This is a genomic window from Flavobacterium pedocola (genome assembly GCF_053764385.1).
This window is the reverse complement of the sequence record NZ_JBSNCR010000006.1, coordinates 1-57,671: the sequence shown is the minus strand read 5'-3', so window position 1 is coordinate 57,671 and position 57,671 is coordinate 1. Positions and strand designations below refer to the sequence as shown.

Sequence of the window (57,671 nt, the reverse complement as noted above, 5' to 3'; positions counted from 1 at the left end):
TCACACCTCCGGTAACAAAAATATACTTCGTCTGATTCATTGTGTTGTGTTTATTCGTTGTGTCGTTGTTTAAAAAACCTGGCAAAAGTACGATTATAAATTGAAACTTAGAAATCCTGAATTGACAATTATTCGTTAAAGAATTAAGGCTTCGGAAAGTTTTTACGGATGTTTCGCACGAGTTCTTCCAGCCCGTTGAGTTTTAGCTCGTAAACCAGTTGCAACTGCTCCCCTAATTGCCCTTTTGGAAACCCTTTATTGTGGTACCAAACAACATAATATTCAGGCAGGTCAATAAGAAAATACCCCTCGTATTTTCCGAAGGGCATTTTGGTATGTGCGAGTTTTATTAAAAGCTGTTGTTGACTATCCATATATATTTAGAGAATAGAGGCAAGAGACAAGAAAAAAGAAGTTTAAAAAATATCTTTAGTACTTTACTCTGTCTCTTGCTTCTTGCTTCTTGCTTCTTGTTTCAATCTTTACTATTCAAACGATTCAGGAATTCAGGAATATATTAATAATTTAAGCACTACCATCAAAACCGCAGACACAATTCCCAGTATAAAAATCCTTTTCCCGTGATTTCTGTCCTTAGCGGAATAGTTATGAACTTTTTCTCCGTTAGGCAGTGTTTTCTTGAATGTTAAAAGATGCCATCCGATAAAAATTCCCAGCAAACCTCCAAGCAACGCAAAAAAGTAACCAATCACTACCCAGATCCCCTGGTCCTTTTCAGGTTTGGAAAGTTCCGTTAATCGTTCTTTTCGTGCATCCTCTATCTGACCGGCTGAAACTTCAACACCCCTGTCGTTTAATATCTTCAAGGCGAGATTATAATTAAAATCACCCCATTCATCTTTTTTGACAATGACATCTCTCAATTCATCATTAGAATATTGAAACAAATAATAATCCTCATCAATAGCTTCTATTTCAGATTTTGAAACCTCATTAAACAATTGATCAGCCTTATTAAAAAAATCCTTCTGAATCTTCAATATATATTCAATCGCAAAAGCACTGTTCCCAAAACTTGAATCCAGAGAACTACCGGTATCTTCAAGCATCACTTCGATACCGTTGTCTTTTAAAATGTCGCTGAAATAAAGGGCATCTTCTTTCTTATCGAATTTCTTATAAATTAAAAATTCCATAGCTTAAAATAATAATTGAATTCTGTTTTAGAAAATAAAACTGAGACCGAAGACTGAGACTGAAAATTATTTCCAATTAAAAACTACAGCCTTCTCTATATCCGGATGCAAGCTTAAAAGTACCGGACAGGTCATGGCACTTCTTTCTAAAATAGCCTTATTTTTATCTGATGTTGCAATTGCCATGTCCAAAACCACTTCTATTTTGGCAATTTTTCGTGGTTCTGCCTGCATTATTTTGGTAATGGAAACAGTAGAATCTTTCAAATCAACATCTAAATCCTTTGATTTTATTGCCATAATGGAAACCATACAACTTCCTAAAGCAGTTGCCACCAAATCCGTTGGCGAAAAAGCTTCCCCTTTCCCATGATTATCTGTTGGTGCATCCGTTAGAATTTCTGTTCCCGATTGCAGATGGATACATACCGTTCTTAAATCCCCTACATAAGTTATTTTTGAAGTTGCCATTATTTTGCTTCTTTTAACGTTAAGTCTTCGTCGTAATACAACAGATAAACACCTTTATTGTAGTACCCACCGTCGATATTCGCATAGTTGAATTTGCTCTCGATCTGCTCGGAAGCTTTTTCGTTCACCGATTCTTTGTAACCACCGTCCTGGAACAATCTCAAGATAACATCAAACGTTACATCGAATCCGCGGGTGGCGAAACGGTTCGGGAAAATATTGTTTTTCTTCTTAAATACTTTAGCGAAAATATCGGCTTCCGGTGCTTCGTTGTCTCTTGAAACAGACGGATACAACAATTTCAGACGTGTTAATTTACTCAATGGAATTTCCTCGAAATCAAGCGTTTCGTTCTTCTCCAAGGTCACCAATTGTACTTGATATTCCGATGAAGCCGTAACCAGGATGTTACAGGTACTCAACACCATTCCGGTTTTTTCGGATTCCAGAATTACATAATTCAGCTTCGATTTATCCATCAGGCTTTTTACGTTTTCCAAAGTAGGAACACCTTTGTCGGCACTTATCTCCGCAATTTTCACACCCGGATAATTCTCGGTGATAAATTGTTTTGCACTTCCTTTTTTCGGATCGATGATTGCAATGATGTTACCGTCCTTGGACATCATGAAATCAAACATTTTTTTCTTTACATCCAAAGAATTCGGCATTGCCTGAAACAAATTGGAATACGGTCTTCCTCTTTCGTTGGACAAAGGCGAAATTACCGGTGTATTATATTTTTCCAATAAAGCGGCGGCCGTTTCCACATGGTTCTGGAAGAAAGGCCCGATTACCGCATCGGTTTTTGAAAAGTCATTTTTAGAAATCAACGAGGCTACCGCTGAAGAGTTTTTCGATTCTTCTGAATCCAAAATCTTAACCGTTAAAGGTAATCCCATGGTTTTAGCCGAGTCGATTGCAATTAATGCTCCTGCGTAAAAATCAAGGGTCATGTTAAGGAACTTGTCTTTTTTCAGACGCTCCTGAACTGTGTTGGTGGAATCTGCTTCGATTTTATCCATGTGGAACGGAAGCATCAGCACCAATTCTTTACCTTCCTGCTTGTTCAACGATTTTACAATATCAACCTGCTCCTTGTTCGGATTGATCTGGTTGAATTTAGAGGTGGACGGCATTTTTATGGTCATCCCGATTTTCACACCGTTTGCCAATTCCGGGTTTGCCGCAAGCAATTGTTCTTGTGTTAAACCGGATGATTTTGTTAAGCTGTACAAGGTTTCTTTCGGCTGCACCTGATAATCCATAAACTGAACGGCTGATTTTACAGGAGTCACCGGAGTTTTAGCCGCAACCGGAGTATTTTTATTCAGACGCAGATTTTGTCCGATTTCAAGATTTTCTTTGATTTCCGGGTTTAAAGCCTCCAGTTCTTCTACAGACATCCCGTATTTTTTGGCAATTCCGAATTTAGTTTCTTTCGGTTCCACCAAATGGTATTTTGCCGAAGCCGCTACGGTATTCTTAACTGTTGCAGCAGTTGGCTTGTCTACTTTTTTGGAAGTAAAAACAATAACCGTGTTCCCGATTTTCAAGCCATCTTTTTCAATGTCCGGATTGTTTTTGTTGATGGATTCTACGGTTACCTCATATTTTTTAGCGATACTGTATACAGTTTCTTTGGCTTCCACTACGTGGTACACCTTCACCTCTTTCCCGGTGGGTTTCGGTGTTTCCTTCACGGTTGCAACAACATTATTTTTAACAGATTGTCCCGTACCGGAAGGCACTAATATGATTGCATTTTCATTGACACCGTTTTTAGCCTCAGGGTTCAAACGATAAATATCTTCAGGTGAAACGCCGTATTTTTTCGCGATGGAATAGGCAGTTTCTCCTTTAGCTACTTTATGTTCTTTATAATTCTTAGTCTGTGCAAACGCTGTTGTCGAGACTAATACTGTCGTACATAATCCAATAAAAAAATGCTTCATATAGTATTTTTTAAGCAAACAAGTCGTTACAAATTTAACCATTGCAACGACTTATTCATTATTTTCTTGTAAAAATTTATTCCCATTCAATTGTAGCAGGCGGTTTCGAACTGATATCGTAAACCACTCGGTTCACCCCTTTTACCTTATTGATGATTTCATTCGAGATTTTCATTAAGAAATCGTAAGGCAAATGTACCCAATCCGCCGTCATACCATCTGTGGATTCAACCGCTCTAAGTGCCACTACTTTTTCGTAAGTACGCTCATCGCCCATTACTCCCACACTGTTCACCGGCAACAAAATTGCTCCTGCCTGCCATACTTTATCGTATAAACCGTGCTCTTTCAATCCGTTGATAAAAATATAATCTACTTCCTGAAGGATTCTTACTTTCTCCGGCGTGATATCACCTAAAATACGGATCGACAAACCTGGTCCCGGGAACGGGTGACGTCCAAGCAACTCATCATCAATTCCTAATGTTTTACCTACTCTTCGCACTTCATCTTTAAACAACATACGAAGCGGTTCTACAACTTTCAGTTTCATAAAATCAGGCAATCCTCCAACATTGTGGTGCGATTTAATGGTTGCAGAAGGCCCTTTTACCGAAATCGATTCGATTACGTCCGGATAAATGGTTCCCTGTGCCAGGAATTTCACGTCTTCCAATAAATGTGATTCGTCATCAAAAACTTCAATGAACACACGACCAATGATCTTTCTTTTGGTTTCCGGATCGTCCACTCCTGCCAATTCAGACAAAAATCGTTCCGAAGCATCTACGCCTTTTACGTTAAGCCCCATTCCTTTGTATTGGTTCAGAACGCTTTCGAATTCGTTTTTACGAAGTAAACCGTTATTTACGAAAATACAATATAAGTTTTTACCGATAGCTTTATTCAATAAAACTGCAGCTACTGTTGAATCTACCCCACCAGAAAGTCCTAAAACCACTTTATCATCCTGGATTTTCTCTTTCATTTCCGCTACAATTTCATCAACGAAAGATTTTGGTGTGAAATTTTGAGGTACTTCTGCGATTTTCACCAAAAAGTTCTCTAACATTTGCTTTCCGTCTTCTGAATGATAAACTTCCGGGTGGTATTGGATTGCATACGTAGTTTCTCCTTCAATACGATACGCAGCGTTTTCAACATCTTTTGTCGACGCTAAACGAACTCCTCCGGTTGGCAACTGCTTGATGGTATCACTATGGCTCATCCAAACCTGACTGTTGATGTTTACATCGTCGAAAAACAATTCATCTTCTTTAATGAAAGACAAATTTGCTCTTCCGTATTCACGGATGTTTGATGGCGCTACTTCACCTCCACTAAAATGTGCCAAATATTGCGCACCATAACAAACCGCAAGCAAAGGCATTTTTCCGCGAATTTGTGATAAATCCGGATGCGGGGCATCTTCACCTCGAACCGAAAAAGGGCTTCCTGAAAGGATAACCGCTTTATAACTCGACAAATCGGAAGGAACGTTGTTGTATGGGAAAATTTCGCAGAATATGTTTAATTCGCGAACACGGCGCGCAATCAGCTGGGTGTATTGCGAACCAAAATCTAAAATAAGTACGTTGTGTTGCATGTGCAAAAATAGACATTTCTTTAAAATTAAAAAATTGAAATTTTGAAAGATTTATTTATGTCTGTTTTTGTGTGAAAAACAGTTCCAATTTAAACCTTGTGATCAAATTTATTCTAAAAAAAATCCGATCACAAAACTGTGATCAATTTTCGAATCAAGAAAAAAAGTTCACAAAACTGTGATCAAAAAAAATTTAAAAGAATAAAAATCACAAAACTAATTTCAACGTGCTCATTAAATTTCTGCTATATAAAAATTGAAAGATTTATTTAACGGAATTTTTATTCAAAAAACGTATTTTCGCAACATGATGACAGTTAATGATATTGAAGGGCTGAAGCAACTTTTAGCGACGCCAAAAAAAATAACGATAGTTCCGCACCGCAACCCCGATGGCGATGCAATGGGTTCCACTTTAGGACTTTATCACTTTTTACTACAGCAAAACCATGATGCGGTGGTGGTATCCCCTAATGAATTTCCTGATTTCTTAGCATGGTTGCCCGATTCAGACAAGGTAAAGATTTTTGAAAAAGACATACAAAACTGTACCGAAAGACTTAAACAATCTGAAATTATATTCACTTTAGACTTTAACGCTTTGCATCGTGCAGGCGAACAAATGCAGAAAGCTTTGGAAGCGGTTTCGACCACTTTTGTGATGATCGACCACCATCAGTTGCCGGATTCGTATGCGCAATTCACGTATTCGGATACTCAAATGGGTTCTACCTGCGAAATGGTGTATCATTTCATCCATCAGCTTGGCGGTGAAAACCTTATCAACAAAACAGTGGCGACTTGTATCTATACCGGAATTGTAACCGATTCAGGTTCGTTCCGATTCCCGTTGACTACCAGCACCACGCACAGAGTCGTAGCAGATTTACTGGACAAAGGCGTTGACAATCCTAAAATCCACAATTTACTTTTCGATACAAGTTCATACAATCGTTTGCAATTACTGGGACGTGCGTTACAGAACATGAAACTGTTGCCGGAATACAAAACATCGTACATCACCTTAAGTCAGGAAGAGCTTGACATGTTCCATTATGTAAAAGGTGATACGGAAGGCATCGTAAATTACGGTTTGTCGCTGAAAGGATTCGATTTTACAGCCATCTTCATTGAAAACAAAGAGGAAAACATCATCAAAATATCCTTTCGCTCGCAAGGTGCTTTTGACGTGAACCAGTTTGCCCGAAATCATTTTAACGGCGGCGGACACATTAATGCAGCCGGTGGAAAAGCTTTCGGTACCATGGAAGAAACCATCAATCAATTTATTGCTATTTTAGCCAAAGAAAAGAACAACTGATTATGAAGAAAATACACATATACGGTGTAATGCTCTCAGGACTTATACTAGCCTGTTGCACCTCAAAGCAGGAAGCCAGAAAACCTGTTTCGCACACCTCGGGAACTTTTATGAAGGAATCCATCGAAAGAAATAAAAAACTGATCAGCAACGAGGAAACTTTAATTGCCAACATCATCAAAAAAGATACGGCAAAAAGCTACATTGCATCCCCGAGAGGCTACTGGTACCGTTACGACATGAAAAGCGAGAACGAAACCACGACTCCGGTTAAAGGCGATATCGCTTATTTTGATTATTCGATTACCAATCTGAAAGGCGAAACCATCTACACGGCTGAAGAACTGAAACCACAGGTGTACGCGGTAGACAAACAAAACATCATGATGGGGCTTCGCGATGGTATCAAACTGATGAAGAAAGGCGAAAAAGTAACCTTTTTATTCCCATCCCACATGGCTTACGGCTATCACGGTGATAACGACAAAATCGGCACCAACCAACCGATTATCTGTACTGTAACGCTTAATGATTTCAAAAAAGACACTACTGTTAAACCAAAACCAACTGAATAATTCAACTCCAAACCATGAAAAAACTAGTTTCAGTTTTTATTTTACTTGCCGCTTTTAGTTTTACGTCCTGTGAAAAGGAACACGATAAACGCCCAGACGGGATATATGCAGACATTGAAACCGTAAAAGGAAACATTTTAGTGTCGCTGGAATTTCAGAAAACCCCGGTTACCGTAGCCAACTTCATTTCTTTGGCCGAAGGTAAAAACCCGTTTGTTAACCCAAAATACAAAGGAAAACATTTTTATGACGGCCTGATTTTCCACAGGGTAATCAACCATTTTATGGTTCAGGGCGGTGATCCGGAAGGAACCGGAAACGGCAACCCGGGTTATAAATTCAAAGACGAATTCAATCCTACCCTAAAGCATGATTCGGAAGGCGTACTTTCGATGGCCAATGCTGGACCGAACACCAACGGAAGCCAGTTTTTCATTACCCACAATGCCACTCCGCATCTGGATGGTATGCATACGGTTTTCGGGAAAGTCGTGGAAGGTATGGATGTAGTAAATACCATTGAAAGCAATGATGAAATCATTTCCGTTACCATCATCCGAAAAGGAAAAGATGCCAACAAATTCGATGCTCCTAAAGTTTTCAAAGACTATTACGACAAAGAAGCTGTTGAACTGAAAAAAATGGCCGATCAATATGCCGAAATCCAGACGGTGAAAACAGCAGAATTTGAAAGCTACAGAAAAAAAGCCATCAAAACGGAATCTGGTCTGAAATTTGCATACATCAAAAAGTCCGGTAATGCAAAACCAAATCCCGGTACTGAAGTTATGTTCAGTTATGCGGGTTATTTTACAAACGGATTATTATTTGACACCAATTATGCAGAGGTGGCAAAAGCCTATGGAAAATACGACATCAACAGAGACCGTCAAGGCGGATATGCACCGTTCCCGTTTACTTACGGAAACAAGCAGGGCCTTATCCCCGGTTTTATTGAAGGAATGGAAAAAATGGCTATTGGAGACAAAGTCATGTTATTTATCCCTTCGTATCTGGCCTATGGAGAAAGAGGTGCTCAGGGGGCAATCCCTCCTAATACCGATTTAATTTTTGAAATGGAATTATCACCAGCTAAATAAACAACCGGGAAAAACCCTGAAAATCCCTGCATAATGCAAAAAGAGTAAGGTTAATGAACTATAAAATGAAAAACAAAATTCTACTTTTATTGTTTTTAGGTGTAATGAGCGGCTACGCACAAAAAGCCAAAACCACAGCAACAAAGAAAAAGGCTGTTGCCACAAAAACAGTAGTCAACAACAATAACGAAGGTATCTTTGCCGATATCGAAACCAACAAAGGAAAAATAACGGTTAAACTTGAATACAAGAAAACACCGATTACCGTTGCCAACTTCATATCACTGGCCGAAGGAACCAATACTATAGTTAGTGAAGCTTATAAAGGAAAACCTTATTACGACAATATTAAATTCCACCGTGTAATCAAAGACTTTATGATTCAGGGAGGTGATCCGTTAGGAAACGGTTCCGGAGATCCGGGTTATAAATTCAAGGATGAAATCGTTCCGGAATTAAAACACACTAAAGGCGGAATTTTGTCTATGGCCAACTCTGGTCCGGCAACCAACGGAAGCCAGTTTTTCATTACACACAAAGACACACCTTGGCTGGACGGAAGACACACTGTTTTCGGGGAAGTAACCCAGGGAATGGATGTGGTTAATAAAATTGAGCAAGGCGACAACATTGTAAAAATGACCATCATCCGCAAAGGAAAAGAGGCCCAGAAGTTCAATGCTCCTAAAATTTTTGCAGATTATTATGCCAACAAAGCAGAAGACGACAAAAAACAAGCTGCTTTAGAAGAAGAAAAAAGAAAGAAACAGGCTGAAGAACAGGCATTAAAAGACAAAGAATACGAAACCAAATACGGCCAGGTAATCCAAATGAAAAAAGCCGAATTTGACAAATTAAGAGCTACAGCTTCCAAAACAGCAAGCGGCTTACAATATGTAGTCACCAAAAAAGGAACCGGTGTAAAACCGGCAGCAGGTGCTCAGGTGCAAATTGGTTATGCCGGTTATTTTGAAAACGGAAAAATGTTTGACACCAGTTTTGAGGATGTGGCCAAAATGTACGGTAAACACGACCCGATGCGTGCACAACAAGGCGGATACAACGGATTTCCTTTTACCTATGGAAACAAAAACGGTTTAATACCTGGATTCATCGAAGCTTTGGAAAACCTGAACTTTGGTGACAAAGCAACCTTTTTCATCCCAGCCAATCTTGGTTACGGACAAAAAGGTGCCGGTACAGTTATCCCGCCAAATTCCAACTTGATTTTCGAAATCGAAATGACGGATCCGACGAAAAAATAACATCTTATAGGATAACAAAAAAGGCACAATGGTTTTTACTTTTGTGCCTTTTTTTATACCTCTTATTTTGTTTTGGTTATCCTGAAAACTTCCAGTCAAATTCGTCATAATTATTGAAAACGGCACCAACTTCCACTTTAGTTATTACACCAAATTCTGCGATAAGCATTAGCCAATTATCCTCATTAAAGTAACTTTCTATTCCGTCTTCTTCTACAATTTCCCATGTTTTATAATACTTCTCAGGCAATTCACTTTGTACTTCTTTAGGCAAACGCCCCATTATTTTTTTATCGAAAAGTGTTGTTTCCGGATCCGAAACTACTATATATCCTAAACGAAATTCTTCGTCGTCATAGAACGTAAGACGCACTTTGTGTTGGTTATACAAGTAAACAATATTTCCTTCTTCGTCTTTGAATTGCTTATTAGGCTTACCATACACAGCCACTACGTGTTGTTGCTGCATTCCGAAAACTAACTCGCCTACTCCGTTCTTGGGATTTATGTTCATGGTTTTAAATTTTTACAAAGGTAAGGTTTTTCGGGATGGTCAAAAATCATATTTTTACAATATTGAGATTTCAAAAAATTTAAAAAAAGAAAACAAATTTGATTCAGAGATAAAAAAAAACCCTCAGTTGAGGGATTTTCTTTTAATATTCAAATACTCCGTATTCCGAAGTGATTGTTAGCTTTTTATTTTCTGAGGCTTCTACCCTTCCAACAATTTGGGCTTCCACTCCGAAAGATTGTGAAATGGCAATGATATCTTCCGCAATATCCGACGGCACGTACAATTCCATACGATGTCCGCAGTTGAACACCTGATACATTTCTTTCCAATCCGTTTTGGATTGTTCCTGAATCAGCTTGAACAATGGCGGCACCGGGAACAAATTGTCTTTGATTACGTGTACATTGTCCACAAAATGAAGCACTTTAGTTTGCGCTCCACCGCTGCAATGCACCATTCCGTGAATCAGACCGGCAGAATATTTATTTAAGATCGCCTTGATGATCGGCGCATATGTTCTTGTTGGGGAAAGTACCAGTTTACCGGCATCTATCGGGGAACCTTCTACTTTATCCGTTAATTTTACGTTTCCGGAATATACTAAGTCGTTCGGTACCGAAGCGTCATAACTTTCAGGATATTTTTCAGCAAGGTATTTGGCGAAAACGTCGTGACGGGCAGAAGTCAATCCGTTGCTTCCCATACCGCCATTATATGATTTTTCATAATTTGCCTGACCGTAAGAAGCCAAACCAACAATCACATCGCCCGGCTGAATATGCGCATTATCCACAACTTGTGAACGTTTCATGCGTGCTGTTACCGTTGAATCTACAATAATCGTTCTGACTAAATCACCAACATCGGCAGTTTCCCCACCTGTGGAATGAATTGTTACGCCATATTCTTTTAATTCAGCGATCAACTCTTCTGTTCCGTTAATAATAGCAGAGATTACTTCGCCCGGAATAAGGTTTTTATTTCTTCCGATAGTAGACGAAAGCATAATGTTATCCGTAGCGCCCACACAAAGCAAATCATCAATATTCATGATCAAAGCATCTTGTGCAATGCCTTTCCAAACAGACATGTCACCGGTTTCTTTCCAGTACATATAGGCCAAAGACGATTTTGTACCGGCTCCGTCCGCATGCATGATAAGACAATAATGGTCGTCATTGGTTAAATGATCGGGAACAATTTTGCAGAAAGCTTTCGGGAACAATCCCTTATCAATGTTTTTGATGGCGTTGTGCACATCTTCTTTGGAAGCCGAAACTCCACGAAGATTATAACGTTGGCTGTTATCAGAACTCATGTAGCAAGTTTGTGTTGTTGTGGGGCAAAGGTAAAAATAAGTTATAAGTTATGCGTGATAAGTGATAAGTTTTTTAATCCGTTTAACTAAAAGCAGAAAGCAAACATACCAACACAACTTAAGCTACATTGTACCCGCCGTCATAGACATATAATAATTTGCACAGTGCAATGAATTCAGCAACAATAATTCTTTATCAGGGAAAGCATCAAAGGTGTCAGAGATTGTAATCGCATACTCATAATTCATTTTGCTCCATTTCAAATGTGGCTTCATCACTATAAGTTCAACACCTTCCTGGTCGGCAAGGATAAATGAATCCTTAAAAAAACCTCTGTGCTTAAAAACATAATCTTTCTCCGATCCGTTAAAGTAAGTCTGCACGATAATTTCTCCGTTCCAGTTCATTTTGAATTCCAGCAGTACCTTTTCCCCGTCTTTAATTTCAATTGTGGTTCCCCAAAAACCTTTCGGCACAACCTGATAACTGGATTGGTTTGCAATTTCTATTACAGCATTGAACTTAAACCAACTCTGGTAAGTGAGTTTACCAATCAGCCTGTCGTCCTTGGTCACATCGAAGGATAAGGAGTTGTTTATTTTTGCCTGATATTCTGTCATAGCAATGTGAATTTAGCTGAATATAATTTGAATGTACACAACTGATAAATATTCTCAACTTCCCTTTTGACTTATCACTTATCACTTATCCCTTTTCACTTATTCATTACTTGCTCAAAATCATAATCTCCACACGACGGTTGGCCGCTGCCTGTTCTTGGTTAGCTTCAGGAATCGGGTAACGCGGATGGGAAACCCCAAATCCTTTCACTTTTATCCTGTTGTTCGGAATGCTGTTGGACTGCAACACCCTTCTTACCTGTTTGGCTCTTTCTAATGATAAATTGCGTCGGTCGGCATCTGTACAGCAAATGTGTCCCTGTATTTCGATGCGCATTTTAGGATATTTATCCAAAACCATCAACAGTTCATCTATTGCGGGTTTGGAAGTTGGGATTATACCGAAGGAATTCAGGTAAAAATAGATATTTCTCAATTCGATTCGCGTACCCGGGCGGGACAGCTTAATCTTTTCTTCCAAAGTGGCATTCGGCGGAAAATTCATATCCGCTTCTTCGATGGGAACGATTTGTTCGTCTGTAAGTTCTGCAGGTTTGATCCCCAGAATTTCGTTTTCCCTTGCCAAATCTTTTGACAAGATATAATGAATAACCACTTTACGGTTTTCAGCTTTTATTTTAGACTGGTTAAACGTTTCGCCAAAACTTCTGGTCTTGAAGTCTTCACGGATTTTCACTTTATTGTTCAGTATGATTCCGTGAATAAAATTCACCCTTCTTTGCGAAAGGGAATCGTTATGGGCTGTGGTCCCTACTTCATCAGCATAACCGTTGATGGCAACCACTTTAGAATCTTTATTGCCGGCAATCCAGGCCGCAAGCAAATCGGATTGTTTCTTGGTCAACTCGTGTTTATTAGTATCAAAATAAACCGTAAACTTCTCCTGAGCAGTTACCAGTACAGAAAAGAAAAGCATCAGAAGCAAGTGTGTCTTTTTCATGATTAAATGTTTTAAACGAATAAACGAAATTTATATGAATTATAACGCGTTTTACTAATTTTCTAGTATCTGAATTTCCACTCTTCTGTTCTCGTCTTTTTCAAATTCATTTTTCTCCGGAATGGGATACAAGGGCTGTGTATTTCCGAATCCTTTGTACGACAATCTGTTTTTATCGATCCCATTGTTTATCAGGAAATTGTAAACCGTCCTGCAGCGCAAAGTGGATATATCATCTGCATCGGATACGAGCTGGCAACAGATATGTCCTTGAATATCTATTTTCAGTTTTGGGTTTTTCTTCATGATGCTGAGCAATTCTGTTAAAACTGGCCGCGACTTAGGCACCACTACTCCGGAATGGTTGTAAAAATTCAAGTTTCGTAAACGCAGTTTGTCCCCTACTTTCAATTGTTGGATTTTCTCGGAGAGTTTCAGCTCTTTTTTCTGATAATAAATAACCACTTTACGGTTTTCGGCTTGAACGGAAGATTGTTCAAAACGCTTTCCGAATCCTTTCTTTTCCAGTTTTTCAGAAAGGGAAATTTTTTGTTCCTGAAGTTTTTTCACTACCGAATTTATCCGACGAACCGCTAATTGATCATTGTATTCGTGTGAACCAACGCTGTCGCAAAAACCATGAAGCTGCAACACTTCAATATCCTTATTCTGTTGAAGCCATTCGTCTAATTTGACCGTAGATTCGGAATTGACTTCGTGTATATCAAAGTCAAAGTAAACTGTCATTTTCTCCTGCGAAAATCCACTCAGGAAGACCAGTAAAATAAGGTAAAAGCTGTTTTTCATCTTGCTGTAAATTCGGACAGAAAAATAGCAAAAAAAGAAAAGCACTCCCTTAAAAATTTTAAGAAAATGCTTTTCCAACTAAAAAACAAGTTAATGGATCCGAATTTAAAAAAGTGAGACAGACAGCATCTGTCTCACTTTCCTCTATGGGTTTGTTTGTTTCTGAGTACAGGCAAAACAACAAATTACCGAATTTTTAACACAATCCCTGTGTTGATTCTTTTCCGCTAAAGGCAAAAAAGAAAAATTGCGGTTTTAACCTGTTCGTTTAACGATTTAAAAAAATCGTGTACCTTATGTGATTAACCCATAAAGATATCAACAATAAAAAAATTATTCAACTGTGTAAGGGGAGTTCGTAACAATTTCCGTAGTATAAAATTGTCATTGGAAGAAGAATCTTGTGGTTGATTCATGAGTCAAATTTAGAACAAAAAAACATACGGGTAAAATAATTAAACAGCTATTTTTCAGGAAATTACAATTATTCTACCAAGCGTTAAAAAAAGCAGCCGAAGTGCATAAAAAAACCTCCCGAAGGAGGTTTTCAAAATAAATATAAACAAACAGATTATTTTGTAAACAATAATTCTCTGTATTTAGTTAACGTCCAGATTTCGTCATCCACTAATAGCTCCAACTTATCGCAGTGGCTTCTGATGATGTCAAAATAAGGTTTTACTTTATCGCAATAGGCATCCGCCATTTTCTCCGTGCTGGTAAGATTGTTTGCTTTCTTACGTTCTTCGGTCATCGCTTCCACATTGGTGTTAATGCCTTCGATATGTTCTGAAATTTCTTTGATCAATCCGATTTGCTCTTTCGCAATCTTTTCAAAATCTTTTCCGAAAATTTCTTTTAACCCTTTTACGTTTTCGATTAACGTATTTTGATATTTAATAGCTGTCGGAATTACGTGGTTACGGGCAATATCTCCTAAAACACGTCCTTCAATCTGAATTTTTTTAGTGTACTCTTCCAATTCGATTTCATAACGCGATTCTACCTCAACGTGGTTCATAACGTTCATTTCTCCGAAAAGAGCAATAGCTTTTTTAGAAACTTTCGCTTTTAACGCCTTTGGAGTTGTTTTATGATTACTCAATCCGCGTTTTTTCGCTTCTTTTTCCCAAGCATCGCTGTAACCGTCACCTTCGAACAAGATAGCTTTGGTCTCCTTGATGTATTCTCTTAAAACATTGAAGATTGCATCGTCTTTCTTCATGTCTTTTTTCTCGATTAAAGCATCTACTTCCACTTTAAAATCTTTCAATTGTTTTGCAACGATTGTATTTAAAGTAGTCATTGAAACCGCACAGTTTGCAGAAGAACCTACCGCTCTGAACTCGAATTTGTTTCCGGTGAAAGCAAATGGAGATGTTCTGTTTCTATCTGTATTATCCAACAAAACGTCTGGTAATTTTCCAACTACGTTTAGTTTTAAATCGGTTTTTTCTTCCGGAGATAATTTTCCGTTGGAAACACCTTCTAATTCTAATAATACCTTAGTCAATTGTTGTCCGATGAAAACGGAGATAATTGCCGGTGGCGCTTCGTTAGCACCTAAACGGTGATCATTACTTGCAGAAGCAATTGACGCTCTTAACAGTTCTTCATAATCATGAACTGCTTTAATCGTATTGATAAAGAAAGTCAGGAATTGTAAGTTACTCATTGGTGTTTTACCGGGACTTAACAGGTTGATACCTGTATCCGTTGCCAATGACCAGTTATTGTGCTTACCTGAACCGTTTACACCTTTGAATGGTTTTTCATGGAACAACACTTTAAAATCATGACGCTCTGCTACTTTCTGCATTACATCCATCAATAAAGAATTGTGGTCAACCGCTAAATTGGTTTCTTCAAAAATAGGAGCCAACTCAAACTGATTTGGAGCCACTTCGTTATGACGTGTTTTTACAGGGATTCCCAATAACATACATTCATTTTCCAAATCCCTCATATATTGTAACACACGCGTTGGAATCGAACCAAAATAATGATCGTCCAATTGTTGTCCTTTAGAAGAGGTATGTCCTAACAAAGTTCTTCCAGTCGCTAAAATATCCGGACGTGAATAGGCTAAAGCACTATCAACTAAGAAATATTCCTGCTCCCAACCTAAAGTAGGTGTGATTTTTTTAACGTTTTTATCAAAATATTTAGCTACATCTGTTGCAGCTGTATCAATTGCATGTAGAGCTCTTAATAAAGGTGTTTTGTTATCTAAAGCCTCACCAGTATAAGAGATGAAAACTGTAGGGATACATAAAGTAGTTCCGAAGATGAATGCTGGAGAGGTTGGATCCCAAGCCGTATAACCACGAGCTTCGAATGTATTACGGATTCCACCGTTCGGGAACGAGGATGCATCCGGTTCTTGCTGTACTAACTGGCTTCCACCAAATTTCTCTACAGGGTCGCTACCGTCCATTGACGTTTCAAAGAAAGCATCGTGTTTTTCAGCAGTTGTACCTGTTAAAGGCTGGAACCAGTGGGTATAGTGGGTTACTCCTTTTGACAATGCCCACTCTTTCATTCCCATGGCGATGTACTCAGCCAGTTTACGATCGATTTTAGTTCCGAACTCAATTGCGCTCTTTACCGCTTTGTAAGCTTCCGGAGTTAAAAATTGTCGCATTGCTTTGTCACCAAAAACGTTGCTACCGAAAATCGCTGATTTTCTATCCAATTCTTCTACCGTTACCGGCTTTCTGTCTGTGGCTTTTTCCAAGGCCTTAAAACGAAATGTTGACATAAAGTTCTGTTTTTAGATTTATACCCTCTAATTTTATGATGCAAAAATATAAAATTTTACAACACAAACACAATACCCTATAAAAAAATAGGGGTGACTGTCGAAATTAATTTTTAAAACCAACAGCACCCCTAAATCAATCAACTTATATCCATAAAAAAAACCGTCTTGCGACGGTTTCTGTTTATTTTGCAATTTTCACAATTTTGGACTCATCTATATTAAAGTGTTTAATCACTTCATTATAGTTATTCAAATCCACCTCTTTGGCATTTTTGTTTCCAAAGTAAGCCGGAATAACAACCACTCTGAATATCTGGTTATCGGTCCATGCGGAAGAAAGCGTATTCAAATCAAAATTAGCATCCAGAAACACCCTGGCATCTGTTGTGGTAAAATCAAAGTTATAATCCAATTCGCCACCGGCACTGAAATAATAGGTCTGCGGCATTAATCGCCAAACATCCTGTCCGCCGCTTACCTCATATAAATGATAAACCAAAACCATATCAGAGGTATAGGTAGCATGAGGAAAGTCTAATAAAACACTGTATCCGTTGCCGGGATGAAAATCCACATTGGTATACTCCCAAACTTCACTTATGGTGTCATTATCAATAACATCTTCATGTACAACTTCCTCTCTAACGCAACTCTGCGTCATCAACATTCCGCTAATCAACGCAAAAAATAATATAATTCTTCTCATGGTTTAATAATTTATGTTCTGGTTAAAAGTATAATTCAATAGTCGTGCCAAAAATTACGATAACAAAAAAAAGGCCTCAAAATTGAGACCTTTTATAGCTTTTAAAAACTACATATTTCTTCGGTACTGCCCTCCCACTTCAAATAAAGCCGAAGTAATCTGACCTAACGAACAAACTTTTGTAGCATCCATTAATTTTTCAAAAATATTATGGTTTTGAATCGCCGCTTCCTGAATAATACCCAGTTGCTCTTCCACTTTATCCTTATTAGCAGTGTGAAGGTGATCCAACATTACAATCTGATATTGTTTCTCTTCCTCAGTCGCACGGATAACTTCCGCCGGAACCACTGTTGGAGAACCTTTAGAACTTAAGAAGGTATTTACCCCAATGATTGGGAATTCACCGGTATGTTTCAAGGTTTCATAATACAAAGACTCTTCCTGGATTTTAGAACGTTGGTACATGGTTTCCATTGCTCCAAGTACACCGCCCCTTTCCGTGATTCTGTCGAATTCCTGTAAAACAGCCTCTTCCACCAAATCCGTTAATTCTTCAATGATGAATGAACCTTGGATTGGATTTTCGTTTTTCGCCAATCCTAATTCCTTATTGATAATCAACTGAATAGCCATCGCACGACGTACCGATTCTTCCGTTGGCGTGGTAATCGCCTCGTCATACGCATTGGTATGCAACGAGTTACAGTTATCGTAAATCGCATACAACGCCTGTAAGGTTGTACGGATATCATTGAAGTCAATTTCCTGCGCGTGCAACGAACGTCCTGAAGTCTGGATGTGGTATTTCAACATCTGAGCTCTTTCGTTCGCTCCGTATTTATTTTTCAATGCTTTTGCCCAGATTTTACGCGCCACACGACCGATTACCGCATATTCCGGATCAATACCGTTCGAGAAGAAGAACGACAAGTTCGGACCGAAATCGTTGATATTCATGCCGCGGCTTAAATAGTATTCCACGTAAGTGAAACCGTTTGCCAGCGTAAATGCCAACTGAGTGATAGGATTGGCTCCGGCTTCCGCAATATGGTAACCCGAAATCGAAACCGAATAGAAGTTACGAACATTCTCTTTAATAAAATATTCCTGAACGTCACCCATCAAACGAAGCGCGAATTCCGTAGAGAAAATACAGGTATTCTGTGCCTGGTCTTCTTTTAAGATATCAGCCTGAACCGTTCCACGAACCTGCGCTAAAGTTTTAATTTTGATATCGTTATAAACATCAGCAGGTAAAACCTCATCTCCGGTAACACCTAAAAGCATCAACCCTAAACCATCGTTCCCGGCAGGTAAATCACCTTGGTAATGCGGACGTTCTACACCTTTTTGCTTATAAATAGCGTTGATTTTAGCTTCAACTTCTTTTTCTAAGCCGTTTTCTTTGATGTATTTTTCACAGTTCTGATCGATTGCCGCATTCATAAAGAATCCTAACAACATCGGCGCCGGACCATTAATGGTCATTGAAACCGAAGTCATTGCGTGGCTCAAATCGAAACCTGAGTATAATTTTTTAGCATCATCCAAACAACAGATGGAAACTCCAGCATTACCAATTTTTCCATAAATATCCGGACGAACATGTGGATCATTTCCATACAACGTTACACTGTCAAAAGCAGTCGACAAACGTTTTGCAGGTAAACCGGCGCTCACGTAATGGAAACGCTTATTGGTTCTTTCCGGCCCGCCTTCTCCGGCAAACATACGCGATGGATCTTCCCCTTCACGTTTGAACGGATACAATCCTGATGCGAACGGGAATTCACCCGGAACATTTTCCTGTAAGTTCCATTTTAGGATATCGCCCCAAGCCTGGTATTTTGGCAACGCTACTTTTGGGATTTGAGAATGCGATAAACTCTCCGTATGGGTTGCAATTTTAATTTCCTTATCCCGTACTTTAAACGAGTAAACCGGATTTTTATATTTGTTTACTTTTTCATCCCAAGTTAAAATGATTTCCCAGTTGTACGGATCTAAATTCATTTTTACGCGGTCGAATTCTTTGGTCAGTAACGATAAAAATTCTTTCTTGTCCGGTGAATGATTTAAGGATTCTTCAACAATTCCTGCTTTATCAATTTTAGGTACTCTTCCGGATACCGTTTCAACCGTTTTGAAAATTCCGTATAATTTCTGCGCTACATCAACCTGTGAAAGTGCTGTTTCATCATATTTACGGTTGTTTTCCGCAATTTCAGACAAATAACGGGTTCTGTGCGGCGGAATCACGAAGATCTTCTCACTCATTTCACGCGTAATTTCAAACGTGGAATGCAAATCGATACCTGTTTTCTCTACAATTTTATCCATGATGGATTTGTAAAGCGTGTTCATACCTGGGTCGTTAAATTGTGAAGCAATCGTTCCGAAAACCGGCATTTTATCTGGATCAACGTCCCATAAATTATGGTTACGCTGGTATTGTTTTTTCACATCGCGGATAGCGTCTAAAGCGCCACGTTTGTCGAATTTGTTCAACGCTACCAAATCGGCAAAATCTAACATATCGATTTTTTCTAACTGAGTAGCCGCACCAAATTCCGGTGTCATTACATATAACGAAACATCGGAGTGGTCCATGATTTCCGTATCCGACTGACCAATACCGGAAGTTTCCAAAACAATCAAATCGTATTTGGCTGCTTTCAACACTTCAATCGCTTCCTGAACGTATTTCGACAACGCCAAATTTGATTGACGGGTTGCCAACGAACGCATGTAAACCCTAGGATTATTGATGGCATTCATACGGATTCTGTCTCCTAAAAGCGCACCGCCTGTTTTACGTTTTGAAGGGTCAACAGAAATCAATCCGATGGTTTTTTCAGGGAAATCGATCAAGAAACGACGTACCAACTCATCTACTAATGATGATTTTCCGGCACCTCCTGTTCCTGTGATTCCAAGAACCGGGGTTTTACTGTCCTGGTTTATTTTATAAATCATGTCCAAAGCAGGTTTTGCCACTTCAGGAAAATTCTCTGCAGAGGAAATCACGCGCGCAATCGCTGTTGGATTTTTATCTTCCAAATGACTTACTTCGCCATTTAATTTATCCCCAACTGGAAAATCCGAACGTTGTACCAAATCATTAATCATGCCTTGTAACCCCAATTCACGACCGTCATCCGGAGCATAAATTCTTTCGATACCGTATTCGTGCAATTCCGAAATTTCAGAAGGAAGGATTACGCCACCTCCACCACCGAAGATTTTAATATGACCTGCTCCTTTTTCGTTAAGCAAATCGTACATGTATTTGAAATATTCGTTGTGACCTCCTTGGTACGAAGTCATTGCAATCGCATTGGCATCTTCCTGAATAGCAGTATTTACCACTTCTTCCACACTTCTGTCATGTCCTAAGTGAATTACCTCAACACCGGTCGCCTGAATGATACGGCGCATAATGTTGATGGCTGCATCGTGTCCGTCAAATAACGACGCTGCAGTTACAATTCTAACTTTATTCTTAGGTTGATAGGGTTGTTGTTGTTCCATTTTGGGTAATAAATTTGAGGCTGCAATTTACGCATTTCTGAAAAAGTAACCACTTAAAAATTAAATTCTTCTGCACAAAAAAAAGACCTTCTGTAACAAAAACGTTTTTGACTCGTCTTTAGGTTATCATCGGACGGATTTCGTAAGATGAAATCATCAATCAAAAAAATCAATTAAAAGTCAACTATGAAAAAGCATCTTTTTCTACTCTTTGGATTACTCTTCACTTTCAACATCTTTTCACAAAACGCCAGCTACAAACTCGATTTCATCAGACAACAACAAAACATACTGCATGTAAAAGCTGAGCTTGATTTGACCCAAGCCAAAAACCGATTCTATATGATGACCCACGGTTCGGAAACAAATCCGCAAGGGGAAGCCAAATTTCTAAAAAACCTGACGGCTAAAAATGCCAAAGGTCAACTGCAAACCATTAAAGACTTAGGCGAAGAAACCTGGGAAATCCAATCGCCAACCCACGGAAAATACACAATTGAATACGACATTCTATTGCAGCACGATTCTGAAAACTGGGACCATTGCGGAGGCATCGACGAAGTGGCTTACCGTGTTCCCGAAGGACTATTCTTCACTGGTTATTCCTTATTCATGGCGCCCGATGTCCCTTCACTTGCCGATATCAAAAAGGTAACTGTTGATTTCAAATTACCACAAAACTGGAAAGCTTCCACCCCTTGGATTAAAAACACTAAAGCCAATAGTTTCACAGTAAATGAAGATATTCGTTTTTTACTGAACAACTGCCTTTTTGTGGGAACACATCAGGAAAAGGAAATCAAATTGGGTGATTTTGAATTGCTGTTCGCTTTAGGAAATTCAATGAAAGCCAGCGAAGACCAGTTCATCGAATTGATGCAACCGATTATTGAAGCCACCACCAATGTTTTCAAAGGTTCGCCTAAGAAAAAATACCTGATTGTGGTAAACGAAAACAACCGCCTAACCGACGGAAGTGCTTTTAGAACCAGTTTCAGCCAAATCATCAAAGGGAAAGTAAACAAAAACAGCCGTACCAATTGGGGGCATATCATGGCGCACGAAACAATTCACCTCTGGAACGGACACACTTTAATTCCGGATGGGCAGGAAGAATGGTTCAAGGAAGGTTTTACCGATTATCTGACCAATATTCTATTAACCCGAACCAAAATTATAGACGAAGCCATTTTTTACAAACGTTTTGAAAACGTGATTACCAAATACAACTTCAGCCGCGATTACCTGCAAAACAAACTGAGTGTTCGTGAGGCCGGAAACCATAAAAATGAAAACCGCTACCTGGTGTATGGCGGCGGCGAATTGGTAGCCTTAGGCTTGGATATTGAAATTCGAAAAGCAACCAACAACACCAAAAGCCTTGATGATTTGTTTGCCGGTTTGTATGATGAATTTGCAAAAAACAATAAGCCTTATACACTAAATGATATAATTGCCGTGACCAACAAGCTCACCAATAAAAATCTACAATGGTTTTTTGATGATTATGTTACGGGAGTAAAACGCATTCCGGTTACGGAGTATTTGGCCGCGATGGGTTTACAACTGGATGGTTTTCTGGAAGAAGTTTACATTTCCCCCATTGAAAACCCGAGCGCGGAACAACTTACATACAAAAAAGGGATTTTAGGGCTGTAACCAAACTATTTACTTGGTCAATTTGCGTATCTTTAAGTATCAAAACACAACTTAAAAAAGACATTCTTATGGCGACGCAAAATAAATCCGAATGGACAGAAGCAAACAACATGCTGTACAAAAAATTTGTTTTTACTGATTTTTCAGAAGCTTTTGGCTTTATGACCCGGGTAGCACTTGTGGCCCAGCAACTTGACCATCATCCAACATGGACCAATACCTGGAACAAAGTGGAAATCTGGCTTTCTACGCATTCTGCCGGTGATCTGGTTACTATGAAAGACCGTGAACTGGCCGCTGAAATCGATCGTTTGATTTATTGATTTTTGATATTGAAAAAACGCTGTAAAACCTAAGTCCTACAGCGTTTTTATTATTTTTCAGTGTTCCTTATTTTGAACCTTCACTGACAGTACTGTTCAAGATGCTTTTTATTTGTGCTACATCTGCTTCAGTTTGTGATAATCGTTTATTCATGTCTGCATTATCAGCTTTAAGATTACGAATCTGAGTTTCCTGCTGGTTGATGATTTTGATAAGCTCTTGTGTAGCAGAGATATTAAGCGTAGAAAGTGCTTCATAATCTACAGTGTGGAAATCCTTCACTTCTCGTCCGTAAACAAATACTTTTCCTTCATCATTCAAAGCAATATTAAAACCGTATTCATCCGCCTGAAGCACTTCTGCCATTTCAGTTCTGTTCTCGAAAACCAATTTTACACGATCGCCTTTTTGCAGCGTGTTTTTCAGAATAATTCTTCCGTCTTTAATTTTAGCAATCGAATAGATATCCGGAATTATATCTGTAATTTTTGATACTGCCTGCGGATAAACTTTCTCAACTTGTTGCGCAATTACTTTCTTGTTCAATCCAGTTCCTTTACCAATTGAGTCTTTAAACGTATAGTCGGTAATTTGGATTTTATTTAGTGTTTCAAGATCTTTACTACTATTAGAAATGCCTTTGATGTTTTTAATTCTTTTATCTGAAAAGGCATTGAATTCGGTAGCAGCTATCTTTCCAGAAGCATAAATAGAATAGCCCGAAGTTCCTGAACTTGTTCCTGTAGTACCATCGGATTGCAAATAACCATAAGAAAGTGTACTATCCTGTGTTCCGATGATAACCAGTTTTGCTTGTATTGGAGCCGTACTTCCAATACCTACATTGCCATTACTGTGGATACGCATTCTTTCAGTAAAACCTGTACCAACGACAGAAGTAAAAAAGCGATGATTTCCGTCAGTATCCCAACCATTAGAACCAGCCATAAAATCAACAGAAAAGTTCCATGAAGTATTGATTTTCGAACCGTTATCACCCCAATCAGTCAATAAGATTTTCTCAACATTGTCAGGGCTGTTCATGTATAATGTTCCGGACTCAATTATTTGACCTCCTTTAATATGCAATCTTGAAGCCGGAGCATTAGTACCAATTCCAAAATTTCCAGCAGTCGTCATTCTTGCTGTTTCTGTTGAGTTAGTTTTAATTACCAAATCTTTAGCATCAGTAGTTCCAAGAAAATTTGTTGCTGGATTAGTTCCTGAATTACCGGTAGCAGACCAGTCGTTAGTTATCCCTGGTACACTTCCCCAAACACCTGTTCCTAATAAAACCTGTGATGCAGTTCCTGCTGCAAGTGGCGTCAAAGTACCATTAGTATCAGCCTGTACCATTCTTGTTCCTGTTCCGGCTAGTGATGACGTTCTAATATCACCTACAACTTCAAGCTCTTCAGTTGGTGACGTAGTTCCGATCCCCACTTTCACTGCATCGGCACCTGTACCACCTAAAACCATACTACTACTTGTGGACACTTTAGCATTATAACCGATTGCAGAAGCATTAGAGAGCCCCGAAGTAGTCACATCGGCACTACTTCCCAATGCCATATTATTTGACCCGGTTGTATTAGTATACATGGCATTTAAACCCAAAGCCACATTGTTGTTCCCTGTATTATTAAGCCCCATTGCCTGAAATCCCATTGCGGTGTTACTTCCACCTGTAGTATTGGTGTGCATTGCGCTTACACCCACAGCAGTATTTTGAATAGCTGTGGTGGAAAACAATAAGGCATACTTACCAAAACCGGTATTATTACTTCCCGTGGTGATATTCAGTAAGGTTTCATTTCCCATTGCGGTATTGTTACCCCCAGTGGTATTTTTGCTTAAGGCAGCATATCCTACAGCCGTATTACTTGAACCGGTAGTAGTTGCTTTCAAAGCTTCAAAACCTACAGCAGTACCTCTGATACCAGTATAATTCTGAAGCGCATTATATCCAACGGCTGTTGCGCCATTTGAAGTATTGTTCTGTAATGCTTGGTATCCGATACCCGTATTAAATGTTGACGTTGTATTTGTTTGACCTGCATTTAAACCGATAAAGGTATTCCTGTTATCTGAGAGGTCATCGTTAGCACCGGCACCTTCACCAACAAATACGGAATTACCGGTATTCAGAGTTTCTATCTGTCCTTTAGTAGTAAATCGGGTTCTGAGAATATTATTGGTTCTGATATCCAAAGCCTGAGCGTCGGTTGTACCAATGAAATTAGTTCCCGATGCGGTGCCTATATTACCTGTTAGTGCCCAACCACTTGTTGATGAAGCCAAGCCGATCCACGTTGAAGTGGTATTGTCCCAATAATAAAATCCGGGTGGTTTGATTCCAACGGTGGTAGTCAGAAACACCATCATACCGTTTTGCGCTGTAGTTGGGTTTGTTACCGGAAAAGCGTCAATTTTTGGAATTAAAATACCATCGGTGTTTGTGGGAGCCGCCTGATTACTGGATTTTATCTCAAGCTGTGCTTGGGGAGTTGTGGTATTGATACCGACTTGCCCAACTGCTGTGCTAAAAGACAATATAAAAAGTAACTTATACAATTGCTTTCTCATTAGGAAAATTTTGGTTTTATAACTTTGACGACAAAATTCTTTTATTCTTGCGCTAAAACCTATTATTTTTTTTAAAGAAAGACAAGAAACTCTTAAATCAAAAGAAAACAACCTGTAAATCAAAGACTTAAATTTGCAAAAAACAAAAAAACAAAAAACAACAATTAAAGCAATCAATAATTCCTGTTCAGTAAAATAAAAAACACATAACAGTATGTTATTAAGGATATTTATTCACTCAAAACTCAACTGAAAAACCTTACCTTCCATTTCAAAAATCACTTTGGTCCAAAACGATATTGCCGTTTGTTCCGTTGGATACCAATGGCGGTTTAGAGACGAAACGATAAACAAACCGTGATCATCACCCAACACTGAAAAATTTTCTCTCTTGGGTTGTTTTTCGAAGAAATCCGTGCCGTACATAAAATTGACTTCATCGCAAAAAGTCAGTACATCCAGAACGGCAAAACCAATTTCGCTGATCTTCAAAAAAGAATTTGCATCAAAGGAATTATTACAAATGTTGAGCAAATCATACCGCACGATGCCTTCCAGTATATTACCATTGTTATCGTAGAAATAAAAAGATTTGGCATTCCAGTTACTGAAATCCACAATGAATTTGTCTTTCTCGTACGGAATCAGTTCGGCTTTGCTCCGCACCCACTCCAATCCTTCTTCCAGTTGGTTTTCAGGAATATCGAATGCAAAATGATACACCGGTTTTTGAAGTCTTTCCGTCTGATGAAACCACAGCTTGGAAATCCCCACTTCAAAACAAAGAAGTTCATCCGTTTGTTCCACTACCTTAAAACCTAGCTTTTCCTTGTAAAAGAATTCGGTTTCACGGAGGGAATCGGTCAACAGATGAACTTCCAATAGTTGCATAATATCAATATCGTTAAGCTAAATCAAAACGATCGAGCTGCATCACTTTATTCCAGGCCGCAATAAAATCACTGATGAATTTCTCCCCACCGTCAGAGCTGGCATACACTTCGGCAATCGCTCTCAGTTCGGAATTGGACCCAAAAACCAAATCAGCTCTTGTTCCCGTCCATTTCAGTTCGTTGTTGGCACGGCCCCGTCCTTCAAAAAATTCCTGATGTTCGTCGGTAGCTTTCCAGACCGTGTCCATATCCAGAAGGTTCACGAAGAAATCATTTGACAAGGTCTCCGGACGATTGGTAAACACCCCCAGCTTGGAATGGTCAAAATTTGTGTTCAACACCCGCATCCCGCCTATAAGAACGGTCAACTCCGGTGCTGTCAGTGTTAACAATTGGGCTTTATCCACTAATAAGGCTTCCGTTGCAACCGCGAATTTCGCTTTCAGGTAATTGCGGAATCCGTCTGCTTTCGGTTCCAAAACAGCAAAGGAATCAATATCGGTTTGTTCCTGAGAAGCGTCCATGCGCCCCGGTGCAAAAGGAACCTTTATATTGTGTCCTGCATTTTTGGCTGCTTTTTCGATACCGGCACATCCGCCCAAAACAATCATATCAGCCAAAGACACTTTTTTACGATCAGATTGACCTGCAATAAATCCTTGCTGAATACCTTCGAGCGTATCCAAAACTTTTGACAATTGTGATGGATTGTTTACTGCCCAATGTTTCTGCGGAGACAAACGAATACGCGCTCCATTAGCACCGCCGCGTTTATCAGATCCTCTGAAAGTGGATGCCGAAGCCCAAGCCGTGGAAACCAATTCTCCAACCGAAAGACCGGAATCCAGTATTTTCGCTTTCAAAAAGGCGATGTCGCTTTCAGAAATCAGTTCATGATCGACCGCCGGGATCGGATCTTGCCAGATTAAGGCTTCTTTTGGTACTTCATCCCCTAAATAACGTGCTAAAGGTCCCATATCGCGATGTGTCAACTTAAACCAGGCTCTGGCAAAAGCGTCAGCAAACTGATCTGGATTTTCATAGAAACGTCGTGAAATTTTTTCATAGGCAGGATCGAAACGCAACGAAAGATCGGTGGTCAGCATCATCGGCGCATGTTTTTTGGAGGCATCATGCGCATCCGGTATGGTTCCGGCTCCTGCTCCGTTTTTAGCTACCCATTGATGAGCACCGGCAGGACTTTTAGTCAATTCCCACTCGTAATTAAACAAGTTGGCAAAGAAATGATTACTCCATTTTGTAGGTGTAGGCGTCCAGGTTACTTCAGGTCCTCCTGTGATGGTGTCGCCGGCTTTACCTGAACCGTGTTTGTTCACCCAGCCAAGTCCTTGTAATTCAATTCCGGCTGCCTCAGGCTCCGGACCTACCAGGGAATCGTCTCCGGCACCATGTGCTTTACCAAAAGTGTGACCGCCTGCTATGAGCGCTACGGTTTCTTCATCGTTCATCGCCATACGGGCAAAGGTTTCACGAATGTCTCTTGCCGCCGCAATCGGGTCGGGATTACCGTTAGGCCCTTGCGGATTTACGTAAATCAGTCCCATCTGTACAGCAGCCAGCGGATTTTCTAAATCTCTGTCTCCGGAATACCGCTTGTCTTCCAGCCAGACATTTTCTGAACCCCAATAGACATCTTCTTCCGGTTCCCAGACATCTTCACGGCCACCGGCAAAACCAAACGTTTTAAAGCCCATGGATTCCAAAGCGACATTTCCGGCAAGGATCATTAAATCGGCCCAGGAAATTTTCTGTCCGTATTTCTGTTTGATGGACCAAAGCAAACGACGGGCTTTATCCAAATTGGCATTGTCCGGCCAACTGTTTAAAGGTGCAAAACGCTGCTGCCCTGTACCGCCTCCGCCACGACCGTCACCAATCCTGTAGGTTCCGGCACTGTGCCAGGCCATTCGGATGAAAAGCGGGCCATAGTGTCCGAAATCGGCGGGCCACCACTCTTGTGAATCGGTCATTAAATCGGTAAGGTCTTTTTTAAGCGCCTGAAGGTCTAAGGTTTTAAAAGCTTCCGCGTAGTTGAATTTGTTATCCAGCGGATTGGAAAGCGAAGAATTTTGCCGCAGGATGTTTAATTTTAACTGATTCGGCCACCAATCACGGTTTCCGGTTCCGTTGCCGGCTGCATTCTGGTTACCTGCCGCACCGGAAAAAGGGCATTTACCGTTGTTGTTAGAACTGTTTTCCATATTGTAAAGTATATTAGAAGATGACTATTTCCTTTTCAATCAAACAACTGTAAACCAAAAATTTACAATCATTAAATTTACCTAAAATTACCCAATTGAGAAAGATAAATCTGATAAATCAAATTGATTGTTTTTATTTTTTCATAATCAAAAACTATTTACTCATACTGTTATTCCGTTTTGTGAGTGTTACCATGAATACGGCAATTCCTTTTCAGACAACTTGAACGGAATGAAAAAAACAAATTAAAGCACCCTTTTCAGCTTTTTTAAAAAATTGTCAATCAAATTATTATGCTTTATATTCGTGGATTCGTGACTGTTTTTCTAATGTATTAAACATATTTACTAAAATTTGGCATCATGTTTGCCTATCTTTAAAAAACTAAATCTATTACTATATGAAAAAGATAATCTTACTTTTCGCTTTTGTACCGTTTTTAGGTTGCGCCGAAATGCAACAGGTAATGCAGCAATTACCGCAAACCCAAGGAATTTTAACACAGGGAGAAATCGCTTCCGGCCTAAAAGAAGCCCTAAACAAAGGAATCGACAAACAAGTGGTAAAACTGACCAATGTGGACGGTTTTTATAAAAATGAAATGGTAAAGATTTTATTGCCGGAAGAATTAAAAAAAGTAGATAAAACACTTCGCGATATCGGAATGAGCAAACTGGCGGATGAAGGTTTGAAAATGATGAACCGTGCCGCGGAAGATGCCGTAAAAGAATCTACGCCAATTTTCGTGGATGCCATAAAAGGAATGTCTTTCACCGATGCCAAAAACATTTTAATGGGCGATGACCGTTCGGCTACGACTTATTTACAAAATACGACCTCATCGGCTTTGTATACTAAATTCAGCCCGGTGATTAAAAATTCCTATGCAAAAGTAGGTGCGGATAAGGTTTGGACACAGATCATCAACAAATACAACAGCATACCGTTAGTGAAAAAAGTAAATCCGGATTTAACCGATTATACCACTAACAAAGCTATGGAAGGTGTTTTCAAAATGATCGCGGTGGAAGAAAAAGACATCAGAAACAATTTCGCTGCCAGAACCACAGACTTATTGAAAAAAGTGTTCTCGCTACAAGATAATAAAACGAACTAACTTTTTAGTTTTCAATAAGATACATATAACAATTCCTTAACATTAAGTGTTAAAAAATTATCGGAACTTTGTTTCATAATAAATAGTTTCTCATTTGGTTAGGGTTAGTTAAAAAGAATTCCACGCTTTCGGGCGTGGTTTTTTAGTTTAAAGGCAAACGGTTTCGCAACTGCTTAAAATACTCAAAAGCCTTTACCAGCCTGCTTCCGTACCAAGAAAACATTTCTCCGTCGACAAAAATCGTAGTGGCATGATGCGTGTGTCGTCCTAACTCAAAAGCATGCTCATCTTTAAACGGATAAGGTTCCGAAGACAGCAAAATCAAATCCGGATCACCCTGAATACGCATTTTCTGAATCACGATTTCCGGATAACGCCCTTCGTATTTAGGATGGTTGTCGTAGATATTTTTGAATTTGTTCAGCTTCAGCAGTTCGTTGATAAAATTATCACCGCCGGCCACCATATAAGGGTTCGCCCAAATAAAATAAGCCACTTTTTTAACTTCTTTGTCTTCGATGAAGCTTTTAAAATCTTCTAAGGCAAAATTGGTTTTATTAATCCATTTCTGGGCATTGGTGCGCTTGTTGAACAACTGACCGAAATCTTCGATCATCTTCAGATTGTCTTCAATGGTGATGATATTGGTCACCCAAACCGGACAGATCTCTTTTAAAGATGCTACTATTTCAAGGGTGTTTTCTTCTTTGTTGGCAATGATAATATCGGGATTTAACGCCTTTATCTTATCGATTTTAACCTGCTTTGTCCCGCCGATTATCGTTTTTGTAGATTTCAAATGAAACGGATGCACACAGAATTTGGTAATCCCGACCAGGCTTTCTTCCAGACCCATATCGTATAAAAGTTCGGTCTGGGAAGGCACTAACGAAATGATTCGCTTCGGGGTTTCGGCAAATTTGTGGACAGTTCCAAGTTGGTCGGTAAAAGTTTTCAATGAATTATGCTTTAGTTTTTGTGAAAGATAGGCCGTTAGGGTAAGCAATCGCCAACAGGACGGCTATCAGTAAAAAATTGAACTCAACACCGTTTCGGCCACCACCAACTACATACCATCCGTCGGGCAAATGCACCATAAAAATACCCACAACTAAAATGAATATCGTCACCCAGGCAGCTGGTTTCAAATATCGGTTCGCTAAAAGTAAAACGGCAGCAGCTGTGTGCGACAACTTAATCGCCCAGGCAATCACCAATCCGAACGGTGCAAAACCCTGAGTATCCAAATACAATTTTCCGAAATCATTGATTCCGTTGTTGAACATCCCGGGAACACTGTGCAGTATCAAAATGACAGCAACTGCTATACGAAGAAGTAAATTACCTGACATTACATTTGTATTTGAAACGTTATCAGACAAATATAACTATTTCAGAATTTCAGCCATTTCCTGCTGTAATTTTAAGGCTTCGGTTCTTGCTTTTTCAGCAAAATCAGTTCCGTTGGATGCATAAATAATCCCTCTTGAAGAATTGATCAGCAAACCAACATTGTCGCTCATACCATATTTGCATACATCTGACAAGCTTCCTCCCTGAGCTCCGACACCGGGAACCAAAAAGAAACTGTCCGGTAGCATTTTACGGATTTCGGTGAAGTATTCCGCTTTGGTTGCCCCAACCACATACATCAGGTTTTGGGAATTTTTCCAGCCTTTTGAGGTTTCGATTACGGTTTTGTACAACTCCTTGCCTTCCACATTTTTAGTCTGAAAATCAAAAGCTCCCTCGTTAGAGGTTAGCGCCAACATAATGGTATGTTTATTCTCAAATGCTAAAAAAGGTTCAACCGAATCTTTCCCCATATACGGCGCTACGGTTACCGAATCGAAATTCAGGTCTTCGAAAAACGCTTTGGCATACATGGAAGACGTGTTTCCGATGTCTCCGCGTTTAGCATCAGCTATTGTGAAAATCTCCGGATACTTTTCATTGATGTAGTTGATGGTTTTCTGCAACGACATCCAGCCTTTCAACCCGTAGGCTTCATAAAATGCAGTATTCGGTTTATAAGAAACACACAAATCATGCGTAGCATCGATAATGGCTTTGTTGAATTCGAAAATCGGGTCTTCGGTTTGCAGTAAATGCTGTGGAATTTTGTTCAGATCGACATCCAGACCAATACATAAAAACGATTTTTTAGTTTGAATCTGCTGAATGAGTTGTTGTGTAGTCATGGTCTTGTTTTGTAGCGCAAAGTTACAAGGTTAAACGGTAAATGTCAAAATTTTATAACATTCTCCCGAGATTATATAACAAACCATGGGCAACACGGCTATACCTTTGTTAAAACAGTAAATCAGCAAAGCCGTTACTCTCCATTTTTATCTGCACAACCCATGAACAGTGAACTTATGAAAGCCTCCGACTATAATCCGCAACTTGCTTATAATCTGTTCTGCTTCATTGCAATTATTTTCATATTGCACCTACTCAAACCGGTAATTGTGCCGTTGCTTTTCGCCATTATTTTAAGCATACTGGTTTATCCGGCAGTAACCTTTCTGGAGCGAAAATGGCGTTTTAACCGGATTGCCTCCACCCTTACGGCAGTATTACTGATTATTACGCTATTTGTCAGTTTGTTTACTTTCATCGGTTTTCAGATAAAAGATGTGCTGGAGAAATCCGATGTCTATGTTACGCGACTGGCCGAAATCACTAATCAGACACTTCAATACACGGAAGACAATTTCGGCATCGACAAAAAGGAAATCCTCTCCGACAGAAGCCTGAAACTTGAAAACCTCATCAAAAACAATTTTTACAGAATCAGCGATTTTGTAACACAATCGGGAGAATTCATCAGTGATTTATTCCTAATCCCGCTCTATATTTTCTTTATGCTGCTTTACCGGAAATTCTTCGTGGAATTCGTGCACAAGGCTTTTCCGAAAAAAGACAACGCCTACCTGAACATTATTCTGAAGAAAATCTACGAAACCCAGCAAAACTATCTGAGCGGCCTTTCCATAGTCATGCTGATTGTGGCGCTGCTGAACAGTTTGGGATTATGGATTCTTGGCATTGAAAACCCTTTCTTCTATGGCTTTTTAGGCGCTTTATTGTTGCTGATTCCTTATATCGGTATCATTATCGGAGCGCTGTTGCCCGCTTTTATTGCTTTGGCTACTAAAGATTCTGCCTGGTACGCCGTTGGCGTGATTGGTGTTTTCACATTCGTCCAGTTTCTGGAAGGTAATTTTATCACGCCGAAAATTACGGGTTCGAAAATAAGTATTAACGCTTTTGTCTGCATCCTTGCTTTAGTGCTTTTTGCAATACTTTGGGGAATTACAGGCATGGTACTGGCGCTTCCTGTCACGGCGACGGTGAAAATCATCTTCGATCAGATTCCTTCACTGCAACCTTATGGATTTCTTATGGGAGAACCCGACAGTAAGTATTTAAGAAGCAAAGCCTTAACCCGACTGATGAAATGGCGAAAAATACGGGCCCGAAAAGCACAACATCCAACCGCAAATTGATTATCCGATGACAAATAATTGGGTTGGTAAGCAACAATTCTGTAACTTTAAGATGATAAAAACCGATTTTATGAAAGCTTTCCTAAAATTCGACTTTAATACCCTGAGCAAAAAGTTTCTGGAAGAAAAGCTGAATGCATTTGAGGTAAAATTCAGCATAACCGGTTTTGGTGAAGTGGAATTCCTGGAACATGTTTCAACGGAAAAACTGGAAAAAATAACGCTTTTGCTTAACGAGTACGGCATCGAGGTCATTGAAAACCAGAAAAGCATTCTGGTACAGAAAATCAAAGATACCATTGTGGAAATGGTCTTTCTGGAAAATGCCACCAATGTAAAAAGTTCGGTCTATCTGTCGGAAAAACTGAATCACAGCTACGGTTACCTGTCTAATCTGTTTTCAGAAGTAACCTATACCTCTATAGAGAATTTTATCATTATGCAGAAAATCGAGTTGGCCAAACAGCTAATTGTGAACAACAAATTGAGCCTCACGGAAATTGCCTTTCAGCTCAATTATTCCAGCGTGGCCCATTTAAGCACTCAATTTAAAAACACCACCGGCATTACACCATCTGCCTTTCAGCGGATTATTGCCAAAAGAAGGGAAATTGCCAATACGAAATAAGTTCAGTAACAAAACACCTGATTATGGACAAGGAATATATCTACATAATTCTGGCCGATGACGACGAAGACGATCGTTTTTTCTTTACCGATGCTTTCAGTGAGATGAAAATCAATACAAAAGTAGACACTTTCAAAGACGGTGTGGAACTGATGAATTATCTGAACGATCCGGAAGCGATATTGCCTAATGTGCTTTTCCTCGACCTGAACATGCCGAAGAAAAACGGTATTGAATGCCTGCATGAAATCAAAAGCAACGAAAGGTTCAAAGATATTGCCATTGCGATTTATTCCACCTCATCTTCCGAAGAAGACATTGAGGAAACGTTTGTGTGCGGGGCAAATATCTACATCAAAAAACCCAACGATTTCAACACCCTGAAAAAAGTACTCTCCGATGTGGTGACCATCAACTGGCAATACCATACTTCTGGCTTAAACAAAGACAACTTTCTGCTACGTTTATAACGTCATAAAAAGCACCCATGAAATTCACCCAATTCATACGGACCTCCTTATTTCTCAAAATACTCTTTGTGATTTCCATTGCGGTTATCTTCTTCATTTCAGGTGTAACCTACAAGCATTTGACACGCCTTTCAGATTCTTCGCAACAGGTTTCCGACGCTTACGAAATGTCCTTGCAACTGGAAAAAATAATGTCGCAGATCAAAGACGCCGAAACCGGAAACCGCGGGTACATCATCACACAGGATTCTACTTTTCTGGAGCCTTACCTGTTTGCCCGAATGCGGATTAACACCAGTTATAATGTTTTAGAACACTTGACAAACAACCGTCGGCTTCCCAACGATAATCTAACCATGCTGAAAGGTCTGATCGACCGACGCCTGAATTGTATGGAAAAATCCATTTTGTTAGCCCAGCAACACAAAACCAGAGAATTGCAGCAAAACCTTCTACAAGGAAAATCTATCATGGACAGCATCCGCAATTGTGTTGCCGATATGGCCAATCTGGAGACGCAGCTTTTATCCATAAAACAGGAAAATTATGAAAGTGTCACCTCATTTACTCCGGTTTTCATTTACGTTGTTATCCTTATCGGTTTGATTTTAACGGTATTGGCTTTTGTAAAAATCAACCGGGATTTAAGTGAACTGCGCGAAACCAACAACCAGTTGGCCATTGCAAACGAATCCAGAAATATTGCAGAAGTCGTAGGCAACTTCGGGCGCTGGGAATGGGATATCGACAAAAACAAATACCGGTTCTCTGACAACCAATACCGTCTTTTGGGCAGTGAACCGGGCGCTTTTGAAGCCTCACTGGAAAATTTTATGAAACACATTCATCCGGAAGATTCGGTTTATGTGCATCAGGTGATGGAAAAAATGATGACCGATAACGACTTACCTTCTTTCCATTACCGAATCATTAAAGAAGACGGCGAAATCCGGCATTTCAAATCCATCGGTAAATTGATACTGAACAAATCCGGTGAGAAAATCCTAATCGGAACCACCAGCGATATCACTGAAGAATTAAAGACCACAAAATCCATCGAAGAACGAAATCTGGAACTGGAACGCAGCAACAAGGAACTGACCGCTTTCAACTATGTGGCCAGTCATGATTTACAGGAACCTTTGCGTAAAATCCAAACGTTTATTTCGCGTATGGCCGAAAAGGAAACCGACAATTTATCGGAAACCGGAAACGAATACCTGAAACGAATCATTGCTGCTTCAGGAAGAATGCGCAATCTGATAGACGATTTGCTGCAATTCTCCAGATCGAACAAAGCCGAAGAAAAATTCGACCTGAGCGATTTAAACCAGCTACTGGAAAATGCCAAACAGGAATTGTCCTCCACTATTGAAGAGAAAAAAGCGGTAATCATAAGCGACTCTTTACCGGAAATGAATGTTATCCCGTTCCAGATTCAGCAACTGTTTACTAACATCATCGGAAATTCACTGAAATACGGCAAAGAAGGAATTCCGCCGGAGATTTTTATCAACGTTTGCAAAATAACCGCTTCGGAAGAGGAACAACTTCCGTTGGACAACAATGATAAATTCTATCGTTTCACCATAAGCGATAACGGAATCGGTTTCGAACAGGAATATGCCGAGCGGATTTTCATCCTCTTCAATCGTCTGCACAACAAAAACGAATACGAAGGCACCGGTATCGGATTGGCCATCTGCAAAAAAATTGTGGACAATCACAAAGGTTACATTTTTGCTAAAGGAACTCCAAATCAAGGTGCAGTTTTCACGGTTTACCTTCCAATCGCACATAACAACAGTTAAGTATTTTACAATTGTTTTTACATAAATCCCACAGTGCTGGGATTTTTTTATTGCCCTTGATTAAACAACGAGTGGAAATTCTGTAACAATTACAAAAGAAGTTATAACACAAAGTTGCTCAGGCTGTTGCAACTTTGTAATATAATCAAATGAGAATGTATTCACTATTTTAAAGCTAACGATTATGCAAAATTTACTTTATACGGCCGCTGTGATATTGGTGATATTATGGGCCTTAGGATTTTTTGTTTTCAGTGTCGGAAAGTTAATTCACTTATTGCTAGTGATTGCAGTCATAGCTATACTATTGCGATTGATAAAGACAAAAGAATTATAAAATAACTTTAAAAACAACTATTATGAGACCAAGTAACGTAGTATTAGGAGCTTTAGGCGGATTGGCCGTCGGAGCAGTGTTGGGAATTTTATTTGCTCCGGACAAAGGAAGCAATACCCGAAAAAAAATTGCCCAAAAGGGAACTGATTTAAAAAACAACCTGAAAGAAGGCATCCACAACATTATAGCATCAGCGGAAGAAAAACTTAACGAGATCACTTCCCGATCCAAAAATAATGTGGAGGACAACATTTCAAATCTTGAAAGAATGAACAGTGAACTTGAACGATAATTGTTATGGAAAATATTGCAGACACCATCGAAACGCTTTACGTAAAAGCCGAGAAGTACTCCAAAACGAGTTTTGAATTACTCAAGTTAAACGCCATAGACAAAACCTCAGATGTTATTGCATCATTAACACTGATTATTTGTCTTTCCATGGTGTTTGCAATATTTACTTTGTTCGTTAACATTGGCCTGGGATTGCTGCTTGGCAGAATGCTGGACAGTTATGCCGCCGGCTTTTTTATTGTATCCGGTTTCTATGTGGTTTTGGGAATGGTCCTTTACCGCTTCCGACACCAACTCATTAAGGATCCGATCAGTAGCCTTGTAATCAAAAAACTGCTTCGCAACGACTCACCAGAGAATTCACAAGATAACGCATCGAAAGAACCGTCGAAGGTTAATTAAGCCGATAAGGTCATGAAAGCAATACATCCATACGAACTTCTGAATCAGAAAATTACCGAAGTAAAACACCGACAGGAGCAGGAATACATCGACCTTAGAAGCGAAGTACAGCTCACCTTGGGAAGTTTAACTCCGGAAAAACTGATCCATCGCGGTATCGATGAAATTTTCAATGCTGCGAACAGCAAAAAAATACTCTGGGCCGCAGCAGCAGGAATCATTGGCAATTACCTATCCAAAAAAATAATCGGTCGAAAAACAGAAAATTCATTGTTACCGATGCTTGGCAATCTTGCACAATTTGCACTGACCAGCTATTTAGCCTATCAGTCTAAAAAAGAAGAATAGTCATCTCCATCAAAATCAGCACCATCATAATAATCCAAACTGTAACACCTTCTACTTAACAACAACTATAAATTAAACGCTATGAAAAATGTAAAATTTTATATTACAGTGGTAACAGTTGCGGCTGTAATGATTTCGTGTAAAGATGAAAAAAAGGAACAGGCCGATAAAGCCGTAAACAGCTATGCTGCCTATATTGATTCCGTCAGTAAAATTGATTCCAAAGAGGCGATTGCCAATTTTGAACAAATTGAAGCCGGTGCCAATTACAAAAAAACAGAAGCCGAAACTTCTATTGGTGCGGTATCCGACAAAACGCAGTATGAAACCAAAATAACAGCCTCTTCAAACAAATACGAGGAATTTAAATTAAGCGTTGAGACTGAAAAACAAAAAACCGAAGCCGTCAGTACAAAACCCAACGACAAAATGTCCTTCAGAAAAACTTTGTTCGGTGGTGTGGAAATTGGTGACGACATGAATTTCGACTGGGTGAACAAAGATAACATCGCAAGTGTTTATGATAATTTCGTAACAACTGTTTCCAACAACAAAGACTCGTATTCCCGAGAAGACTGGGATGAGATTAAATTATTATATGAAGCCCTTGATGCCCACAAAAATACAGTTGAGAAAAACGGTTTATCCGGTAAGGACAATACCAAAATTGCCGGTTTGAAAATCAAATTCTCCACTATGTACCGAGTTAACAGAATGGGAGCCAAATCAGAAGAAAACGAAGCTGCCAAACAATAATTCTTATTTCGGTATAAAAAAAGCGAGGTTTTTGACCTCGCTTTTTTTATTTAGAATACTTCACTTTCTTTTAGTTTTTCGGTATTGGCTACCAATTGAAGTTCATCGATCATCTTCTGAAGGTTTCCATTCATAAAACCATCTAAATCGAAAATACTCAAACCGATACGGTGATCTGTAATTCGTCCTTGTGCATAGTTGTAGGTACGAATTTTTGCCGAACGGTCACCGCTACTCACCTGGGAATTACGCTTCTTAGCATCTTCTTCCTGCTTTTTCGCCAATTCCTGTTCATACAAACGCGAACGTAAAACCGTTAAGGCTTTGTCTTTATTTTTATGCTGTGATTTTTCATCCTGACACTGCGCTACCAAACCGGTTGGAATGTGCGTCATACGAACTGCCGATTTTGTAGTATTTACAGATTGTCCACCAGGTCCAGAAGAACAGAAATAATCAATACGCACATCGTTCATGTCGATCTGTACGTCGAACTCTTCAGCTTCCGGTAAAACCATAACCGTCGCAGCGGAAGTATGTACGCGACCTTGTGTTTCCGTTTGAGGAACACGTTGTACACGGTGTACCCCTGCTTCAAATTTCAACGTTCCGTATACGTCTTCACCGGTTACTTCAAAAATCACCTCTTTGAATCCTCCTGAAGTTCCTTCATTCAAATCTACCACAGAAGTTCTCCAACCTTTGCCTTCGCAGTATTTAGTATACATACGGAACAAATCTCCGGCAAAAATAGAAGCTTCATCACCACCCGTTCCCGCTCGGATTTCCACCATAACGTTTTTGGCATCTTCCGGATCTTTCGGGATCAGCATGAATTTGATTTCTTCTTCCAGTTGTGGTAAACGCTCCTGCGCTTCGTCCAACTGCATTTTGGCCATTTCCACCATTTCGGCATCGGAACCGTCCGCGATGATTTCTTTCGCTTCTTTGATGTTTCCGTCAAGGTTGATATATTCCTCACGTTTTTCCACCAAAGCTTTCAAATCTTTATATTCTTTATTCAACTGAACATAACGCTTCTGATCGGCAATCACATCCGGCTGAATGATCAAATCCGATATCTCGTCGAAACGCTGTTTCACATATTGCAATCTGTCTAACATAGTAATTTCCTCCTATTTTGGATGTGCAAAATTACGAAAAAAATCGGTTCAAAAAATAGTCGAAAAATGCCACCGAAATTTTTGCAAAATATTTAACGTTTTAGCTACCTTTAACCCGTCAAATAACCTATATGAAATAATGAAAAAAACGACGTTACTTTTAGCTGCTTTTGCGGTTGTTTCGTGTAAAGAGAGAAATGAAAGTTCCGCACAGTACGGAGAGCCGCAGGAGATTGAAACGAAAACCTATGAACAGTTGGAAAAAGTAAACTGGCTGGTGGGCGAATGGGGTAATACCACTCCTGAAGGAAATTTAACAGAGACCTGGACACAATCCAACGACAGTACCTTAACCGGAAAAACTGTTTTTGTGGCCGGAAAAGACACTATGTTTACCGAAACCATTGAAATTGTACAGATTAACGACAGTTTATTGTACAACACCAAAGTTTCAAACCAAAACCAGGGAAAAACCGTTTCTTTTAAAGCTTCCGCTGTTTCTGATATGAGTGTGGCTTTTGAAAACGTTAAACACGATTTCCCTCAAAAAATCACCTACAACAAAATTTCAGCCGATAGTCTGGTTGCCGAAATTTCCGGAATGAAAGAAGGAAAAGAAAGCAAAGAAAACTATCCAATGAAGAAAAAATAATTAAAATTCTTACACAACACAAAAGCCTCGCTATCCGCGAGGCTTTTTTATTTACAAAATACTGACTATCAAACAGTAATAAAAATATCACAAATTTTATTTAAATTAAGTCTAAATAAATTTTGTGTTTAGCCGATTCAAGAAATAGTTTTGTCAAAAAATATTATTTTAATTTATTCTAAATAAAAATATGAAAAAATTATTTCTTACCCTCACGCTCCTTTTCGCCAGTTTTTCTATCAGTGCGCAGGAAAAAGAAAAGCAGCCTTCACAGCACGATTCAATCAAAAAGCTAGACGAAGTAATCGTAAACGGAAACGTCAATAAATTCAAACGGGAAAAAAGCAGCACCGTTTCTAAAATGGCTTTGGCCGATCTGGAAAATCCACAGGTGTATAACGCTATTTCATCAGAACTTTTAAAAGAACAAGTCGTAACTAATTTTAACGACGCCCTTAAAAACGCAACCGGGGTTACCCGTCTTTGGGAATCTACAGGACGTGGTACTGACGGCGCCGAATACTATTCCATGCGGGGTTTTGCGGTACAACCCACCATGATTAACGGCTTACCGGGCATCAACAACGGTAAAATAGATCCGGTTAATATAGACAACATCGAAGTAATTAAAGGACCCTCCGGAACTTTATTCGGGAGTAGTTTAATATCGTATGGCGGTTTAATCAATGTGGTGACCAAAAAACCCTATCAGACTTTTGGAGGAGAAATCGGTTATAATTCCGGAACCTATGGCATGGATCGCATCACGGCTGATTTTAATGCACCGCTAACAAAGGCGAAAGATGTTTTGCTTCGCGTGACCTCGGCTTATCAGAAAGAAGGCAGTTTCCAGGGTGCCGGTTTTGCCAAATCCTTCTTCATTGCACCATCTTTAAATTATATTGTGAGTGATAAATTGTCCTTCCTAATCAATACAGAATTCACGCAAAGGGAAACAGCCAATGCACCGATGATTTTCCTAAGCCGTTACGCACCATTGTCCTTCCTCTCCATGGATTTGTTCGACAAGAACTACAAGAACTCCTTCACCTCCAATCAACTAAGCATCAAAAACCCAACCTTCAGTTTACAGGGACAAATGTTCTACAAACTATCGGAAAGCTGGACCTCACAAACCGTTTTATCAAGAAGCAACAGTAAAACAGACGGTTATTACTCCTATTTATGGGATGCAGCCAACGGCGATGAGTTCACCCGATACATTTCAAAAGCCAATGGCGAAACCTATACCACGGATATTCAACAAAATTTTATCGGTGATTTCAAAATCGGAAACTTCAGAAACCGAATAGTGGCCGGACTGGATTACTTCAAAGCAAATATTATGAGCGGAAGTCCGGGTTGGGTAGATTTTGGAACCATTTCTTTGGTTAATGGCACGGATCTATGGACAGACCCAAACAGTGGAACAACAATTCCTACTCCGCTAACACAAGCAAGTGCCGATAACGTATTGGCAGGTACCTATTCCGGTATTTCCAAAGCTGAAACAGAAGTCTACAGCGCCTATGTTTCCGATATTTTAAACATTTTACCGGAAGTATCAGCCATGGTTAGTTTACGGGTAGATCACTTCAAAGGAAGAAGCAACACTTATTCTGAAGAAAATAAAGGGCAAACTGCTTTTTCACCAAAGTTCGGTATTGTTTACCAGCCCATTAAAGACAAAGTATCGATTTTCGGAAATTACATGAATGGTTTTCTATATGTTGCGCCTCAAAACACTTATGACATAGGAGGAAATTTCCTTGGAACACAAACTTATGACCCTGAGCATGCCAATCAATTTGAATTTGGTGTTAAAACAAATCTGTACAAGGATAAAATTTCAGTTTCGGTAAGCTACTACAACATCAAGGTAAAAAACAAACTGATGGCAGATACAGCCAATCCTTTAAATTCGATTCAAGGTGGTGAAGTGGAAAGCCAAGGTATTGAACTAAGCATCATTGCCAATCCTATCGACGGACTAAACATCGTTGCCGGATTCAGTAACAATAAAAGTGAAGTCACAAAAGACAACCCAAACAGCGGATATTTAGGAATGCGACCAGAGGAAGCCGGTCCGGAAACGTTACTTAATCTTTGGACAAGTTACACCCTGCAAAACGGGAAACTGAAAGGTTTAGGTTTTGGTCTGGGCGGAAATTATGCCAGCGAATACAAAACGCTTAACCGTTCTACGACGGGAACTTTCGAATTACCGGATTACGCCATTCTGAATACAGCGGTTTCTTACAACACCGGTAAATTCAATATTTCCCTGAAATTGAATAACATGTTCAATGAAAAATATTATTCCGGCTGGTCAACAGTTACCACACAAAAATTACGAAATATTACCGCGGGAGTAACCTACAGATTTTAATATCAATTTTAGTTTAGTTATTTTTGAAAAGCTCCCTGCTCCGGCGGGGAGTTTCATCGTTTAAACATGAAAAAAAACAACCTTAAAAAACCCATTCGAAAACTACACCTCTGGTTGGGGCTTTCCTCCGGAATTGTGGTTTTTATTGTTGCCATTACCGGATGTCTGTACGCCTTTCAACAGGAAATAAAAGACGCAACGGAAGCATACCGATTCATTAAAAAACAGGAGTTGCCTTTCTTACCGCCTTCCCAATTGCAGCAGATTGCAAAACTGGAATTACCGGAAAAACATCTTCATGCCATCAAATACAACGGTACTGCCGAAGCTGCCGAAGCACTGTTTTATAATGACGAACCACATTACTACTATGCTGTTTACCTCAACCCGTATACCGGAAAAGTTATTAAAACCGTGGATTTGGAGAAAGGCTTTTTCCCTTTTATTCTGGACGGCCATTTTTATTTGTGGCTGCCGCATGAAATTGGTCAAACAGTGGTGGCTACTGCTACTTTGATTTTTATTCTGATGATCATCAGCGGCTTCATTCTTTGGTTTCCCAAGAACCGAAAAGCTGCCAAACAACGTTTCTGGTTTCAGTGGAAAGAAGGCCTTAAATGGAAGCGCAAAAACTACGACATACACAACATTACCGGGTTTTATGTGCTGTCCATTGCTTTGATTTTTGCCGTTACGGGATTAGTTTGGGGTTTCCCCTGGTTTGCATATTGCTACTACAAAGTGATTGGTGGTGAAAAAGAACTGCAGTATCAGGATCCGGTTTCTGTAAAACCAAAAATCTTTGATCCTAAAACAGCACATCCGATGGACAAAGCTTGGGCCATGATGCAACAGGAATATCCAACAGCAAAATCCATTGAGGTGCATCCGCCGGAAACCGATAGTTCCTCGATAGCGGCCAATGCGAATCCAGAAAAAGGTACCTATTGGAAAATCGACTACCGTTATTACGATCAATACACACTGGAAGAAAAACAAGTCAATCACTTATGGGGACGTTTTCCAAAAACGGATGCTTCGGATAAGTTAATGCGGATGAACTACGACTTACATACCGGAGCCGTGCTCGGTTTACCGGGAAAAATCTTTGCTTTCTTAATCAGTTTGCTGATCGCAAGTTTGCCCATAACCGGTTTCCTGATCTGGTGGGGACGGAAAAAGAAAAAAGCCTCTAAATGAGGCTTTTTTTTATCTGCGAGAATTAAAATAGGACGCAAGATTGTTGCAATTCGACAAATCTTCGTGGTATTGCGGGAATTCTTTTTTGAGTTCCTTAAAAGCATTAAGATTGCTGTACTCCGCAAACTCTCTCATTCTTAGACATAGCGCTTTGAATTTATCAGTTTTGGCATTCTCGTAGGCTAACTGATAATAAGAAACCGCTTTCTCGTTGTGTCGGTATTCCTTTTCGTCGATATAAGAATTGTCAAAAACTTCATCATCATAATAACCGTTGCTGCTGTTATAGCGCCTCATCATCCATGAATTTCCGGCCGAGGACATATTGAAATAACAGTTAGCGGCTAAAAAGTAATAGTAATCCCTGTCTTTGGTCTTCGGATTATTGGCAAGGTTCAGATATTTGATCAGATGTTCGGTAACCGTCAATTTGCTTAACAGATATTTTTCGTCCTTTTTGATAAAATCTTCGGTATGTTTAAACTCATAAAACGGATTTTGGTCAAAAGCATAATAGTCGGAATAGATACCGCGTTCCCAGCCATTATAGTTATCATCCCAGTATTTTTGGGGAAGCGATTTAAATGTTTTCAAGGCTGCCGTCAATCTGTCTTCTCTTAAATATTTTGTTCCTAACAAATCCGTCAGGCTTTCTTTATCGGCTAAAAGCTGTTTATAAATAACCCTGTCAAATTGCGAATCTCTTTTGGCGTTCAGCGCATTGATTACCAACTGCAACTCATCTGCGGAATACACAAAATCCAGGTAATCAAAATACGTGTAAAAATACTCCAGGTTCCCGGAAGCCTTGTTTCGGTTACCTTGCCATTCTACCCCTTCGATATCATAATAATAATCAATATTATATTGGTTTGCAGTGGCAATAATTGCTAATCCGTCGGGTAAATCCCCTTTAAATTCCAGCTCTCTGCCTAAAGCGAACATAAAGCGTTCGTCTTTGTTATACTTCAGAATAATGGGTTTGGCCTCATCTTTAATTACAGCGTTTCCGTAATCCTGATCGGCAATGACACAGAGTGCTTTAATTTTTTCTACTATTTCAAACGCTGCGTTCTTCTTAAATTTTCGTTCAAAATCCTGAATTTCAGCCCTACACTCCTCATATTTTCGGGCGATAAACAACAACTGGATTTTAGAACTTTGCCATACCACCGGATCATAGGTTTCGGAAAAATTGACCGTATTCATAAAACCTAACATCTCACTGGCATAGATTCGGTCTTTTTCGGAACGTTCTCTTAAAATTAAAGTGGTAACCGTGTCGTCATAGTTAGCAACGCCAGAAAAAGGCCCCGTTGTAGGCTCGTAATTTGTATAATAAGGCGTAAAAACCCAGTCTTCAATTTTGTTCACCTCGCGCAGGAGTAAAAAACCAAGAATTCTCGATTTCGGATGGTTTTGATAAATCTGCTTTAAATACTCCAGATTTCTGTCGGCCTTCTGAATGGAGGCATAAGCGTAGATATTGGCCACATCTTCTTTGGTTTTGGCAAATCGCAACGCTTTTGCAACAGAGAATGTATCGTGAAAATAAAAATAGCTCGCTTCAAATTTCTCCGGTGAATTTGCCATTAATCGGGCGGCATCCACCAATCGCTCTCCTTCTGATTTGGTATAACTGTTGAAAAAAGTTGCCCAATAATAGAGATAGTCTTGGGTAGAATTTTCAAATGTTTCCCTGAAAAGCTTCTGAACAATCTTAAAATCATTCGCATAATACGCCAATCGGATTGCTAAAAAAGCATATTTCCGTTTAAAATAGGCACTTTTCTCCTGATTGTATTTTGACACAACCTTGTTAAGAATGCGGACGCGTTGTGCATCAATTTGTATTTCTTCACGTTCCCAGGCATCCAGAGCGCCCCAACTGTTAACATCTTCGCATTGCTTGGCTATTTTCAGATACTCGATGGCATCTTTCTTATTATTTTTAAACAGATACTGTATGAATCCGTTCCCGCTTCCCGCATGGATATCGGTAAGTTTAAGGTTGTTAATAAAATCATTTACGACATCAATACTGACTGTTTTATTGGTATAAGCATACCAGTCTTCCACATTGGCAGTGTAATAAGAAGGCTTTCTATCACCATAAATCAATCCGTTTTCAAAGCCCCATGAATCCGTATTGTAATAAAAGGACGCATAATCTTTATAGTTAAAGTAAGCCGGTTTGAAAATACAATACCGAACGTCTTCCCCATACGGAGAGTAGCCGCAGGCTAAAACTTTACTAAAACTACTTAGTAAAAGAATCGTAAAACCTAGAAATTTCTTCATCGGAATAATTTTTAAATGCATTTTCTTCAAGGTGAAACAAGCTGATCGTTGCAGTTTTGTCCAGAGCGACATTCTTTTTGATAATACCAATGGCTTCTTCCAATGTCTTGGCTGAAACTTCTTCACATTTAATCTGATCGCCAACTCTAATGTAATTATCGTAATTAATAACCGTATCTCGGGTCACTTCATACCACAAAGGTTTTTGCAATTTAGTGAAGCTTTTCAACTCGTTAGATGACATATTCAGCAACCCGGAAAAATGATTATTCTGATACAATTGCGTCCATCCGAAAACCGGTAAGGCGACATCCAGGTGTTTTGGATAATCCCTTCTTTCATTCAGATACGATTTTAATTCATCCAGATCAAGAATTGAATTTTTACCTTGGTTGGATAGTGGTTTTATCAGATTATAGCACATCAGCGTAACTTTATCCACGGGCGGAATCCCCATTTGGTCAGGATATTTATAAGGGTAAAGTCGTAGCGTACAACTGATGTTCTTTTTGGAAAGCTCTTTTATCTTTTCAAGCAGGTAAAAATATTTTTCTTTGGTGGATTTAGTCCAGTCGCAATCGATCTGAATTTCATTTTCAAATTTGAGGTACTTTTCCGCATTTCTGTTGTATTTATCTACGAGGAAAACAATATTATCGGCGAGTTTGTCTAAATCCTTCTCTTTATTGTATTGAAAAATCTCATTTTTGATGTACACACACGGCACTATTTTAACCTCCTCAAAGCCAGAAGCCTGATACTCCGAAATCTGATTTTTATCGTACGGAAAATTTCCCATGGCCTCGCTGTAATCTACTTCAAAGTATTTTACATAAACCTTTTTAACCTGGTTTTGAACCAATTTTAATTTTAAATTGTCAGACAAGTTACCGTCGCTTTTCCAATAGTAAAATGCTCTTTCCACCTGCTCGACTTTGTCTGATTTTGAACAGGAAAGAAATAGAAGTGACGCAAGCAAAAATGCCGAAATTTTTCTCATGTTGAAATTTTTATTTATAACGTAAAATCGCATAAAATTATGCAAAACCGAACAATATTTTCCACAAAAAAACCTGCTTATTTCTAAACAGGTTTTCATTTATTATTATGCTGATTTCGCTTAGTTTTTCACCGGAATATTTTCCAGGATCTCCATCACGAATTTCCAGTATTTCTGAGCCGAAGAAATTGATGCTCTTTCGTCCGGGCTGTGCGCACCTTTGATGGTTGGCCCGAAAGAAATCATGTCCATATCCGGGTAATTGGTTCCTAAGATTCCGCATTCTAAACCGGCGTGACAAGCTACTACATGCGCTTTTGAACCGTTTTGTTTTTCGTAGATTGAAGTTAACACATCCAAAATCGGGGAACTTACATTTGGTGTCCAACCTGGGTATGAACCAGCAAAAGTCACTTCACATCCGAACAATTCGAAAGCAGAACGCAAAGCATTCGCTAAATCGAATTTAGACGATTCCACCGATGAACGCGTCAAATTCTGAATCGAGATTTCTCCGTCTTTCACAATCACACGGGCAATGTTGTTTGAAGTTTCCACAAGGTTTTCCATATCGGCACTCATTCTGTAAACGCCGTTATGTGCTGTGTAAATAGCACGAAGCAATCCTTCCTGAACACCTAAATCCATTACTTTTGAAGGTAAATCGGATTTCACGATTTCGATAGTTAGGTTTTTCTCCGTGGTTTTGTATTCGAATTTGATATCGTTGATTACTTCCTGCATGTCGAACACGAAAGCCTCATCGTACATTTCCGCAATGATCACTTTCGCAACACTTTCACGCGGAATCGCATTACGCAAACTTCCTCCGTTGATTTCCGCAATCTGTAAACCGAAGTTTTCAAATCCGTCAAATAACAAACGGTTCATGATTTTATTGGCGTTCCCTAAACCTTTGTCAATGTCCATTCCGGAGTGACCACCGTTCAAACCTTTTACAGTAATGGTATATCCAACAGAACCTTCCGGAGTTTCTTCTTCAGTATAAGAACGAACCGCCGTAACATCTACCCCACCGGCACAACCGATATCAATTTCATCGTCTTCTTCTGTATCTAAATTCAAAAGGATTTCCCCATCTAGCAAACCGCCTTTTAAGCCCATGGCTCCGGTCATTCCCGTTTCTTCATCGATAGTGAATAAGGCTTCAATCGCCGGGTGTTTGATGTCTTTGCTTTCCAGAATCGCCATAATAGTTGCAACTCCTAAACCGTTATCGGCACCAAGCGTTGTTCCTTTAGCGCGAACCCAGTCACCATCCACATACATTTCAATGCCCTGAGTATCGAAATCGAAAATGGTATCGTTGTTTTTTTGGTGCACCATATCCAAATGCGACTGCATCACGATGGTTTTGCGGTTTTCCATGCCAGCAGTAGCCGGTTTTTTGATGATAACGTTTCCTACTTCATCTTTGATGGTTTCCAAACCTAAGTTTTTACCGAAATCCATCATGAAAGCGATTACACGTTCTTCTTTTTTGGAAGGACGCGGAACGGCATTCAGGTCGGCAAATTTATTCCAAAGCTGTTTTGGCTCAAGATTTCTAACTTCCTGACTCATATTTTTAAATTAAAATTGTTGTTGTTTTTTACAAAGTCCCAAAGTTACAAAGTTTTACCGCTTTGCAGCTTTAAATTGCAGTAATTTTCAGAAGAAATTATTTGTGATTCAGAAGTTTGGCGTGTGCTATATGCTCTTCAAAAAGTTGCGGGATTTTCTTTTCGGATACCTCACCGTACCAAACATTATCTGGTTGAAAACCAACAACTGGGGCACATTTGCAATTGTCGGTGCAATGCGTTTTAATCATTTCCACCTCGCCTTTCATTTCGGTTTGTTTGATCAGGCCACGAAACACTTTGCGGTTGTGCTTGTTGTCTTTACCGCATTTGCTCCCGTCGCAAAACAGGATCACTTTTTTCCGCATGTCTAACTTCTTCATCACACTGGTTTTAAAGTGTTTCTTCTATCTTACAAATTTACGATAAGTCTTTCATTCCTACATTCAATTAACATTTTTTATCTTTAGCAAAATTTCCCGGATGAACAGAAAACTGATTTTACCCTTATTTCTTGTTGTGCAATTAATCGGATTGCGAATTCTTTCGTTATTTCCGGAAACTGTGGAACGGTATTACAGCAATGGTTTCTATCCAATATTAGCAAAGATTTCAAGAGTAACGCTGGGCAACATTTCTTTTTCGGTTGGGGATGTGATGTATGGGATTGCAATTGTCTTTTTACTGCGATGGTTCTGGAAAAAACGTAAAACCTGGAAACCGGAATGGAAATCTAACCTACTTTCCTTGGTTGGCTTTATATCGGTTTTTTATTTCCTCTTCAATATGCTTTGGGCGCTGAATTATTTACGGGTCCCGATGTATCAGAAATTGAATATCGAACGGGAATATTCGCAGGAAGATTTACTGGCTTTCACCAAACAGCTGATTGTAAAAACCAACGCTATCCATTCGCAATTAGTTCAAAACGATTCGATAAAAGTAACGGTTCCTTATTCGCAGGACGAAATTTTTGAAAAGGCACAAAACGGTTATGACAAACTGGCCAAGACCTTACCATATCTGCACTATGAAAACCATTCGGTTAAACCTTCCTTGTTGAGTTTGCCTTTGACTTATATGGGATTTGGCGGTTATTTAAATCCTTTTACCAATGAAGCGCAGGTTAACGACAGGGTTCCAAAGCACAATTTTGTAGTAACTACTTCACATGAAATGTCGCATCAGATCGGCATCGGATCGGAAAGTGAAGCGAATTTTGTGGGTTACATGGCCTCCATCCATAACGAAGACGTATATTTTAAATATTGTGGTTATTCGTATGCTTTGCGCTACTGTTTGGGAAATCTTGAAAACTTTAAAGAAGGTTCGGCCAAAGAATTACTGCCGTTAATCCACAAAGGCATTTTGAAAAATTTTGATGAAACAGAGGAGTTCTGGGACAGCCATCAAACGTTTATCGATGTGATTTTCCATAGTTTTTACGACAAGTTCCTAAAACTCAACCAACAGAAAGACGGCCTGGAGAGTTATAGCAAGTTTGTGGATCTGATGGTGAATTATTATAAAGGAAAAGACTTATGAGAAACAAGAAACAAGAAGCAAGACAATCTGACAATAACTACTTCTTGCCTCTTATCCCTTGACTCTATTTCTCTAAATCTCATCCGTTGTAAAACTCTGTATATTTTTCTTTTTGTACGGTCGGATAATTAGGCGGCCTTCCCTGTCTAATCGGATGTAATTGTACACCCAGTTCATCAGCACTACAGCTTTGTTCTTAAAGCCGATTAAGGAAAACAGATGTACAAACATCCAAACGAACCACGCGAAAACCCCGTGAAAATGCATTTTCGGCAAATCAACAACAGCTTTGTTTCTCCCGATTGTGGCCATGGACCCTTTGTCATTATATTCAAAAGCTTTCATGGGTTTGCCTTTTATTTTTTTGATCAGATTTTCCGCCAATAAACTTCCCTGCTGGATAGCGGGCTGTGCCATCATCGGATGCCCTAACGGATATTTCTCGGAAGCCATGGAAGCAATATCGCCCACTGCAAAAACAGCATCATACCCTAACACCTGATTGTATTCATTGACCCTGAACCGATCTGCACGTTCTATTAAAGCTTCTGCCTGAAGTCCGTTAACAGCGGCTCCTTTAACACCTGCGGCCCAAATAACGGTTGCGGTATCAAAAGTCAAATCGGAACCTGTGGTGACGGTACGGCCGTCGTAGTTGGTCACCCGAACGTTTTTCCAGATACTGACCCCTAAACTTTGCAGAAATTTTTCAGCACTTTCAGATGATTTTGCTGTCATGGCATCTAGTAACCGATCACTTCCCTGCACCAGATGAATACCCATTTTCCGGATGTCTAAATCGGGGTAATCTTTGGGAAGGATTGCTTTTTTCATTTCGGCTAAAGCGCCGGCTAACTCCACTCCCGTTGGTCCTCCTCCTACGATTACGAAATTCATTAAAGCATTTCGCTCGGCTATGTCATTGGTTAAAGTCGCCTGTTCAAAATTCTCAAGAATCAAACTGCGGATGTTGAGCGACTGCGGAATGGTTTTCATGGCCATACTGTAACTCTCAATATCCTTATTGCCAAAAAAATTGGTTTTGGAACCCGTTGCAATCACTAAATAATCATAATGCAAATCGCCGATGTCTGCCAATACTTTCTGATTCACCGTATCGATTTCCTTCACATTAGCCAACCGGAAATAAAAATCCTGGTATTCCTGCACTACTTTCCGAATCGGGTAGGCAATGGATCCGGCTTCCAAACCACCAGTGGCTACCTGGTACAACAACGGCTGAAAGGTATGGTAATTATGCTTGTCCAGTAAAACTACCTGAACATCTTTATTCTTAAGTTTTTTGGCTAAATTGATTCCTGCAAAACCGCCACCGATGATGACAATACGCGGAAAACTGGAGCGGGGAATATTCATGTTTGTCTTGAATTGCTTTGTTGCTAAGTTACGAAGAAAGTCTGATGATTGAAAGAGAAAAGAGTCAAGAACCAAGAGTCAAGACAGGATTACCCAAATTCGCCTTCTTATTTCTTATTGCTTGATTCTGGCTTCTTGTTTCTATTTTAGTCAAAAAAAATGCTCTTGAAAAATAAAATTTTCTAATTTGTAACATTCCACCAGGAACCAACACTAATCGTTTATGAATTCGAGTTTAGAGCAATCGTTTGTTTCGCAATTACAGGAGCATCAGAATATAATCCACAAGATTTGTAGGTTGTATACGTCTGATGAAGACGCGCACAAAGATCTGTTTCAGGAAATTACCATTCAGCTCTGGAAGGCTTTTCCTCAGTTCCGTGGCGAAGCAAAATTTACCACTTGGGCCTATCGCGTGGCTTTGAATACCGCCATCACGCTGTACCGGAAAAAGACCAAATCGGTCAACACGATCGAATTTGACAGCACGGTTCACAAATTCAGCCATGAGGATTACAATTATGAAGAAGAGGAACAGATAAAACTGCTCTACAAAGCGGTCCATCAGTTGAATGACATTGAAAAAGCCTTAGTTTTCATGTATCTGGAAGACAAAGATTACACGGAAATCGCCGAAACCCTGGGAATCAGTGAAGTAAATGCAAGGGTAAAAATGAACCGAATCAAAGGAAAATTAAAGAAAATAGTAAATCCGTAAGGAGTTGGAAAATATGAACGAGTTAGATTTATTAAAAAAAGACTGGAAGAAAAACGACAGTCAGTTTCCGAAAATTTCGGAGCAGGAAATTTATGCGATGCTGCATAAGAAGTCGTCTTCCATAGTAAAATGGATTTTCATCATAAGTGTACTTGAAATACTGCTTTGGAGTGCCTTAAGCTTTTTTACCGCCGACGAAAATTATTTTAAGACGCTTGAAAACTATCATATCGACACGTTAATGAATGTTTTCATGATCGTGAATTATGCTGTTATTGCTGTTTTTATTTACCTGTTTTATAAGAATTTCAAAAGCATTGACACGACAAACAATGTGAAAGCGCTAATGAGAAGCATACTAAAAACAAGAAAAACTGTACAATACTATATTTGGTACAATTTAGCTATGATTGGCCTCACTTTTATTGTGATCATGATTGCAACGGTTAAATACGACAACAACATTAACAAAATAGCAAATCAGCTTTCAGGAAGTGACAAAAACATAGTTTTCTGGGTTTTCCTTTTTGGAATCACATTGGTGTTTTTAGCCGTCTTCTTAACAATTTTTTGGTTGTTCTACCGACTTATTTACGGTTTCTTACTAAGAAGATTGTACAGAAATTATGAAGAATTAAAAAAAATCGATCTGTAACATGAAATACAAAATAGCCATTACCTTTATTCTGATTGGGTTATCAGTTCAGGCACAAAAGCTTGAAAACGCCTTACTATGGAAAATCAGTGGTAAAGATTTAGCCGCTCCATCCTATCTTTTCGGGACCATCCACATGACTTGTGATGCTACCTTAAAAGACAATGTAAAAAAAGCATTGGGAACAACCGATCAGCTTTATCTGGAACTGGACATGGATGACACCGCACTGCAAACCAAAATGATGACAGGCATGATGATGAAGGACGGTGTTACGATGACCTCGCTTTGTTCTGAAGAAGATTTTAAAATCGTCGACAGTTTTTTGACCAAAAACATTGGTTTTTCCGCCAAGTTGCTTAACACATTCAAACCTTTCATGATTAGCGCCATGCTGTATCCGAAGATGCTTGACTGCCCGATGCAATCCGTTGAAGGGGAATTGATGCGCATCACCAAAGAACAGCAGGAAGAAACATTTGGACTGGAATCTGTTGCAGAACAAATGGCTGTTTTTGATGCTATTCCGTACAAAGACCAAATGACCGAATTGGTAAAAACAGCAAAAGGGAACATGGAAAAAGACAAAAACGAATTCAAAAAGGTAATGGAAATTTACAAATCCGAGAACCTGAATGCGATGCTGGAACTTTCCAGAACGTCAGACAATACCATCACCTCTAAATTTGAGGACGATCTTCTTACCAAAAGAAACAAAAACTGGATCAGCAAAATAGCCGAAGCCGCTAAAACAAAACCGACATTTTTTGGTGTCGGAGCAGCCCATCTGGGTGGAGACAACGGTGTAATCAATCTTTTGCGAAAAGCCGGCTACAAAGTAGAAGCAGTAAAATAAAAAAGAGGCTTTTGCCTCTTTTTTTATTTCTAATAATTCCATTGGCGCTGTCTGTCCAATTCTTTCATTTCTTCTATTTCCTCGTTCGGGATAACTTTCAGAAACGATGGATGCTGTTCAATGGCATATTCGATTTTTTCTACAATCTGTTCAATTGTTTCATTATCATAATCAATCTCCAAAGGTTCTTTAATGATAAACGATTGCAGGATTCCCTTTTTCTTCAGACGCAATCCTTTACGGTCGAACGAACGTCTGAAACCGTCAATCACAATCGGGACCACTATGGGTTTATGCTGCTTGATGATATGTGCTGTTCCTTTACGAACCGGTTTAAACGAACGTGTTGTGCCTTGAGGAAAGGTGATTACCCATCCGTCGGCTAATGCAATTTTAATATTTTCGGTATCGTTGAAGTTGACTTCTTTTCGCTCATGTTCTGCCACATCTTTTCCTCCGGCTCTCCAAGTTCGTTCTACCGTGATGGCTCCTACATATGACAAAATTCTTGGCAACAATCCTGACTGCATCGTTTCTTTTGCAGCAACGTAATAAATATTAAGTTTTGGATTCCAAAGGTAACCGATGTTCTTAATATTGTCTTCGCGGCCTTTTAAACTGGCATTGAAAACGTGAAACATCGCCACCACATCGGCAAAATATGTCTGATGATTGGATATAAACAATACATTTCTGTCCGGAAGCGCACGGATAATCTCCGAACCGTCAATATGCAACTGATTGAAACCACGATAACGTCTGTGCGTAAGGGCCCCGAAAATACGGATCAGCCAGGTTTTTATGAAAAGTATATGACCGAAAGGATTTCTTTTGAACAATCCCATAATTTTAGTTAATTAAGTTCTAAAAAAGAGGTGCAAATGTAAACAATTAATTTTTTCAGAGCACTTTTCGGATGGTTTCTTTCAGTTCACTCATCATCATGGCCGTAGCACCCCAAACTACATATTTGTCTACGTTAAAAACCGGGACGCTTATATTCTTCGCATAAGAAGTTGACATGACTACCTGCGTAATGATTCTGTCATCAAGTAAATCTTCCAAAGGCAGTTCCAAAACTCTTTTTACTTCGTAAGGACTTGGAATAAAAGTAATCTCTTCATAAACAATCCCCAGAAACGGGGATACTAAAAAATTGCTGGGCGGTATATACAATTCACTGAAAGGTTTGATAACATTTACCAATTCTGGTTTCACCCCTATTTCCTCATGGGTCTCACGTAAAGCGGTATGTTCAAGGTTTTTGTCCTCTGGTTCCACTTTACCTCCCGGAAAAGCGATTTGCGAGGCATGAATACCCGGATACGAATTTCTTACGATCAAAGCCAGATGAACTTTCTTGTTTCTTGGATACAAAAGCATCATTACTGCTGCTTTTTTTGGGTTTTTATCAAGATAATCTTTGGACGATAACGACGATACCCTCTCCAGAGGCGCCATTTTCATATGGGCTTCTACAGAAAGTAACTTTTCTTTTTCTATTTTTGGTAAATATTTTAAGAAATCCAGAAAATCCATTTTTTAGTTGAAAATTTTAGGTACCAACTATAAAGTTACCGCTAAAATTAATTTTAACAAACTTTTACGCAAAGAATATGTTCAGTAAAGAAGAAGCACAGAGAATCAAAAAAGAATTTTGGACAGCATTTGCAGAAGCCTATCCAAGAAAATGGCTTTTGTATGACACCAAAATAAAGGACTTCTCCTTTAAGTTTTATATCGACAATAAAAAAGCTCAGGTTTTAATCGACATTGAATGCCGTGACGATGAAAAAAGAAAGATTTACTACGAAAAAATCGAATCTTTGAAAACCATCTTACTCGAAGATTTTATTGCTGAGGCTATTTTTGAGCGCAATTTCTATCTGGAAACCGGACACTGTAACAGCCGCATTTGGGTTGAAAAAACTGGAATCAGCTTGTACAACAAAGCTACCTGGGATGAAATTTTCGACTTTTTTCATGAAAACATGGATGCGTTTGAACGCTTCTTCTATGAGTATCAGGAGTACATCAGTGACCTGGAAATCAATACCTAATCGTTATTTCTTATTTTTTTCTTCGATCCATTTGGACATGTAACGGGTACTTTGCGTCGTATGGTGCTGGAGCATGGCGCCGATAAAATTCTGCTGTCGGTGCTGGTCAAGCGTGGTGCTCAAATGTTCTATTTTACCTTTCAGATTCTCCCAAAACCTATCGCTTTGGAACCTTTTTTTAAGAATTTCATAGCCCTGTTGTTGCGCTGTTTTCCAACAGTTTTCATCAGTATAAAGCAAAACCGCCGAATCGATAAACTCAGCATTAGTATCTTCAACAAAACCATTCCAGGATAAATCTCCAGGCATCGCTTCAGCACCAACAGAAGTAGTAACCGATGGCGTCCCATAAAGCATCGCCTCAAGCAATTTGCCTTTAATCCCTGCACCAAAACGAATTGGCGCAAGCAAAACCCTCGCATTTTCTATAACCTCCTGAGCACTTTCCGCACGGCCTTTTATGTAAAACCTTTCATTAGGATTATTCAGTTGCAGTACCTTCTGACTTGGATAGGCGCCATAAATCAACATGTTTGCCATGGGTGTTTTTTTTCGTAATTCCGGCCAGATTTCTTTTTTCAGCACTTCGACACAATTCCAGTTGGGTTCATGAAGAAAGTTACCGATAAAGACAAAATCTTTTCGTTCCGAAAATGCCAAACGTTTATCAGATTGGTCTAATTTACCATCGACAGTTATGGGTAAATAATGTAATAATGCATCCTCAACCTTGAATAGCCGCTGTAACAATCCCATTTCATATTCTGAAATCATTAACGTCAAATCACACCTGAAAATCGAAGCAATTTCCCGTTTGGCAACCTCCGAAAACAGCAATTGTTCGCTGAAATCAAGATTTCTTTTATAAGCGTCTCTTCTGGCATCCCGCAGACAATGCAGGTCTTCAGTATCCAATAATCGCAAGGCCTTGGGACAACTATTAGTCACACGCCATCCGAATTGTTCTTCAACCATAAACCGATCAAACAAAACCACATCTGGCTGTTGCTCTACAGCAAAATCATCAAAACTGCTGTCATTTAATTGCACGGAAAAGGTTTCAACTCCAATGGTTGCAAGATCAAAAGAGAATTCTGAAGCTGAGGCTGTGCTCGCATAAACCACTGAATATCCTAAACCCTGGAAAAATCGTATCAACTGTAACATTCGATTGCCCGCTGCAGAAGATTTCGGTTCCACCCAAACAGAACTGAGGATTAAAAGTTTCGGTTTTTGCATGCTCAAAAATACTCTGTATCAGACCATAAATCCAAAAAAGAACTTACTTTTGTACAAATTTTTACAAATGTTAGGTTTAAAATTAGCAACCGACCCGCGCTGGGTAAATATCGTAGAATCCAATATAGAAGAAATATTGACCGATCACGCCTGGTGTGAGCAAAAAGCAGCTTCTAATGCGATTTACATCATCATAAACAACGCTGAAAAACCCGATTTGGTTGCCGAAATGACCAATATCGCCATTGAAGAAATGGAACATTTCAGAATGGTAATCAACGTCATTAAAGAACGTGGTCTAACTTTGGGTCGCGAACGAAAAGACGATTACGTAAATGATCTGGTAAAATTTTGCAGAAAAGACGGTAGCAGAGACGATGCATTAATTGAACGCTTACTCTTCGCCGCCATGATTGAAGCCCGCAGTTGCGAACGTTTTCGCGTGTTATCGCAAAATATTGAAGATCCCGAATTAGCTAAATTTTATCACGATTTAATGGTAAGCGAAGCTGGTCACTACACCACCTTTTTAAAGTTCGCCAAACAATATGCCGGAAAAACAGACGTCGACAAACGCTGGAAAGAATGGTTGGAGTATGAGGCGTCTGTAATCGCTAAATACGGAAAAAAAGAAACCATACACGGATAATTTTGCCCCATAAAACACCTAAGCCAGCTATTTCTATTTTAGTTGGCTTTTTTTATTTGGAGCGAATGGCCTGGTTTTGATTGCTATGCGAAGTTCCCGCTGTCCGCACTACAAGGTAGTTGCTCCCATCAGGGCTATTTAAGGAATTCCTTTTCGTTTTCAGAAGCGAAAGGATTAAAACAAAACACTACAAATTCCTTTCAATTAATTCGTGATTTGATGGAAAGAACCCAATCAACAAATTTCTTTATTTCACTAAGTCACAGGCTTTTACCTGCATTCTAT

General features: G+C 39.4%; 54 protein-coding genes (1 of these 54 running past the window's edge). 25 read left to right on the top strand and 29 right to left on the bottom strand.

The window, feature by feature from the left end; genetic code table 11:
• The 6 genes from ACWPKD_RS13575 to guaA form a co-directional block, all read right to left on the bottom strand.
• Positions 1-40: the start of a CTP synthase gene (locus tag ACWPKD_RS13575; RefSeq protein WP_455413232.1), read on the bottom strand. Its footprint begins 1,577 nt before the window's first position; the window shows 40 of its 1,617 coding nt (coding positions 1-40); it begins with the start codon at positions 38-40; the stop codon falls past the left edge of the window.
• A 103-nt stretch (positions 41-143) separates the two neighbouring features.
• Complete coding sequence (locus ACWPKD_RS13570) at positions 144-374, bottom strand: DUF3820 family protein (protein WP_455413231.1); 231 nt, start codon at positions 372-374, stop codon at positions 144-146.
• Positions 375-506: 132 nt separating this feature from the next.
• A complete protein-coding gene (locus ACWPKD_RS13565; RefSeq protein ID WP_455413230.1) occupies positions 507-1,157 on the bottom strand; it encodes a hypothetical protein in 651 nt (216 codons plus the stop codon).
• A gap of 66 nt (positions 1,158-1,223) precedes the next feature.
• Positions 1,224-1,628 carry an OsmC family protein gene (locus ACWPKD_RS13560; RefSeq protein ID WP_455413229.1) on the bottom strand — a complete coding sequence of 135 codons (405 nt, stop codon included), beginning with the start codon at positions 1,626-1,628 and terminating at the stop codon, positions 1,224-1,226.
• Positions 1,628-3,583 (bottom strand): LysM peptidoglycan-binding domain-containing protein, encoded by a 1,956-nt coding sequence (locus tag ACWPKD_RS13555; RefSeq protein WP_455413228.1) that lies wholly within the window; start codon positions 3,581-3,583, stop codon positions 1,628-1,630. Before ACWPKD_RS13555 ends, ACWPKD_RS13560 begins: the two co-directional genes overlap by 1 nt.
• A gap of 76 nt (positions 3,584-3,659) precedes the next feature.
• On the bottom strand, positions 3,660-5,189 hold the full coding sequence (guaA, locus tag ACWPKD_RS13550; protein ID WP_455413227.1) for a glutamine-hydrolyzing GMP synthase: 1,530 nt from the start codon (positions 5,187-5,189) through the stop codon (positions 3,660-3,662).
• Between the two features lie 307 nt (positions 5,190-5,496).
• Between guaA and ACWPKD_RS13545 the strand changes: the two genes are divergently transcribed.
• The 4 genes from ACWPKD_RS13545 to ACWPKD_RS13530 all read left to right on the top strand — a co-directional run bounded on the left by ACWPKD_RS13545 (position 5,497) and on the right by ACWPKD_RS13530 (position 9,450).
• Positions 5,497-6,510 (top strand): DHH family phosphoesterase, encoded by a 1,014-nt coding sequence (locus tag ACWPKD_RS13545; protein ID WP_455413226.1) that lies wholly within the window; start codon positions 5,497-5,499, stop codon positions 6,508-6,510.
• A 2-nt stretch (positions 6,511-6,512) separates the two neighbouring features.
• Positions 6,513-7,085 (top strand): gliding motility-associated peptidyl-prolyl isomerase GldI, encoded by a 573-nt coding sequence (gene gldI, locus ACWPKD_RS13540; protein ID WP_455413225.1) that lies wholly within the window; start codon positions 6,513-6,515, stop codon positions 7,083-7,085.
• Positions 7,086-7,099: 14 nt separating this feature from the next.
• Positions 7,100-8,185, top strand: coding sequence for a peptidylprolyl isomerase (locus tag ACWPKD_RS13535; RefSeq protein ID WP_455413224.1), 1,086 nt, complete (start codon positions 7,100-7,102; stop codon positions 8,183-8,185).
• 65 nt (positions 8,186-8,250) lie between these two features.
• A complete protein-coding gene (locus ACWPKD_RS13530; RefSeq protein WP_455413223.1) occupies positions 8,251-9,450 on the top strand; it encodes a peptidylprolyl isomerase in 1,200 nt (399 codons plus the stop codon).
• A 76-nt stretch (positions 9,451-9,526) separates the two neighbouring features.
• On the opposite strand, the gene ACWPKD_RS13525 is transcribed toward ACWPKD_RS13530, so the two are convergent.
• The 8 genes from ACWPKD_RS13525 to ACWPKD_RS13490 all read right to left on the bottom strand — a co-directional run bounded on the left by ACWPKD_RS13525 (position 9,527) and on the right by ACWPKD_RS13490 (position 20,678).
• The gene (locus ACWPKD_RS13525; protein ID WP_455413222.1) at positions 9,527-9,964 is read right to left on the bottom strand and encodes a hypothetical protein; all 438 of its coding nucleotides are present in this window, start codon (positions 9,962-9,964) and stop codon (positions 9,527-9,529) included.
• Positions 9,965-10,106: 142 nt separating this feature from the next.
• A complete protein-coding gene (locus ACWPKD_RS13520) occupies positions 10,107-11,285 on the bottom strand; it encodes an AIR synthase related protein (RefSeq protein WP_455413221.1) in 1,179 nt (392 codons plus the stop codon).
• 123 nt (positions 11,286-11,408) lie between these two features.
• Positions 11,409-11,906 carry a hypothetical protein gene (locus tag ACWPKD_RS13515; RefSeq protein WP_455413220.1) on the bottom strand — a complete coding sequence of 166 codons (498 nt, stop codon included), beginning with the start codon at positions 11,904-11,906 and terminating at the stop codon, positions 11,409-11,411.
• Positions 11,907-12,012: 106 nt separating this feature from the next.
• Positions 12,013-12,867, bottom strand: a complete 855-nt coding sequence (locus ACWPKD_RS13510; RefSeq protein WP_455413219.1) for an OmpA family protein — start codon at positions 12,865-12,867, stop codon at positions 12,013-12,015.
• Between the two features lie 54 nt (positions 12,868-12,921).
• Complete coding sequence (locus tag ACWPKD_RS13505) at positions 12,922-13,674, bottom strand: OmpA family protein (RefSeq protein ID WP_455413218.1); 753 nt, start codon at positions 13,672-13,674, stop codon at positions 12,922-12,924.
• 571 nt (positions 13,675-14,245) lie between these two features.
• Positions 14,246-16,435, bottom strand: a complete 2,190-nt coding sequence (locus ACWPKD_RS13500; RefSeq protein ID WP_455413217.1) for a glutamine synthetase III family protein — start codon at positions 16,433-16,435, stop codon at positions 14,246-14,248.
• Positions 16,436-16,619: 184 nt separating this feature from the next.
• Positions 16,620-17,144 carry a hypothetical protein gene (locus ACWPKD_RS13495; RefSeq protein ID WP_455413216.1) on the bottom strand — a complete coding sequence of 175 codons (525 nt, stop codon included), beginning with the start codon at positions 17,142-17,144 and terminating at the stop codon, positions 16,620-16,622.
• 108 nt (positions 17,145-17,252) lie between these two features.
• Positions 17,253-20,678, bottom strand: a complete 3,426-nt coding sequence (locus tag ACWPKD_RS13490) for a methylmalonyl-CoA mutase family protein (protein WP_455413215.1) — start codon at positions 20,676-20,678, stop codon at positions 17,253-17,255.
• A 186-nt stretch (positions 20,679-20,864) separates the two neighbouring features.
• On the opposite strand from ACWPKD_RS13490, the gene ACWPKD_RS13485 reads away from it, so the two are divergent.
• Both ACWPKD_RS13485 and ACWPKD_RS13480 read left to right on the top strand, forming a co-directional pair.
• The gene (locus ACWPKD_RS13485) at positions 20,865-22,337 is read left to right on the top strand and encodes a M61 family metallopeptidase (RefSeq protein WP_455413214.1); all 1,473 of its coding nucleotides are present in this window, start codon (positions 20,865-20,867) and stop codon (positions 22,335-22,337) included.
• Positions 22,338-22,405: 68 nt separating this feature from the next.
• Positions 22,406-22,660: a 4a-hydroxytetrahydrobiopterin dehydratase gene (locus ACWPKD_RS13480; RefSeq protein ID WP_455413213.1), complete on the top strand. Its 255-nt coding sequence runs from the start codon at positions 22,406-22,408 to the stop codon at positions 22,658-22,660.
• A gap of 67 nt (positions 22,661-22,727) precedes the next feature.
• Here ACWPKD_RS13480 and ACWPKD_RS13475 read toward each other — a convergent pair whose 3' ends face one another.
• The 3 genes from ACWPKD_RS13475 to katG form a co-directional block, all read right to left on the bottom strand.
• Positions 22,728-25,247 carry a tail fiber domain-containing protein gene (locus ACWPKD_RS13475; RefSeq protein ID WP_455413212.1) on the bottom strand — a complete coding sequence of 840 codons (2,520 nt, stop codon included), beginning with the start codon at positions 25,245-25,247 and terminating at the stop codon, positions 22,728-22,730.
• 234 nt (positions 25,248-25,481) lie between these two features.
• Positions 25,482-26,138: a VOC family protein gene (locus tag ACWPKD_RS13470; protein ID WP_455413211.1), complete on the bottom strand. Its 657-nt coding sequence runs from the start codon at positions 26,136-26,138 to the stop codon at positions 25,482-25,484.
• 13 nt (positions 26,139-26,151) lie between these two features.
• The gene (gene katG / locus ACWPKD_RS13465; protein ID WP_455413210.1) at positions 26,152-28,362 is read right to left on the bottom strand and encodes a catalase/peroxidase HPI; all 2,211 of its coding nucleotides are present in this window, start codon (positions 28,360-28,362) and stop codon (positions 26,152-26,154) included.
• Between the two features lie 401 nt (positions 28,363-28,763).
• On the opposite strand from katG, the gene ACWPKD_RS13460 reads away from it, so the two are divergent.
• A complete protein-coding gene (locus ACWPKD_RS13460) occupies positions 28,764-29,480 on the top strand; it encodes a DUF4197 domain-containing protein (RefSeq protein ID WP_455413209.1) in 717 nt (238 codons plus the stop codon).
• Between the two features lie 142 nt (positions 29,481-29,622).
• Here the strand turns inward: ACWPKD_RS13460 and ACWPKD_RS13455 are convergent, their stop codons facing one another.
• Genes ACWPKD_RS13455 through pyrF form a run of 3 tightly spaced genes read right to left on the bottom strand, consistent with a single transcriptional unit; the run spans position 29,623 to position 31,681 of the window.
• Positions 29,623-30,438 carry an ABC transporter substrate-binding protein gene (locus tag ACWPKD_RS13455; protein ID WP_455413208.1) on the bottom strand — a complete coding sequence of 272 codons (816 nt, stop codon included), beginning with the start codon at positions 30,436-30,438 and terminating at the stop codon, positions 29,623-29,625.
• A gap of 4 nt (positions 30,439-30,442) precedes the next feature.
• The gene (locus ACWPKD_RS13450; protein WP_455413207.1) at positions 30,443-30,832 is read right to left on the bottom strand and encodes a DoxX family protein; all 390 of its coding nucleotides are present in this window, start codon (positions 30,830-30,832) and stop codon (positions 30,443-30,445) included.
• 36 nt (positions 30,833-30,868) lie between these two features.
• Positions 30,869-31,681, bottom strand: a complete 813-nt coding sequence (pyrF, locus tag ACWPKD_RS13445) for an orotidine-5'-phosphate decarboxylase (protein ID WP_455413206.1) — start codon at positions 31,679-31,681, stop codon at positions 30,869-30,871.
• Between the two features lie 162 nt (positions 31,682-31,843).
• Between pyrF and ACWPKD_RS13440 the strand changes: the two genes are divergently transcribed.
• From ACWPKD_RS13440 to ACWPKD_RS13400, 9 genes are all read left to right on the top strand, one after another.
• Positions 31,844-32,992, top strand: coding sequence for an AI-2E family transporter (locus tag ACWPKD_RS13440; protein WP_455413205.1), 1,149 nt, complete (start codon positions 31,844-31,846; stop codon positions 32,990-32,992).
• Between the two features lie 70 nt (positions 32,993-33,062).
• A complete protein-coding gene (locus ACWPKD_RS13435; RefSeq protein ID WP_455413204.1) occupies positions 33,063-33,620 on the top strand; it encodes a helix-turn-helix domain-containing protein in 558 nt (185 codons plus the stop codon).
• A gap of 23 nt (positions 33,621-33,643) precedes the next feature.
• Entirely contained in the window at positions 33,644-34,090 is a 447-nt protein-coding gene (locus ACWPKD_RS13430; RefSeq protein WP_455413203.1) for a response regulator, read from the top strand.
• 17 nt (positions 34,091-34,107) lie between these two features.
• Entirely contained in the window at positions 34,108-35,901 is a 1,794-nt protein-coding gene (locus ACWPKD_RS13425; protein WP_455413202.1) for a sensor histidine kinase, read from the top strand.
• Positions 35,902-36,085: 184 nt separating this feature from the next.
• The gene (locus ACWPKD_RS13420) at positions 36,086-36,238 is read left to right on the top strand and encodes a lmo0937 family membrane protein (protein WP_455413201.1); all 153 of its coding nucleotides are present in this window, start codon (positions 36,086-36,088) and stop codon (positions 36,236-36,238) included.
• A 22-nt stretch (positions 36,239-36,260) separates the two neighbouring features.
• Positions 36,261-36,530 carry a YtxH domain-containing protein gene (locus ACWPKD_RS13415; protein WP_455413200.1) on the top strand — a complete coding sequence of 90 codons (270 nt, stop codon included), beginning with the start codon at positions 36,261-36,263 and terminating at the stop codon, positions 36,528-36,530.
• Between the two features lie 5 nt (positions 36,531-36,535).
• Positions 36,536-36,934: a hypothetical protein gene (locus ACWPKD_RS13410; RefSeq protein WP_455413199.1), complete on the top strand. Its 399-nt coding sequence runs from the start codon at positions 36,536-36,538 to the stop codon at positions 36,932-36,934.
• Positions 36,935-36,946: 12 nt separating this feature from the next.
• On the top strand, positions 36,947-37,282 hold the full coding sequence (locus ACWPKD_RS13405) for a hypothetical protein (protein WP_455413198.1): 336 nt from the start codon (positions 36,947-36,949) through the stop codon (positions 37,280-37,282).
• A gap of 81 nt (positions 37,283-37,363) precedes the next feature.
• Positions 37,364-38,038 (top strand): hypothetical protein, encoded by a 675-nt coding sequence (locus ACWPKD_RS13400; RefSeq protein WP_455413197.1) that lies wholly within the window; start codon positions 37,364-37,366, stop codon positions 38,036-38,038.
• 50 nt (positions 38,039-38,088) lie between these two features.
• On the opposite strand, the gene prfA is transcribed toward ACWPKD_RS13400, so the two are convergent.
• Positions 38,089-39,162: a peptide chain release factor 1 gene (gene prfA / locus ACWPKD_RS13395; protein ID WP_455413196.1), complete on the bottom strand. Its 1,074-nt coding sequence runs from the start codon at positions 39,160-39,162 to the stop codon at positions 38,089-38,091.
• Between the two features lie 139 nt (positions 39,163-39,301).
• On the opposite strand from prfA, the gene ACWPKD_RS13390 reads away from it, so the two are divergent.
• From ACWPKD_RS13390 to ACWPKD_RS13380, 3 genes are all read left to right on the top strand, one after another.
• Positions 39,302-39,814, top strand: coding sequence for a DUF6265 family protein (locus ACWPKD_RS13390; protein WP_455413195.1), 513 nt, complete (start codon positions 39,302-39,304; stop codon positions 39,812-39,814).
• A gap of 190 nt (positions 39,815-40,004) precedes the next feature.
• Positions 40,005-42,203: a TonB-dependent siderophore receptor gene (locus tag ACWPKD_RS13385; RefSeq protein WP_455413194.1), complete on the top strand. Its 2,199-nt coding sequence runs from the start codon at positions 40,005-40,007 to the stop codon at positions 42,201-42,203.
• Between the two features lie 66 nt (positions 42,204-42,269).
• Positions 42,270-43,403, top strand: coding sequence for a PepSY-associated TM helix domain-containing protein (locus ACWPKD_RS13380; protein ID WP_455413193.1), 1,134 nt, complete (start codon positions 42,270-42,272; stop codon positions 43,401-43,403).
• A 9-nt stretch (positions 43,404-43,412) separates the two neighbouring features.
• On the opposite strand, the gene ACWPKD_RS13375 is transcribed toward ACWPKD_RS13380, so the two are convergent.
• From ACWPKD_RS13375 to ACWPKD_RS13360, 4 genes are all read right to left on the bottom strand, one after another.
• Entirely contained in the window at positions 43,413-45,704 is a 2,292-nt protein-coding gene (locus ACWPKD_RS13375) for a hypothetical protein (protein WP_455413192.1), read from the bottom strand.
• On the bottom strand, positions 45,664-46,704 hold the full coding sequence (locus ACWPKD_RS13370; protein ID WP_455413191.1) for a hypothetical protein: 1,041 nt from the start codon (positions 46,702-46,704) through the stop codon (positions 45,664-45,666). The genes ACWPKD_RS13375 and ACWPKD_RS13370 overlap by 41 nt, the downstream gene beginning before the upstream one ends.
• Before the next feature lie 120 nt (positions 46,705-46,824).
• The gene (locus ACWPKD_RS13365; RefSeq protein WP_455413190.1) at positions 46,825-48,288 is read right to left on the bottom strand and encodes an aminoacyl-histidine dipeptidase; all 1,464 of its coding nucleotides are present in this window, start codon (positions 48,286-48,288) and stop codon (positions 46,825-46,827) included.
• Positions 48,289-48,385: 97 nt separating this feature from the next.
• Positions 48,386-48,670: a (2Fe-2S) ferredoxin domain-containing protein gene (locus tag ACWPKD_RS13360; RefSeq protein ID WP_455413189.1), complete on the bottom strand. Its 285-nt coding sequence runs from the start codon at positions 48,668-48,670 to the stop codon at positions 48,386-48,388.
• 100 nt (positions 48,671-48,770) lie between these two features.
• On the opposite strand from ACWPKD_RS13360, the gene ACWPKD_RS13355 reads away from it, so the two are divergent.
• Positions 48,771-49,832, top strand: coding sequence for a DUF3810 domain-containing protein (locus tag ACWPKD_RS13355; protein ID WP_455413188.1), 1,062 nt, complete (start codon positions 48,771-48,773; stop codon positions 49,830-49,832).
• Positions 49,833-49,904: 72 nt separating this feature from the next.
• Here ACWPKD_RS13355 and ACWPKD_RS13350 read toward each other — a convergent pair whose 3' ends face one another.
• A complete protein-coding gene (locus tag ACWPKD_RS13350; RefSeq protein ID WP_455413187.1) occupies positions 49,905-51,209 on the bottom strand; it encodes an NAD(P)/FAD-dependent oxidoreductase in 1,305 nt (434 codons plus the stop codon).
• A gap of 223 nt (positions 51,210-51,432) precedes the next feature.
• On the opposite strand from ACWPKD_RS13350, the gene ACWPKD_RS13345 reads away from it, so the two are divergent.
• From ACWPKD_RS13345 to ACWPKD_RS13335, 3 genes are read left to right on the top strand one after another with little or no spacing between them, the layout of a single operon-like run.
• Positions 51,433-51,927, top strand: coding sequence for an RNA polymerase sigma factor (locus ACWPKD_RS13345; protein WP_455413186.1), 495 nt, complete (start codon positions 51,433-51,435; stop codon positions 51,925-51,927).
• A gap of 13 nt (positions 51,928-51,940) precedes the next feature.
• Positions 51,941-52,582 (top strand): hypothetical protein, encoded by a 642-nt coding sequence (locus tag ACWPKD_RS13340; RefSeq protein ID WP_455413185.1) that lies wholly within the window; start codon positions 51,941-51,943, stop codon positions 52,580-52,582.
• Position 52,583: 1 nt separating this feature from the next.
• Complete coding sequence (locus tag ACWPKD_RS13335) at positions 52,584-53,438, top strand: TraB/GumN family protein (protein WP_455413184.1); 855 nt, start codon at positions 52,584-52,586, stop codon at positions 53,436-53,438.
• Positions 53,439-53,467: 29 nt separating this feature from the next.
• Here the strand turns inward: ACWPKD_RS13335 and ACWPKD_RS13330 are convergent, their stop codons facing one another.
• Together ACWPKD_RS13330 and ACWPKD_RS13325 are read right to left on the bottom strand one after the other, a co-directional pair.
• The gene (locus ACWPKD_RS13330) at positions 53,468-54,283 is read right to left on the bottom strand and encodes a lysophospholipid acyltransferase family protein (RefSeq protein ID WP_455413183.1); all 816 of its coding nucleotides are present in this window, start codon (positions 54,281-54,283) and stop codon (positions 53,468-53,470) included.
• 55 nt (positions 54,284-54,338) lie between these two features.
• Positions 54,339-54,977: an NUDIX hydrolase gene (locus ACWPKD_RS13325; RefSeq protein WP_455413182.1), complete on the bottom strand. Its 639-nt coding sequence runs from the start codon at positions 54,975-54,977 to the stop codon at positions 54,339-54,341.
• 77 nt (positions 54,978-55,054) lie between these two features.
• Here ACWPKD_RS13325 and ACWPKD_RS13320 point away from each other — a divergent pair, with 77 nt between their 5' ends.
• The gene (locus ACWPKD_RS13320) at positions 55,055-55,498 is read left to right on the top strand and encodes a DUF4268 domain-containing protein (RefSeq protein WP_455413181.1); all 444 of its coding nucleotides are present in this window, start codon (positions 55,055-55,057) and stop codon (positions 55,496-55,498) included.
• Between the two features lie 3 nt (positions 55,499-55,501).
• On the opposite strand, the gene ACWPKD_RS13315 is transcribed toward ACWPKD_RS13320, so the two are convergent.
• Positions 55,502-56,737: a glycosyltransferase gene (locus tag ACWPKD_RS13315; protein ID WP_455413180.1), complete on the bottom strand. Its 1,236-nt coding sequence runs from the start codon at positions 56,735-56,737 to the stop codon at positions 55,502-55,504.
• 67 nt (positions 56,738-56,804) lie between these two features.
• Here ACWPKD_RS13315 and miaE point away from each other — a divergent pair, with 67 nt between their 5' ends.
• Complete coding sequence (gene miaE / locus ACWPKD_RS13310) at positions 56,805-57,386, top strand: tRNA isopentenyl-2-thiomethyl-A-37 hydroxylase MiaE (protein ID WP_455413179.1); 582 nt, start codon at positions 56,805-56,807, stop codon at positions 57,384-57,386.
• Positions 57,387-57,671: the final 285 nt, after the last annotated feature.

Bases quoted from the DNA above. Each gene is read 5' to 3' on its own strand.
- ACWPKD_RS13510 (WP_455413219.1), bottom strand. From the start codon at position 12,867: ATGAAAAAGACACACTTGCTTCTGATGCTTTTCTTTTCTGTACTGGTA.
- ACWPKD_RS13480 (WP_455413213.1), top strand. From the start codon at position 22,406: ATGGCGACGCAAAATAAATCCGAATGGACAGAAGCAAACAACATGCTG.
- prfA (WP_455413196.1), bottom strand. From the start codon at position 39,162: ATGTTAGACAGATTGCAATATGTGAAACAGCGTTTCGACGAGATATCG.
- ACWPKD_RS13340 (WP_455413185.1), top strand. From the start codon at position 51,941: ATGAACGAGTTAGATTTATTAAAAAAAGACTGGAAGAAAAACGACAGT.
- ACWPKD_RS13385 (WP_455413194.1), top strand. From the start codon at position 40,005: ATGAAAAAATTATTTCTTACCCTCACGCTCCTTTTCGCCAGTTTTTCT.
- ACWPKD_RS13450 (WP_455413207.1), bottom strand. From the start codon at position 30,832: ATGTCAGGTAATTTACTTCTTCGTATAGCAGTTGCTGTCATTTTGATA.
- ACWPKD_RS13570 (WP_455413231.1), bottom strand. From the start codon at position 374: ATGGATAGTCAACAACAGCTTTTAATAAAACTCGCACATACCAAAATG.
- ACWPKD_RS13500 (WP_455413217.1), bottom strand. From the start codon at position 16,435: ATGTCAACATTTCGTTTTAAGGCCTTGGAAAAAGCCACAGACAGAAAG.
- ACWPKD_RS13320 (WP_455413181.1), top strand. From the start codon at position 55,055: ATGTTCAGTAAAGAAGAAGCACAGAGAATCAAAAAAGAATTTTGGACA.
- ACWPKD_RS13410 (WP_455413199.1), top strand. From the start codon at position 36,536: ATGGAAAATATTGCAGACACCATCGAAACGCTTTACGTAAAAGCCGAG.
- ACWPKD_RS13505 (WP_455413218.1), bottom strand. From the start codon at position 13,674: ATGAAAAACAGCTTTTACCTTATTTTACTGGTCTTCCTGAGTGGATTT.
- ACWPKD_RS13495 (WP_455413216.1), bottom strand. From the start codon at position 17,144: ATGAGAAGAATTATATTATTTTTTGCGTTGATTAGCGGAATGTTGATG.
- ACWPKD_RS13435 (WP_455413204.1), top strand. From the start codon at position 33,063: ATGAAAGCTTTCCTAAAATTCGACTTTAATACCCTGAGCAAAAAGTTT.
- ACWPKD_RS13380 (WP_455413193.1), top strand. From the start codon at position 42,270: ATGAAAAAAAACAACCTTAAAAAACCCATTCGAAAACTACACCTCTGG.
- ACWPKD_RS13400 (WP_455413197.1), top strand. From the start codon at position 37,364: ATGAAAAATGTAAAATTTTATATTACAGTGGTAACAGTTGCGGCTGTA.
- ACWPKD_RS13525 (WP_455413222.1), bottom strand. From the start codon at position 9,964: ATGAACATAAATCCCAAGAACGGAGTAGGCGAGTTAGTTTTCGGAATG.
- ACWPKD_RS13430 (WP_455413203.1), top strand. From the start codon at position 33,644: ATGGACAAGGAATATATCTACATAATTCTGGCCGATGACGACGAAGAC.
- ACWPKD_RS13405 (WP_455413198.1), top strand. From the start codon at position 36,947: ATGAAAGCAATACATCCATACGAACTTCTGAATCAGAAAATTACCGAA.
- ACWPKD_RS13330 (WP_455413183.1), bottom strand. From the start codon at position 54,283: ATGGGATTGTTCAAAAGAAATCCTTTCGGTCATATACTTTTCATAAAA.
- ACWPKD_RS13370 (WP_455413191.1), bottom strand. From the start codon at position 46,704: ATGAGAAAAATTTCGGCATTTTTGCTTGCGTCACTTCTATTTCTTTCC.
- ACWPKD_RS13440 (WP_455413205.1), top strand. From the start codon at position 31,844: ATGAACAGTGAACTTATGAAAGCCTCCGACTATAATCCGCAACTTGCT.
- ACWPKD_RS13355 (WP_455413188.1), top strand. From the start codon at position 48,771: ATGAACAGAAAACTGATTTTACCCTTATTTCTTGTTGTGCAATTAATC.
- ACWPKD_RS13415 (WP_455413200.1), top strand. From the start codon at position 36,261: ATGAGACCAAGTAACGTAGTATTAGGAGCTTTAGGCGGATTGGCCGTC.
- pyrF (WP_455413206.1), bottom strand. From the start codon at position 31,681: ATGACTACACAACAACTCATTCAGCAGATTCAAACTAAAAAATCGTTT.
- ACWPKD_RS13360 (WP_455413189.1), bottom strand. From the start codon at position 48,670: ATGAAGAAGTTAGACATGCGGAAAAAAGTGATCCTGTTTTGCGACGGG.
- ACWPKD_RS13335 (WP_455413184.1), top strand. From the start codon at position 52,584: ATGAAATACAAAATAGCCATTACCTTTATTCTGATTGGGTTATCAGTT.
- ACWPKD_RS13535 (WP_455413224.1), top strand. From the start codon at position 7,100: ATGAAAAAACTAGTTTCAGTTTTTATTTTACTTGCCGCTTTTAGTTTT.
- ACWPKD_RS13390 (WP_455413195.1), top strand. From the start codon at position 39,302: ATGAAAAAAACGACGTTACTTTTAGCTGCTTTTGCGGTTGTTTCGTGT.
- gldI (WP_455413225.1), top strand. From the start codon at position 6,513: ATGAAGAAAATACACATATACGGTGTAATGCTCTCAGGACTTATACTA.
- ACWPKD_RS13545 (WP_455413226.1), top strand. From the start codon at position 5,497: ATGATGACAGTTAATGATATTGAAGGGCTGAAGCAACTTTTAGCGACG.
- ACWPKD_RS13470 (WP_455413211.1), bottom strand. From the start codon at position 26,138: ATGCAACTATTGGAAGTTCATCTGTTGACCGATTCCCTCCGTGAAACC.
- ACWPKD_RS13520 (WP_455413221.1), bottom strand. From the start codon at position 11,285: ATGAGTTCTGATAACAGCCAACGTTATAATCTTCGTGGAGTTTCGGCT.
- ACWPKD_RS13325 (WP_455413182.1), bottom strand. From the start codon at position 54,977: ATGGATTTTCTGGATTTCTTAAAATATTTACCAAAAATAGAAAAAGAA.
- guaA (WP_455413227.1), bottom strand. From the start codon at position 5,189: ATGCAACACAACGTACTTATTTTAGATTTTGGTTCGCAATACACCCAG.
- ACWPKD_RS13475 (WP_455413212.1), bottom strand. From the start codon at position 25,247: ATGAGAAAGCAATTGTATAAGTTACTTTTTATATTGTCTTTTAGCACA.
- ACWPKD_RS13515 (WP_455413220.1), bottom strand. From the start codon at position 11,906: ATGACAGAATATCAGGCAAAAATAAACAACTCCTTATCCTTCGATGTG.
- ACWPKD_RS13420 (WP_455413201.1), top strand. From the start codon at position 36,086: ATGCAAAATTTACTTTATACGGCCGCTGTGATATTGGTGATATTATGG.
- miaE (WP_455413179.1), top strand. From the start codon at position 56,805: ATGTTAGGTTTAAAATTAGCAACCGACCCGCGCTGGGTAAATATCGTA.
- ACWPKD_RS13345 (WP_455413186.1), top strand. From the start codon at position 51,433: ATGAATTCGAGTTTAGAGCAATCGTTTGTTTCGCAATTACAGGAGCAT.
- ACWPKD_RS13560 (WP_455413229.1), bottom strand. From the start codon at position 1,628: ATGGCAACTTCAAAAATAACTTATGTAGGGGATTTAAGAACGGTATGT.
- ACWPKD_RS13490 (WP_455413215.1), bottom strand. From the start codon at position 20,678: ATGGAACAACAACAACCCTATCAACCTAAGAATAAAGTTAGAATTGTA.
- ACWPKD_RS13485 (WP_455413214.1), top strand. From the start codon at position 20,865: ATGAAAAAGCATCTTTTTCTACTCTTTGGATTACTCTTCACTTTCAAC.
- katG (WP_455413210.1), bottom strand. From the start codon at position 28,362: ATGGAAAACAGTTCTAACAACAACGGTAAATGCCCTTTTTCCGGTGCG.
- ACWPKD_RS13350 (WP_455413187.1), bottom strand. From the start codon at position 51,209: ATGAATATTCCCCGCTCCAGTTTTCCGCGTATTGTCATCATCGGTGGC.
- ACWPKD_RS13375 (WP_455413192.1), bottom strand. From the start codon at position 45,704: ATGAAGAAATTTCTAGGTTTTACGATTCTTTTACTAAGTAGTTTTAGT.
- ACWPKD_RS13555 (WP_455413228.1), bottom strand. From the start codon at position 3,583: ATGAAGCATTTTTTTATTGGATTATGTACGACAGTATTAGTCTCGACA.
- ACWPKD_RS13315 (WP_455413180.1), bottom strand. From the start codon at position 56,737: ATGCAAAAACCGAAACTTTTAATCCTCAGTTCTGTTTGGGTGGAACCG.
- ACWPKD_RS13460 (WP_455413209.1), top strand. From the start codon at position 28,764: ATGAAAAAGATAATCTTACTTTTCGCTTTTGTACCGTTTTTAGGTTGC.
- ACWPKD_RS13530 (WP_455413223.1), top strand. From the start codon at position 8,251: ATGAAAAACAAAATTCTACTTTTATTGTTTTTAGGTGTAATGAGCGGC.
- ACWPKD_RS13365 (WP_455413190.1), bottom strand. From the start codon at position 48,288: ATGAGTCAGGAAGTTAGAAATCTTGAGCCAAAACAGCTTTGGAATAAA.
- ACWPKD_RS13425 (WP_455413202.1), top strand. From the start codon at position 34,108: ATGAAATTCACCCAATTCATACGGACCTCCTTATTTCTCAAAATACTC.
- ACWPKD_RS13565 (WP_455413230.1), bottom strand. From the start codon at position 1,157: ATGGAATTTTTAATTTATAAGAAATTCGATAAGAAAGAAGATGCCCTT.